At 63.5% G+C, this 56,565-nt stretch carries 53 protein-coding genes, 1 pseudogene and 1 riboswitch (2 of these 55 running past the window's edge); of the genes and pseudogenes, 25 read left to right on the top strand and 29 right to left on the bottom strand.

The window, feature by feature from the left end; all coding sequences use genetic code 11:
- The 4 genes from ACB030_RS06275 to ACB030_RS06290 form a co-directional block, all read right to left on the bottom strand.
- Positions 1-295, bottom strand: the 5' portion of a protein-coding gene (locus tag ACB030_RS06275; protein ID WP_205642614.1) for a DUF484 family protein. The gene continues 386 nt to the left of window position 1, outside the view; only the first 295 of its 681 coding nucleotides appear in the window; the start codon lies at positions 293-295; its stop codon lies beyond the left edge, outside the window.
- Between the two features lie 207 nt (positions 296-502).
- Positions 503-1,333 carry a diaminopimelate epimerase gene (gene dapF, locus ACB030_RS06280; RefSeq protein WP_025325502.1) on the bottom strand — a complete coding sequence of 277 codons (831 nt, stop codon included), beginning with the start codon at positions 1,331-1,333 and terminating at the stop codon, positions 503-505.
- 62 nt (positions 1,334-1,395) lie between these two features.
- The gene (lysA, locus tag ACB030_RS06285; RefSeq protein ID WP_371158655.1) at positions 1,396-2,646 is read right to left on the bottom strand and encodes a diaminopimelate decarboxylase; all 1,251 of its coding nucleotides are present in this window, start codon (positions 2,644-2,646) and stop codon (positions 1,396-1,398) included.
- A 20-nt stretch (positions 2,647-2,666) separates the two neighbouring features.
- On the bottom strand, positions 2,667-2,873 hold the full coding sequence (locus ACB030_RS06290; RefSeq protein ID WP_025325500.1) for a lipoprotein: 207 nt from the start codon (positions 2,871-2,873) through the stop codon (positions 2,667-2,669).
- Positions 2,874-2,946: 73 nt separating this feature from the next.
- Here ACB030_RS06290 and cyaY point away from each other — a divergent pair, with 73 nt between their 5' ends.
- Entirely contained in the window at positions 2,947-3,261 is a 315-nt protein-coding gene (gene cyaY / locus ACB030_RS06295; RefSeq protein WP_005330957.1) for an iron donor protein CyaY, read from the top strand.
- A gap of 14 nt (positions 3,262-3,275) precedes the next feature.
- A complete protein-coding gene (locus ACB030_RS06300) occupies positions 3,276-3,929 on the top strand; it encodes an alpha/beta hydrolase (protein ID WP_371158735.1) in 654 nt (217 codons plus the stop codon).
- 93 nt (positions 3,930-4,022) lie between these two features.
- Here ACB030_RS06300 and ACB030_RS06305 read toward each other — a convergent pair whose 3' ends face one another.
- Complete coding sequence (locus ACB030_RS06305) at positions 4,023-6,542, bottom strand: class I adenylate cyclase (protein ID WP_371158656.1); 2,520 nt, start codon at positions 6,540-6,542, stop codon at positions 4,023-4,025.
- A 322-nt stretch (positions 6,543-6,864) separates the two neighbouring features.
- On the opposite strand from ACB030_RS06305, the gene hemC reads away from it, so the two are divergent.
- From hemC to ACB030_RS06325, 4 genes are read left to right on the top strand one after another with little or no spacing between them, the layout of a single operon-like run.
- Positions 6,865-7,794 carry a hydroxymethylbilane synthase gene (gene hemC / locus ACB030_RS06310; RefSeq protein WP_371158657.1) on the top strand — a complete coding sequence of 310 codons (930 nt, stop codon included), beginning with the start codon at positions 6,865-6,867 and terminating at the stop codon, positions 7,792-7,794.
- 46 nt (positions 7,795-7,840) lie between these two features.
- On the top strand, positions 7,841-8,575 hold the full coding sequence (locus ACB030_RS06315; protein ID WP_371158736.1) for a uroporphyrinogen-III synthase: 735 nt from the start codon (positions 7,841-7,843) through the stop codon (positions 8,573-8,575).
- Positions 8,572-9,648 (top strand): uroporphyrinogen-III C-methyltransferase, encoded by a 1,077-nt coding sequence (locus tag ACB030_RS06320; protein ID WP_371158658.1) that lies wholly within the window; start codon positions 8,572-8,574, stop codon positions 9,646-9,648. The genes ACB030_RS06315 and ACB030_RS06320 overlap by 4 nt, the downstream gene beginning before the upstream one ends.
- 10 nt (positions 9,649-9,658) lie before the next feature.
- Positions 9,659-10,822, top strand: a complete 1,164-nt coding sequence (locus tag ACB030_RS06325) for a heme biosynthesis HemY N-terminal domain-containing protein (RefSeq protein ID WP_139435507.1) — start codon at positions 9,659-9,661, stop codon at positions 10,820-10,822.
- A 225-nt stretch (positions 10,823-11,047) separates the two neighbouring features.
- Here ACB030_RS06325 and ACB030_RS06330 read toward each other — a convergent pair whose 3' ends face one another.
- Positions 11,048-11,299 (bottom strand): YkgJ family cysteine cluster protein, encoded by a 252-nt coding sequence (locus tag ACB030_RS06330; protein ID WP_041206765.1) that lies wholly within the window; start codon positions 11,297-11,299, stop codon positions 11,048-11,050.
- Between the two features lie 269 nt (positions 11,300-11,568).
- Positions 11,569-12,579: a class II fructose-bisphosphatase gene (gene glpX / locus ACB030_RS06335; protein WP_371158659.1), complete on the bottom strand. Its 1,011-nt coding sequence runs from the start codon at positions 12,577-12,579 to the stop codon at positions 11,569-11,571.
- Positions 12,580-12,795: 216 nt separating this feature from the next.
- Between glpX and ACB030_RS06340 the strand changes: the two genes are divergently transcribed.
- Complete coding sequence (locus tag ACB030_RS06340) at positions 12,796-13,857, top strand: porin (RefSeq protein WP_371158660.1); 1,062 nt, start codon at positions 12,796-12,798, stop codon at positions 13,855-13,857.
- A gap of 87 nt (positions 13,858-13,944) precedes the next feature.
- Here ACB030_RS06340 and ACB030_RS06345 read toward each other — a convergent pair whose 3' ends face one another.
- A complete protein-coding gene (locus ACB030_RS06345; RefSeq protein ID WP_371158661.1) occupies positions 13,945-14,424 on the bottom strand; it encodes an N-acetyltransferase family protein in 480 nt (159 codons plus the stop codon).
- 279 nt (positions 14,425-14,703) lie between these two features.
- Here ACB030_RS06345 and ACB030_RS06350 point away from each other — a divergent pair, with 279 nt between their 5' ends.
- The 4 genes from ACB030_RS06350 (at position 14,704) to ACB030_RS06365 (ending at position 19,231) form a co-directional block, all read left to right on the top strand.
- Positions 14,704-16,746, top strand: coding sequence for a TonB-dependent receptor (locus tag ACB030_RS06350; protein ID WP_371158662.1), 2,043 nt, complete (start codon positions 14,704-14,706; stop codon positions 16,744-16,746).
- A 63-nt stretch (positions 16,747-16,809) separates the two neighbouring features.
- The gene (locus tag ACB030_RS06355; protein ID WP_371158663.1) at positions 16,810-17,433 is read left to right on the top strand and encodes a PepSY-associated TM helix domain-containing protein; all 624 of its coding nucleotides are present in this window, start codon (positions 16,810-16,812) and stop codon (positions 17,431-17,433) included.
- A 173-nt stretch (positions 17,434-17,606) separates the two neighbouring features.
- Positions 17,607-18,644, top strand: coding sequence for an acyltransferase family protein (locus tag ACB030_RS06360; protein WP_371158664.1), 1,038 nt, complete (start codon positions 17,607-17,609; stop codon positions 18,642-18,644).
- A gap of 146 nt (positions 18,645-18,790) precedes the next feature.
- Positions 18,791-19,231: an N-acetyltransferase gene (locus ACB030_RS06365; RefSeq protein ID WP_371158665.1), complete on the top strand. Its 441-nt coding sequence runs from the start codon at positions 18,791-18,793 to the stop codon at positions 19,229-19,231.
- A gap of 30 nt (positions 19,232-19,261) precedes the next feature.
- On the opposite strand, the gene ACB030_RS06370 is transcribed toward ACB030_RS06365, so the two are convergent.
- Complete coding sequence (locus ACB030_RS06370) at positions 19,262-19,858, bottom strand: outer membrane beta-barrel protein (protein ID WP_371158737.1); 597 nt, start codon at positions 19,856-19,858, stop codon at positions 19,262-19,264.
- Between the two features lie 243 nt (positions 19,859-20,101).
- Here ACB030_RS06370 and ACB030_RS06375 point away from each other — a divergent pair, with 243 nt between their 5' ends.
- Entirely contained in the window at positions 20,102-20,740 is a 639-nt protein-coding gene (locus ACB030_RS06375) for an exopolysaccharide biosynthesis protein (protein ID WP_371158666.1), read from the top strand.
- Between the two features lie 74 nt (positions 20,741-20,814).
- On the opposite strand, the gene ACB030_RS06380 is transcribed toward ACB030_RS06375, so the two are convergent.
- Together ACB030_RS06380 and ACB030_RS06385 are read right to left on the bottom strand one after the other, a co-directional pair.
- Entirely contained in the window at positions 20,815-21,705 is an 891-nt protein-coding gene (locus ACB030_RS06380; RefSeq protein ID WP_202047731.1) for a sensor domain-containing diguanylate cyclase, read from the bottom strand.
- A gap of 276 nt (positions 21,706-21,981) precedes the next feature.
- The gene (locus tag ACB030_RS06385) at positions 21,982-22,569 is read right to left on the bottom strand and encodes a penicillin-binding protein activator LpoB (RefSeq protein WP_371158667.1); all 588 of its coding nucleotides are present in this window, start codon (positions 22,567-22,569) and stop codon (positions 21,982-21,984) included.
- Positions 22,570-22,793: 224 nt separating this feature from the next.
- On the opposite strand from ACB030_RS06385, the gene ACB030_RS06390 reads away from it, so the two are divergent.
- From ACB030_RS06390 to ACB030_RS06400, 3 genes and pseudogenes are all read left to right on the top strand, one after another.
- Positions 22,794-23,426, top strand: coding sequence for a Vat family streptogramin A O-acetyltransferase (locus ACB030_RS06390; protein WP_371158668.1), 633 nt, complete (start codon positions 22,794-22,796; stop codon positions 23,424-23,426).
- 123 nt (positions 23,427-23,549) lie between these two features.
- Positions 23,550-23,981: a GNAT family N-acetyltransferase gene (locus ACB030_RS06395; RefSeq protein WP_371158669.1), complete on the top strand. Its 432-nt coding sequence runs from the start codon at positions 23,550-23,552 to the stop codon at positions 23,979-23,981.
- 32 nt (positions 23,982-24,013) lie between these two features.
- Positions 24,014-24,376 (top strand): annotated as a pseudogene (locus ACB030_RS06400) (GNAT family N-acetyltransferase); the annotation flags it as partial.
- A 104-nt stretch (positions 24,377-24,480) separates the two neighbouring features.
- Here the strand turns inward: ACB030_RS06400 and ACB030_RS06405 are convergent.
- From ACB030_RS06405 to thiC, 7 genes are all read right to left on the bottom strand, one after another.
- Positions 24,481-25,020, bottom strand: a complete 540-nt coding sequence (locus ACB030_RS06405) for a transposase (RefSeq protein ID WP_371158670.1) — start codon at positions 25,018-25,020, stop codon at positions 24,481-24,483.
- Between the two features lie 874 nt (positions 25,021-25,894).
- Positions 25,895-27,109: a 2-iminoacetate synthase ThiH gene (gene thiH, locus ACB030_RS06410; RefSeq protein ID WP_371158671.1), complete on the bottom strand. Its 1,215-nt coding sequence runs from the start codon at positions 27,107-27,109 to the stop codon at positions 25,895-25,897.
- Between the two features lie 17 nt (positions 27,110-27,126).
- Complete coding sequence (locus tag ACB030_RS06415; RefSeq protein ID WP_371158672.1) at positions 27,127-27,894, bottom strand: thiazole synthase; 768 nt, start codon at positions 27,892-27,894, stop codon at positions 27,127-27,129.
- Between the two features lies 1 nt (position 27,895).
- Positions 27,896-28,096 carry a sulfur carrier protein ThiS gene (gene thiS / locus ACB030_RS06420; protein WP_042042049.1) on the bottom strand — a complete coding sequence of 67 codons (201 nt, stop codon included), beginning with the start codon at positions 28,094-28,096 and terminating at the stop codon, positions 27,896-27,898.
- Complete coding sequence (locus tag ACB030_RS06425) at positions 28,093-28,866, bottom strand: ThiF family adenylyltransferase (RefSeq protein WP_371158673.1); 774 nt, start codon at positions 28,864-28,866, stop codon at positions 28,093-28,095. Before ACB030_RS06425 ends, thiS begins: the two co-directional genes overlap by 4 nt.
- Positions 28,856-30,415: a thiamine phosphate synthase gene (thiE, locus tag ACB030_RS06430; RefSeq protein ID WP_371158674.1), complete on the bottom strand. Its 1,560-nt coding sequence runs from the start codon at positions 30,413-30,415 to the stop codon at positions 28,856-28,858. Before thiE ends, ACB030_RS06425 begins: the two co-directional genes overlap by 11 nt.
- Positions 30,412-32,406, bottom strand: a complete 1,995-nt coding sequence (gene thiC / locus ACB030_RS06435) for a phosphomethylpyrimidine synthase ThiC (RefSeq protein ID WP_371158675.1) — start codon at positions 32,404-32,406, stop codon at positions 30,412-30,414. The genes thiE and thiC overlap by 4 nt, the downstream gene beginning before the upstream one ends.
- 267 nt (positions 32,407-32,673) lie before the next feature.
- Positions 32,674-32,787: riboswitch (TPP riboswitch) on the bottom strand.
- 84 nt (positions 32,788-32,871) lie between these two features.
- Between thiC and ACB030_RS06440 the strand changes: the two genes are divergently transcribed.
- Positions 32,872-34,407 carry an aryl-sulfate sulfotransferase gene (locus ACB030_RS06440; RefSeq protein WP_371158676.1) on the top strand — a complete coding sequence of 512 codons (1,536 nt, stop codon included), beginning with the start codon at positions 32,872-32,874 and terminating at the stop codon, positions 34,405-34,407.
- Between the two features lie 34 nt (positions 34,408-34,441).
- On the opposite strand, the gene ACB030_RS06445 is transcribed toward ACB030_RS06440, so the two are convergent.
- Both ACB030_RS06445 and ACB030_RS06450 read right to left on the bottom strand, forming a co-directional pair.
- The gene (locus ACB030_RS06445; protein ID WP_371158677.1) at positions 34,442-34,912 is read right to left on the bottom strand and encodes a hypothetical protein; all 471 of its coding nucleotides are present in this window, start codon (positions 34,910-34,912) and stop codon (positions 34,442-34,444) included.
- An 85-nt stretch (positions 34,913-34,997) separates the two neighbouring features.
- Positions 34,998-35,414 carry a hypothetical protein gene (locus tag ACB030_RS06450; protein ID WP_319916772.1) on the bottom strand — a complete coding sequence of 139 codons (417 nt, stop codon included), beginning with the start codon at positions 35,412-35,414 and terminating at the stop codon, positions 34,998-35,000.
- Between the two features lie 90 nt (positions 35,415-35,504).
- Between ACB030_RS06450 and ACB030_RS06455 the strand changes: the two genes are divergently transcribed.
- A complete protein-coding gene (locus ACB030_RS06455) occupies positions 35,505-36,173 on the top strand; it encodes a response regulator transcription factor (protein WP_371158678.1) in 669 nt (222 codons plus the stop codon).
- A 29-nt stretch (positions 36,174-36,202) separates the two neighbouring features.
- On the top strand, positions 36,203-37,432 hold the full coding sequence (locus tag ACB030_RS06460; protein WP_371158738.1) for a sensor histidine kinase: 1,230 nt from the start codon (positions 36,203-36,205) through the stop codon (positions 37,430-37,432).
- Between the two features lie 241 nt (positions 37,433-37,673).
- Here ACB030_RS06460 and rimK read toward each other — a convergent pair whose 3' ends face one another.
- The 4 genes from rimK to metH form a co-directional block, all read right to left on the bottom strand.
- A complete protein-coding gene (gene rimK / locus ACB030_RS06465) occupies positions 37,674-38,570 on the bottom strand; it encodes a 30S ribosomal protein S6--L-glutamate ligase (protein WP_025325466.1) in 897 nt (298 codons plus the stop codon).
- A gap of 115 nt (positions 38,571-38,685) precedes the next feature.
- Complete coding sequence (locus ACB030_RS06470; RefSeq protein ID WP_371158679.1) at positions 38,686-39,750, bottom strand: Gfo/Idh/MocA family oxidoreductase; 1,065 nt, start codon at positions 39,748-39,750, stop codon at positions 38,686-38,688.
- Positions 39,751-39,880: 130 nt separating this feature from the next.
- The gene (locus ACB030_RS06475; RefSeq protein WP_371158680.1) at positions 39,881-40,297 is read right to left on the bottom strand and encodes a hypothetical protein; all 417 of its coding nucleotides are present in this window, start codon (positions 40,295-40,297) and stop codon (positions 39,881-39,883) included.
- Positions 40,298-40,333: 36 nt separating this feature from the next.
- Positions 40,334-44,029, bottom strand: coding sequence for a methionine synthase (gene metH, locus ACB030_RS06480; RefSeq protein WP_371158681.1), 3,696 nt, complete (start codon positions 44,027-44,029; stop codon positions 40,334-40,336).
- Between the two features lie 202 nt (positions 44,030-44,231).
- Here metH and ACB030_RS06485 point away from each other — a divergent pair, with 202 nt between their 5' ends.
- Complete coding sequence (locus ACB030_RS06485) at positions 44,232-45,509, top strand: cation:proton antiporter (protein ID WP_371158682.1); 1,278 nt, start codon at positions 44,232-44,234, stop codon at positions 45,507-45,509.
- Between the two features lie 449 nt (positions 45,510-45,958).
- Complete coding sequence (locus tag ACB030_RS06490; protein ID WP_005326732.1) at positions 45,959-46,135, top strand: hypothetical protein; 177 nt, start codon at positions 45,959-45,961, stop codon at positions 46,133-46,135.
- A 113-nt stretch (positions 46,136-46,248) separates the two neighbouring features.
- Here ACB030_RS06490 and ACB030_RS06495 read toward each other — a convergent pair whose 3' ends face one another.
- On the bottom strand, positions 46,249-46,764 hold the full coding sequence (locus ACB030_RS06495) for a GNAT family N-acetyltransferase (protein WP_371158683.1): 516 nt from the start codon (positions 46,762-46,764) through the stop codon (positions 46,249-46,251).
- Between the two features lie 205 nt (positions 46,765-46,969).
- Between ACB030_RS06495 and ACB030_RS06500 the strand changes: the two genes are divergently transcribed.
- Entirely contained in the window at positions 46,970-47,233 is a 264-nt protein-coding gene (locus ACB030_RS06500) for a hypothetical protein (RefSeq protein ID WP_111910749.1), read from the top strand.
- Positions 47,234-47,308: 75 nt separating this feature from the next.
- A complete protein-coding gene (locus ACB030_RS06505) occupies positions 47,309-48,163 on the top strand; it encodes a neutral zinc metallopeptidase (protein WP_371158684.1) in 855 nt (284 codons plus the stop codon).
- 79 nt (positions 48,164-48,242) lie between these two features.
- Here the strand turns inward: ACB030_RS06505 and ACB030_RS06510 are convergent, their stop codons facing one another.
- Entirely contained in the window at positions 48,243-48,920 is a 678-nt protein-coding gene (locus ACB030_RS06510) for an ATP-binding protein (protein ID WP_371158685.1), read from the bottom strand.
- A gap of 154 nt (positions 48,921-49,074) precedes the next feature.
- Between ACB030_RS06510 and ACB030_RS06515 the strand changes: the two genes are divergently transcribed.
- The 3 genes from ACB030_RS06515 (at position 49,075) to ACB030_RS06525 (ending at position 51,597) form a co-directional block, all read left to right on the top strand.
- Positions 49,075-50,391 (top strand): MFS transporter, encoded by a 1,317-nt coding sequence (locus tag ACB030_RS06515; protein WP_371158686.1) that lies wholly within the window; start codon positions 49,075-49,077, stop codon positions 50,389-50,391.
- Between the two features lie 131 nt (positions 50,392-50,522).
- Entirely contained in the window at positions 50,523-51,233 is a 711-nt protein-coding gene (locus ACB030_RS06520; protein ID WP_371158687.1) for a MarC family NAAT transporter, read from the top strand.
- A gap of 160 nt (positions 51,234-51,393) precedes the next feature.
- Positions 51,394-51,597, top strand: a complete 204-nt coding sequence (locus tag ACB030_RS06525) for a hypothetical protein (protein WP_202047752.1) — start codon at positions 51,394-51,396, stop codon at positions 51,595-51,597.
- A gap of 133 nt (positions 51,598-51,730) precedes the next feature.
- Here the strand turns inward: ACB030_RS06525 and tldD are convergent, their stop codons facing one another.
- The 3 genes from tldD to ACB030_RS06540 all read right to left on the bottom strand — a co-directional run.
- Complete coding sequence (tldD, locus tag ACB030_RS06530) at positions 51,731-53,179, bottom strand: metalloprotease TldD (RefSeq protein ID WP_371158688.1); 1,449 nt, start codon at positions 53,177-53,179, stop codon at positions 51,731-51,733.
- A gap of 219 nt (positions 53,180-53,398) precedes the next feature.
- Complete coding sequence (locus tag ACB030_RS06535) at positions 53,399-54,205, bottom strand: carbon-nitrogen hydrolase family protein (RefSeq protein WP_371158689.1); 807 nt, start codon at positions 54,203-54,205, stop codon at positions 53,399-53,401.
- A gap of 120 nt (positions 54,206-54,325) precedes the next feature.
- Positions 54,326-56,565, bottom strand: the 3' portion of a protein-coding gene (locus tag ACB030_RS06540; RefSeq protein ID WP_371158690.1) for a YhdP family protein. The gene runs 1,663 nt beyond the window's last position; only the last 2,240 of its 3,903 coding nucleotides appear in the window; the start codon falls outside the window, past its right edge — the gene reads right to left on this strand; it ends in the stop codon at positions 54,326-54,328.

The following is a 56,565-nucleotide window of genomic DNA, read 5'->3' on the forward strand; positions in this document are numbered from 1 at the left end:
ACAGGGTCTGGCAGCCATACAGCTCGCCATAGAGATCCGCATAGACCCGGAAGATCCGCTCGTTCTCGCTGGCGATCCCCATCAGTTCGGTGATCTCCTGCTCCAGCTGCTCGATGCGCTCGCGCTGTCTGTCCAGCTGACGCTCCACCAGGGAGATGGTGCCCTTGTGCTCATGGGGAATGCGGATCCTGTCCAGCATGGCCCCGTGGCGCTGGAAAAACTCGGGGTAACGGGCCAGGTACTCCAGCACTGTGGCTTCGTCCATCAGTGATTCCTGCCGTTTGAGTTCGCTCATAACTTGGTTGATCCATCCGAAAAAGGGGCACAGGGCCCCGACATTACCGTGTGGCTGCGCGGAGGAGGTCCCCGCTCGATGCCTATAACGCTATCTGGCCGTCGAATACATGCTCGGCGGGCCCGCTCACTGGCTTACAGCTCTATCTGACCATCAAAGACATGCTCGGCCGTGCCCGTCATATGCTCGACTGGCCCGCTCACTGGCTTACAACTCTATCTGGCCATCAAAGACATGCTCGGCCGGGCCCGTCATGTAGACCGGCTGACCCGGCCCCTTCCAGGCGATGGTCAGCTTGCCCCCCGGCAGGGTGACGGTGACCCGCTCCCTGAGCTTGCCCTGGCTGATGCCGATCACCACGGCGGCGCAGGCGCCGGTGCCGCAGGCCAGGGTCTCCCCCACCCCGCGCTCGAACACCCGCAACTTGATCTCGCTGGCGCTGACCATCTCCATGAAGCCGACGTTGACCCGCTCGGGAAAACGCTCGTGGCGCTCCATGATGGGGCCCAGAGTCTCCACCGGGGCATCGGCCACCGAGGGCACCTCGATGACGCAGTGGGGATTGCCCATGGAGACGGCACCGCACATCACAGTGTGATCCTGCGCCCGCAGCAGGTAGGTCTTCTCCGCCTTCTGGGCCCGAAACGGGATCTTGCCCGGCTCGAACTGGGGCACCCCCATGTTGACCGTGACCTGATTCTCCCCCTCCAGCTGCAGGGTGATGCGGCCACGGGCCGTGCTGACCGCGATGCGGTCCCGGTTGACCAGCCCCTTGAGGCGCACGAAGCGGGCGAAACAGCGGGCACCGTTGCCGCACTGCTCCACCTCGCTGCCATCGGCATTGAAGATGCGGTAATGGAAGTCGAGCTCGGGATCATAGGGCGGCTCCACCAGCAGCAGCTGATCGAAGCCGATGCCAAAGTGGCGATCCGCCAGCTTCTTGATGACGTCGTTGCTGAAAAACACCTTCTGGGTGACGCCGTCCACCACCATGAAGTCGTTCCCGAGGCCGTGCATCTTGGAAAATTCAATCAACATCGCGCGTTCCTGTCTCACCGTTAATCACGCTCTCACCTGGAGGAACGCTGAAAATCCATTCATCACGGCAGCAGATGCTCGCCACGCCAGAGGTCGGCCAGCTGCTCCCGCTCACGGATGAGATGGGCCTGGTCACCGTCCACCAGCACCTCGGCCGCACGGGGACGGGTGTTGTAGTTGGACGACATGGTGAAGCCGTAGGCCCCGGCGGAACGCACCGCCAGCAATGAGCCCTCGGCAATCGCCAGGGTACGCTCCTTGCCGAGGAAGTCACCGGTCTCGCACACCGGGCCGACCACGTCATACAGCGCCTTCTCGTGGGTCGTGCGGCTGTCCACCTCTATGATGTTCATCCAGGCGCCGTAGAGGGAGGGGCGCAGCAGATCGTTCATGCCAGCGTCGATCAGGGCGAAGTTGCGGGTCTCGCCAGGCTTCAAGAACTCGACCCGGGTCAGCAGCACGCCGGCATTGGCGACGATGGCACGGCCCGGCTCGAACAGCAGGGTCAGATCCCGGCCCGCCAGCTTCTGCTTGAGCGCCTCGGCGTACTCGGTCGGGTGCGGCGGCTGCTCGGCGCCATAGTTGACCCCGAGACCCCCGCCCACGTCCAGGTGATGGATCTGGATACCTTCGGCCGCCAGCTCGTCAATGAGCTTCAGCAGCTTGTCCGCCGCCTCCATAAAGGGATTCAATTCAGTGAGTTGAGAGCCGATGTGGCAATCCACCCCCTTGATCTCGATATGGGCCATGGCCGCCGCCTTGCGGTAGATGGCGGGCGCCTGCTCGATGGGGATGCCGAACTTGTTCTGCTTGAGGCCGGTGGAGATATAGGGGTGGGTGCCGGCGTCTATGTCCGGGTTGACCCGCACCGAGACCCGCGCCTTCTTGCCCATGCTGCCAGCGACCCGGTTCAGGCGCTCCAGCTCGGCTTCCGACTCCAGGTTGAAGCAGAGGATCTCTTTCTCCAGCGCGAGGCGCATCTCGGCCTCGCTCTTGGCGACGCCGGAGAAGACCACCTTGGCCGGATCTCCCCCTGCCGCCAGCACCCTGGACAGCTCCCCGCCGGAGACGATGTCAAAGCCCGAGCCCAGGCGCGCCAGCAGGTTGAGCAGCGCCAGGTTGGAGTTGGCCTTGACCGCGTAGCAGATCAGATGGGGAATGTCCCCCGCCGCCTGATCGAAGGCGTGCCAGTGGCGCTCCAGGGTGGCGCGGGAGTAGACATACAGCGGGGTACCGTACTGGTCGGCGAGCTGTTGCAGGGGAAGCTGCTCGGCCTGAAGCTGGCCGTCGGCGTCGTAGTTAAAGTGATCCAAGGGGGCGGTTCCTTCCTAGATTATTGCGGCGCGGCCTCGGAGGCCGGTTTGGCGGTCGCAGGCGAGGCGGCTTGCGGTGTACTCTCTGTCTTGGGCTGTGCCGGTGTTTGCTCGGTGGAGACGGGCTGCTCGGCCGGTGGCATATAGAGTGGCCCCGTCAGGCCGCAGGCGGCCAACCCGAACGACAGCGACGCGGCAAACAGGCACTTGGTGAACTGGGTAATCATAATGGTTCGCTGCGAAAAAATTTTTGGCCCTCTATAATCGCACTCACATTGTTAAAAGCAACAGGATAAACCGATGAAGGATCACGAGTATCACGCCCTGACCGACGCCTTTTTCCAGTATGTGGAAGACGTTATCGACGAGGGGTATCCGGATATCGACTGCGAGCGGGCCGGCGGTGTGCTGACCTTAAGCTTCGAGAACAAGACCAAGGTCATCATCAACAAGCAGGAGCCCCTGCACCAGATCTGGGTGGCCACCCGGGAGAACGGCTTCCACTTCGAGCTGCGCGGTGACAGCTGGATCGACAACCGCTTCGGCGACGAGCTCAAGGCCCTGCTGACCCGGGCCTGCACCACCCAGGCGGGCGAGCCCGTCCGGTTCCCATGATGGCAGAATCTCCCATGATGGATCTGCATCCCCAGGGTGCCCGTCATGCGGTGATCTGGCTGCACGGGCTGGGGGATTCCGGGGCTGGGCTGGCCCCGCTGGTGGACGCGCTGGACTTGCCTGCCACCCTGCCGGTCCGTCACCTGCTGCCCGATGCGCCTGAGCGGCCCATCACCATCAACATGGGCTACAAGATGCGCGGCTGGTACGACATCAAGAGCTTCGACGACCCGGCGGATCGCGCCGTGGAGTCCCATGTGCGCGAGTCCGCCGATCGTATCGCCGCCCTGCTGGATCGGCTGGTGGCCGAGGGCTTCGCCCCGGGGAACATAGTGCTGGCCGGCTTCTCCCAGGGGGGCGTCATCGCCTCCTTCACCGCCCTGCGCTATCAAGCAAAGCTGGCGGGCCTGCTCTGCATGTCCACCTATCTGGCGGCGCCCGAGCAACTGGTCGAGGAGATGAGCGAGGCCGCCCGCGCCCTGCCCATCTGCTACATGCACGGCATCTATGATGACGTGGTGAGCCTCTCCATGGGCTGGGATGCCAAGAACCGGCTGGAGGCGGCGGGCCTCAGCCTGGAGTGGCACGAATACCCCATGCGCCACGAGATCTGCCGCCCCCAGCTCGGCGACATTCGCCACTGGTTGCTGGCGCGCCTCGGCGCCTGATGTAGCACCACAGATAGAACAACGGCCTGCATCATGCAGGCCGTTTGTTTTCATCCCTTCCGGCGATGTGCCCGGCACATCATCCCGCTTCCATCACCCTACTTCCCGGGCAGCCCCCGGATTGTCCCGCTGCGGATTCTGGCTGCGGTAGGGGATCACTTCCAACTCATCGCCATGTTGCACGATTTCATAGTACTGGGGCAGGTTGAAGTTGCTGAACTGGCCCGCATTGCTGAAACGCTCGTGGCCCGAGGTGTAGAAGCGGTTCACCCCCTGCACCAGCTCATCCTTGTTGCCGGCAAAATGCTGGTAGATCTCCACCCGGTTCGCCTCGTCCAGGATATAGATGTTGGTGCCCGCATCTCGGGTGTCGAAGAAGAACTGCACCAGCCCTTCGCTGGCGTAGGCGTCGACTATGTCGGGCAGGTGCTGGCTGTGGGTCTTGTCGAGCCGCAGCGGCAGGTGATCCAGCTTGTTGTGGGAGATGTGGCGGTAGAAGTCGATGGCGTTTTCCAGCTTCTTCACCGAGACCCCGCGCCGCTCGAAGAAGATGCCGTACTTCTCCCGGCCAAGGGCCAGCGTCTTGACCAGCTGCTGCTTGTCGCGGGCCAGACGCAGCTCTATGCATTCGGCCACCAGTTGCTGGAAGCGGGTGCGCACCAGGGAGCGGAAGTGCTGGCTGTAACAGAACACCTCTATCATCTCGGGGGCGGCGGCATCCTGGTGCATCTTGCCGAGTATGGTAGTGAGGGCATCCACCACCGCCTCCTCCCCCTGGAAGTGCAAGGTGCGGATCTCGCTCCAGGAGTTGCGATAGACGAGATCAACGGATCCCACCAGACACTCCTGATTGCGACCGAACGAGAACACATCGGCAGCATTGGCGTCAAACTCGATCACCTGACCCATCCAGTGGCTGGTCGGATCCGTCTCCAGGTTGAGGAAGATGGAGAGCTGGTGGATCTCGCAGGGGCGGCTCAGGGCCAGGTTGGTGGCGCGAGGATACTTGACCGGGAAGGTCCCCGAGAGGTCGCGACAGAACTGGTGCAGGTTGTCGATGTGCAGATCCGAGCCCTGATTGAACAGGTGCACCCTGGACTGGGGCGTCAGCAGACCGTTGAAGTAGGCCCAGGCCACCAGCTTGCTGATGTAGCCGTTATATTCGAGCGGCGCCCGGCCAATGATGTCCACCGGATCCAGCGAATGCTTGTAGAGATACCAGCCGGCGCGATTGAGGCGGCCGTGGGGCACCTGCACCAGGCTGAGATCCGGCTCGCTCAGATCCGGCGCTATGGTCAGATTGATGCGCTGCACCTTGCCCGGCAGGCTCTCGAAGGCGGCATAGAGCTTGCGCGACAGTATGCCGATATCTTCCGGATTGATGGACTCGCTGATGTTGTTGCGGCGGGCGAACTGGATGAGGTTGCGGTAGCTCTGCATCAGGGCCTCCAGCAACTCGGCATGGGCCACCTTGACGTCCTCGACCTTCCACTCCTGGCGATGATCCAGATGATACAGCCGCTCCGGGCTCCAGCCCCAGTAGGCCACCAGCTGGGCCATCTGCTCCCGGCGCCAGTCCGGGGAGTGCTCCTCCTTCGGGTGGCTCAGGCCGTCACACACCTTGAGGTAGAAGCAGCGACGCACCAGATCCAGGCGCTGCATGTCGCCGATGGACTTGAGGTAGTTGGTCACCTTGTCCAGCATCAGGCAGTAGTTGTCGAGCCGGTAGTGCATCCCCTCGTTGTGCTGGAACCAGTCGCGGCTGGTCACCGACAGCAGCCGAGTGTTGGGATACTCGTGGGAGTAGGCCTCCATCAGCACCGACTTGAGCACCGCCTTGTAGGGGGAATCTATGCCCTTGTAGAGCTGCCACAGGGCGGAGCCGAAGTACTCCTCGGCGGGAATGCGATCAAAGCCCCCCAGATCGAGCCAGTCATCCTGGCTCAGCTTGCCGTGGGCGAACAGGCCGTTCACATAGTCGTCGTAGTGATCGTCATATTCGGCAGGCACCAGATACCAGAGCAGCCGCTTGCCCGCGATGTGCATGGCGCTGCGGTAGAACTCGTCGAGCAGCAGCAGGTGCTGGGCACTGCCGCAGCTCTCCCCCTGCATCTGGGCATCGTTGCGCTGACGGAACTTGTCTTCGGGGATCAGGAAGAAGTTGAGATCGACCCCGCGCTGCTCGGCCCACAGGGAGAGGTGCTGGCACTTGATATCCAGCAACTCGAGCCGCTCCTGCGACAAACCGGCCACGTGGCAGACCCAGATGTCGAGATCCGAGTGGCAGCACTGGCCGATAGACGAGGTGCTGCCCATGGAGTAGAGCCCCTGGATCGACTTGTCGTGGGTGCTGAGGCCGCCCTGACAGTTGGCGTTCTGGCACAGATCCTGGATGAAAGCCTGCTGGGCCTCGTTGGCGACGAAACTCCAGATACCATGAGGCACGTCCCCTGCCACATAACCTGGCAGAAGGGGATGATTGAAGTGCAGCATGACAGGCAGCAGTTGGAAGACCTGTTGCCCATAGCGACTCATGAGATCCAACGCTCGTTGCGTCTTGAGACGATTCAGCTCGTCGTAGCGCGCCACCAGCGTGTCGAGTTTTACCAGCAATGCCCTACCTATGGGGAAGAGAAATGACGCACCAAAACGGGGAGACGTCAAAAAAGTGTGATCATGTTAACAATGCAAACAGCAGTGGTAAACAAGCCCGCACACAATCACCGGATTATTTCTGGCAAGCCGAGTAACGGTATCAGTGGAAAGCAATAAAAAATAATATTTTCAATTAGTTGTAGTCATATAATGATCGGCTGAAAATTAATTTCAGCGACCCTTTTTGAGCTTGGCCCCGCTTTTGCCGGCTGCGCCATGAAAGCCCCAGCAAAGGGTGGTAAGATCGTTTTCCTCACTAAAGATGAAACAACTGATTGATATGGCAGCCCGAACCCTGAGAATTGCCACTCGCAAGAGCCCACTGGCCCTGTGGCAGGCCAACTTTGTAAAAGATCGGCTGGAAGCCCTCTATCCCGATCTGCGAGTCGAACTGGTCCCCATGAGCACCCAGGGTGACAAGATCCTGGATACGCCGCTGGCCAAGGTCGGCGGCAAGGGGCTCTTCGTCAAGGAGCTGGAGACTGCCATGCTGGAAGGGCGTGCCGACATCGCCGTCCACTCCATGAAGGACGTGCCGGTGGAGTTCCCGGAAGGGCTAGGCCTGCACACCATCTGCGAGCGCGAAGACCCGCGCGATGCCTTCGTCTCCAACCGCTTCGACCGGATCGACGCACTGCCCCAGGGGGCCGTGGTCGGCACCTCCAGTCTGCGCCGCCAGTGCCAGCTGCGGGCCGCCCGTCCGGACCTGGTGATCCGCGACCTGCGCGGCAACGTCAACACCCGCCTCGCCAAGCTGGATGCCGGTGAGTACGACGCCATCATACTCGCCGCCGCCGGCCTGAAACGGCTGGAGATGGCCCATCGCATCACCGCCTTCATCGAGCCGGAGCAGAGCCTGCCCGCCAACGGTCAGGGCGCTGTTGGAATCGAGTGTCGCCAGAACGACCATGAGCTGCACGCCCTGCTGGCACCGCTGGAGCACGCCGAGACCCGCATCCGGGTGCTGACAGAGCGCGCCATGAACCGCGCCCTGCAAGGGGGCTGTCAGGTGCCTATCGGTGCCTATGCCCTGGTGCAGGGGGACCAGGTCTGGCTGCGCGGCCTGGTGGGCAGCCCGGATGGCACCCAGGTGATCCGGGACGAGATCCGCGGCCCCCTGGCGGACGGCGAGGCACTCGGCCACGCCCTGGCCCAGCGTCTGCTGGCCGCTGGCGCCGACGCAATTCTAGCCGAGGTCTACCGGGCATGAGCGCGGTCCTGGCCGGCTCATGGTCACCACCCCGGAGCGCCACCTGATGGTCCCGCTGGTGGTGCGCCCGGCCGCCCAGGCCGCCCTGCTGGTGCAGCTGCTGCGCCAGCAGGGCCATGCACCACTGTGCTGCCCGCTGCTGGAAACCCGGCCGGGCAGTGAACTCCCCCGCCTGCCCGAATGGCTGCCCCAGACTGACATCATCATCGCCGTCAGCGCCCATGCCGTTAAATTTGCTCATCATTTTCTGTTGCAAACTGGTCTGACCTGGCCACATATTGACTACTTCGCGGTCGGTCAGGCCAGCGCGGATGCCTTCGCCGAGGTGGGAGTCCAGGCCCTCTGCCCGGCCGATCCCCGCAGTGAAGGCCTGCTGGCCCTGCCTCCCCTGCGAGGGGTGAGCGGCAAGCGGGTGCTGATCCTGCGCGGCAACGACGGGCGGGATCTCATCGCCCGGACGCTGGCCTCACGCGGCGCACTGGTGCACTATTGTGCCACCTATGAGCGCCACTACCCCGATCTCGACGGGGACGCATTGACCCGCCACTGGCAGGCAGCCGGCCTCGACAGCCTGCTCATCACCAGTGGTGAACTCTTGCAGCGGTTGCTGGCACTGGTGCCCGGCCCGCAGCGACCCTGGCTTTATGACCGCCTGCTGGTGGTGCCCAGTCCCCGGGTGGCCGAGATGGCCGAGGGAGCTGGTTTTACCCGTATCGTGATTGCCCAAGGTGCATCCAACCAGGCTCTGGTGGCCGCCCTGGAACTGAGGAAGATGGAATGACTGAACAGCAAGAAGTCCAGCCGAGTGCCGCGGCCCCCGTGGCCGACAACAACAAGCCCGAGCACAAGGCCGTCGGCAACAAGAAGGGCGGCGCCGGCGTCGTCCTCGGTGGCGTTGCCATCCTGCTGGCCCTGGGGCTGACCGGCGGCCTCTATCTGCACGGCCACCAGAATGCCGTCGCCCAGCAGGCCGAACTTGGCGCCCTCAAGCTGCAACTGGCCGAGGCCATGGGCAAGCTGGATCAGAGCAACAGCAAGGATGCCGAACAGTTCAGCGCCCTCGGCAAGAGCCAGCAACAGCAGCAGGAGGCGCTGGACGCCCTGCAGCACAAGGTGCTGGATCTCGACGACAAGCGCCCCAACGACTGGATGCTGGCCGAATCCGAATACCTGGTGCGCATGGCGGGCCGCAAGCTGTGGCTCGAGCATGATATCGTCTCCGCCATCACCCTGCTCGGCAACGCCGACGAGCGGATCAAGGCGCTCAACGATCCCAGCCTGATGCCCATTCGCAAAGCGCTGGCGGAAGACATCGCCAAGCTCAAGGGGATGCCGCGGGTCGATCGCGAGGGGCTGACCCTCAAATTGGCCGCGCTCTCCGATCAGATAGAGCTGCTGCCCCTCTCCACCGTGAGCATGCCAGAAGCCAAGGCCGAGCCGGATCAGGCAGTCAGTGCCAATCCGGACGAGTGGGAGAGCAATCTCAAGAAAAACTGGGTCAAGTTCACCGAGAACTTCATCACCATACGTCGCCGCGACGGGGCCGTGGAGGCCCTGCTCTCCCCGCAGCAGGAGATCTTCCTGCGGGAGAACCTCAAGACCAAGCTGTTGCAGGCCCAGCTCGCCGTCTATCGCGAGCAGCAGGCGCTCTATACCGACAGCCTGGAGAAGGCCCAGCGCTGGCTGACCCAGTACTTCGATACCGACAACAGCGCCACCCAATACATGCAGTCCGAGCTCGACAAGCTCAAAGGCGAGCAGATCCAGTTTGACTACCCGGATCAGTTCAAGACCCAGGCCATGCTGGAACAGGTGCTGACCGAGCGCCTGCAACGCATCCTGGCCGGCAACTGAGGAGGAGACCATGATTCGTCTGATCGTCGTGGTGGCCGTGATGGTCGCGGGCCTGATTTTCGGCCCCGAAGCGTCCGGCAACAAGGGCTATGTGCTCATCTCGCTCGGCAACTACACGGTGGAGTCTTCGGTCACCAGCGCCGTGATCCTGGCGGTACTCTTCTACGGTGCCCTGCTCATCGTCGAGTGGGTGCTCGGCCGGGTGTTCGGCCTGCGCCGCAAGACCCAGGGCTGGTTCGGCTCGCGCCGTCGCCGCAAGGCGAACCTGCAAACGGTGAATGCCACCCTGGCCATGGCCGAGGGGCACTACAACCAGGCCGAGAAGCTGCTGATCAAGGGGGCCGACAACAGCGACACCCCGCTGCTCAACTACCTGAGTGCCGCCAAGGTGGCCCAGGCCAGAGGCGATGACGTGCGCCGGGATCACTACCTGCAAAAGGCGCAGGAGGAGAACCCCAAGGCCGAGCTGGCATTGACCCTGATCCAGACCCAGCTGCAGATAGAGCAGGGCCAGTACGACAGCGCCCTCGGTCGGCTCGAGTCCGTCTACGCCCTGCACCCGCGCCACCCCATGGTGCTGGATCAGCTGCGCCAGGTCTATCTGGCCCGGGAAGACTGGGCGGCCCTCATCGATCTGGCCCCGGCCCTGCGCAAGGTGGGCAAGTTGACCGCCCAGCAGGAAGAGGCGCTGCTGCACCAGGCCTGGATTGGCCGTCTCGAGGCCGCCAGCGGCGCCCTCGAGACCCTGCGCCCGGTGTGGCAGGCGCTGCCCCGCAAGCTGCGTCAGGACCCCGCACTGCTGGCCAGCTACGGGGATCGTCTGCGCCGGCTCGGTGCCGACAGCGAGGCGGCCGACCTCTGGCTGGAGGCCCTGCGCAAGGATCCCTCCCCCGAGTTGTTCGCCCGCCTGCCCAAGCTCAGGCTGGATGACTATCAGCCCATGCTGACCCTGCTCAAGAAGATCCAGGATCAGCCGGGCGCCGAGGCGGCACTGGCGCGAGTCTACCTGCTGGCCGGCCAGCTGGACGAGGCCCAGCACCTGCTGGAGCAGGAAGTAGCGAAGCGGCCGGATGCCGCCCTCTACCATGCCCTCGGGCAGGTGATGGACAAGCGCCGTCTCACCAACAAGGCCAACGAGTACTATCGTCAGGCCCTGCAACTGGCCGACGTCTGACCCGAGTGACAGAGAAAACCAAAAAAGGCCGCGATTGCGGCCTTTTTCTATTCCGGGTTGCCCCGCGTTGATTCGGGGAGTTTCTCAGCCCCCTTCTCCCCTCGCGGGAGCAGGGGCGGAGATGAAGGGGTCACGCTTTTTCTCCCTTCTCCCCTCGCGGGAGAAGGGGCGGGGATGAGGGGGTCACAAGCAACCCCTCTCTCCCTGAGGGAGAGGATCCAGGGCTCAGGCCGTCAGCCGCTCCATCTCGCCGATAAGCCAGACGGCCTCCTGGCGGTGCGAGCCGCACACATCCTGCATGGGTCTGAAGCTGCTGCACACCGCCGGACGCTCGGGCTGGCCGAAGATCTTGCAGCCCAGCCACGCGTCGAGCTGAACACAGGGAACACCAGCCGGCTTGCCCTCCGGCATGCCGGGGATGGCACTGCTGATACTGGGGGCTGTGCAGCAGGCACCGCAACCTTGACGACATTCCATATGATGCATTCCTGTGCATGGCGAAGCAGTCTATCAAAGGGCCCCGATTCCCCTTAGCCTTATCCGCCCTGTCCCTCGAAATAGTCCAGGCCCCGACGGGCGGGCAACAAAAAGCCCGACGGCAGCAGCGGTCGGGCTTTTCAGTGACGGGGCTTCCGCGCATCAGAGAATGATGTCGCGCACCACACTGTCCTTGCGATCCAGGAAGTGGATCGACTTGATGCGGCGGCATGAGAGGACGGGACTTGCCGCCACTCAGCACACCCTCATCACAGTATGATGTCGCGCACCACGCTGTCCTTGCGATCCAGGAAGTGGATCGACTTGATGCGGCGGATGGTTCTGGACTTGCCGCGGATCAGCAGGGTCTCCGTGGTCGCCATGACGCCATTGCTGGTGATGCCATCCAGCAGATCACCCTTGGTGATGCCGGTTGCCGAGAAGATGACGTTGTCATTCTTGGCCAGATCTTCCAGCTTGAGCACCTTGGTCACATCTATGCCGAGCTCCTCGCAGCGGGCGATTTCCTGCTCGCCCAGGGCACGCACCTCGGGGCTGTCGCCCTTGACCTGATGACGGGGCACCAGGCGTGCCTGCATGTCGCCGTCCAGGGCGCGGATCACCGCCGCCGAGATCACCCCTTCCGGGGCGCCGCCGATGCCATAGAGCATGTCCACTTCGCTGTCCGGCAGGCAGGTGAGGATGGAGGCAGCCACGTCCCCGTCGGGGATGGCGAAGACCCGCACCCCCAGCCCCTGCATCTCCTTGATCGCCTTGTCGTGACGCGGCTTGGCCAGGGTGATGACGGTCAGGCGGGAGAGGGGCTTGCCGAGCGCCTTGGCCACGGCCTTGAGGTTCAGCTCCAGGGCCTGGTCGAGATCGATGGCGCCCTTGGCACCCGGACCCACGATCAGCTTCTCCATGTACATGTCGGGGGCCTTGAGGAAGGAGCCCTTGTCGCCGACGGCCAGCACGGCCAGGGCATTGGACTGCCCCATGGCGGTCATGCGGGTGCCCTCTATGGGGTCGACCGCGATGTCCACGGCATCCCCCAGACCAGTTCCGACCTTCTCGCCTATGTAGAGCATGGGGGCTTCATCGATCTCCCCCTCGCCTATCACAATCTCGCCATCGATCTGGATCTGATTGAGGATGTGACGCATGGCCGCAACGGCCGCGCCATCGGCGATATTCTTGTCACCACGTCCGAGCCACTTGTAGCCAGCCAGTGCAGCCGCTTCCGTCACTCGGGAAAATTCGATTGCCAGTTCACGTCTCATCGCATATCCAACCTTAGGAGCTCGAAAACGGGCGGCATTCTACCACAAGGGCAAACCTTTGCGCGCAAAAGTGGCCGCTCGCCACATAAATCCCGGTTTTCATCCCGCTGACATGAAACCGCCACGGTTTGTTCACACCCGGGTCACCCCACTGTCATCTGTCACTTCTAGCATGGCCCCGTCTTTTAAAACAAAAGCTTGCAACAAGGGATCAAGATGAAAAAGCTGACTGTAGTGGCACTGGCTCTCACCGCCGCCTTCCAGGCTCAGGCCGTTGAAGTGTACAAAAACGACACCACAATGGTGGATTTGTATGGACGTATCTACGCTGGCCATTTCTTCGGTGACAAGAAGGAAGGGGTCGACACTGCAAACCCGAATGGCACTCATGACTACAGTGCCAAGCAGGGTGCAAACCAGTTTGTCCGCTTCGGCGCCAAGGTCGACAGCCAGATCAACAGCCAACTGAAGGCGCTGGCCCAGTACGAATTGCAGATCTACATCAATGACAGCGAGAAAACCATCAGCGAGAACTCGGACAACCTGCGTACCCGCCTGGCCTTCGCCGGTGTGGGCGCCGACTGGGGTACCGTGACCTTCGGTCGCCAGAAGGGTGCCCCCGGCTTCCTGGCTGACTGGACCGACGTCTCCCTCTCCGACGGCTACGGCAACGAAGCCCTGGGTGCCAAGACCGACACCTTCGCCACCAACCGTGCCGGCTCTGTGCTGAAATACTCCGGGCTGTTCAACGGCTTCCAGATAGACACCAGCTACAAGTTCGACGGCGGTGACACCGAAGAGACCAGCAGCAAGGACAGCGATGCCGCCTACGGCGCCGCCCTGGCCTACACCTTCCCGTTCAACCTGGCCCTGGGTACCGCCTACAACGTGGGGATCCGCGACAAGAGCGGTGAAGAGGACGCCAAGCTGTGGCTCATCTCTGCCAAGTACGACAACAAGGCCGTCTATGCCGCCCTGAGCTATGCCGACGGCAGCGACTTCCTGGCCACCGGCACCGATCACACCGGCTGGGAAGCGGCGCTCGGTTACAACTTCGAGAACGGCTTCGGCCTGATGGCACTGTGGAACAAACAGGAACAGGACAAGGCGGGTACCAAGAAAGACAATCTGGATTACTACACCCTGGGTGCCCAGTACAAGTTCAACAAGAACCTGCGGGTCATCGGCGAGTACCGCATCAACAATCTGGACAGCGTTGCCGGTAAAGCAACCGCCAACAAGGATGACTTCCAGCTGGCGGCCCGTTACGACTTCTAACTCCGGCCCCAGACAAAACGGCGCGCAGATCCCTCTGCGCGCCGTTTTTCATTCTCCCCTCCCGCTTTGGCGGCCGAGCCGGACAGGCTAGAGCTTCTTCTGCCAGAACAGGGCCCGACCCACTTGCGGGCTCAGCTCATAGCCCTCGAAACCACCGGCCTTGTAGGCGGCCTGGGCCACCCTGTTGCCCTCCAGCACCTCCAGGGTCAGCTTGCAGCAGTCGAGTTCCCGGGCGAGCTGCTCCACCTGTGCCAGCAACGCCTTGCCGAGGCCGCGCCCGCGATGATCCGGGTGCACCGCAAGGTCGTGGAGGTTGAGCAGGGGCCGGCAGGCGAAGGTCGAGAAGCCCTCGAAACAGGTGGCCACCCCGGCCGGCTGCCCATCCACCCAGGCCAGCAACACATGGGCACCACTTCTCGCCGCCAGAGCCTGCGCCAGATTGGCCTTCACCTCGTCAGCCAGGGCGATGCCGCCACCCATCTCGTCTTTCGCGTATTCGTTGAGCAGATAGACCAGCGCCTCGCCGTGCTGCCGGTTATGAAGGTCTGCCCTGATGATCTCTTCCATGTTCCGTTTCCTGTTTCCCTGGAGCGGCATCGGCGCCACCGAACCCGGATGGTAAACCAGCCCTTTGCCGCAACCAAGACTCATCCGATGCGTCACATCAGGACAATGAGCCTCAACTGACCGCAAAACTGGTCGTAGGTGTGGGCTTTTTGCATCTTTGCCTTGCCAGCCAAATGAAAATAAATATCATTAGCGCCCTCCCGCATCGGGAGCATTTTAATAATTACTAATAAATCAATAAGTTCAGGCCAACAGGTCGATTAGAAGAGTCACACGCAGATGCATAACCCCAACCCCCCGCGCGCCCTGCTGGGCGTCGCCTTGCTGTCCCTTTGCGCCAGCGCCCAGGCCGAAGACGAGACCCTGACCGTGGTCGGCAAACGCAGCCAGCACCAAGAGGTGGCCACCGCCACCCGCACCGCCACCCCGGCCAAGCTGGTGCCCCAGACCATAGAGAGCGTCAAGGCCAGCGAGCTGACCGCCTACGGCCAACCGACCCTGAGCGAGGCCCTGAGCGGCATCCCCGGGGTCAACGCCAGCGGCGACACCCGCTTCGACGGCGTCAACATCCGCGGCTTCAACGCCAGCAACGACTTCTACCTCGACGGTCTGCGAGACGACATGCAGTACACCCGGGATCTCGGCAACATAGAGCGGGTCGAGGTGCTCAAGGGGCCGGCCGCCGTGCTCTACGGCCGTGGCAGCACCGGGGGCATCATCAACCGGGTCAGCAAGACGCCCCAGCGCGGGCAGGCCTCCAGCGTCAGCGCCCGGGTCGGCAGCTTCGACAGCCGGCGCCTCGCCGCGGATCTCAACGGCGAGGCGGGGGAGCGGGTGCAGCTGCGCCTCAACCTGGCCCAGGAGGACAAGGAGAGCTTTCGCAACGATGTGACCAGCAAGCGTACCCTGCTGGCCCCCGCAGTGAACTGGGAGATAAGCGACAGCCTGAACTGGCTGGTGCAGTACGAGCGCAACGAGCACGATCGCACCCCGGATCGCGGCATCCCCGGCGTCAACGGTCGCCCCGCCGACGTCCCCATAGAGAGCGTCTACAGCGACACCCGCCGGGACTTCATCGACGATCTGGCCCAGTCCACCCGATCCCGCCTCAGCTGGGATCTGAACGAGCAGTGGCAGTTGCGCCAGCAGCTCGGCTACACCAGCCTCGACAGCCAGTTCGACAACACCTATGTCACCAGCGTCAAGGGCGACCAGGTGACCCGCGCCCGCTGGCAGCAGGATCTCAAGGCCAACAGCCTCACCAGCAACACCGAGGCCGAAGGCCAGCTGCAGACCGGTCCCGTCGCCCATCGCCTGTTGGTGGGCCTGGAGCAGGGCTGGCAGGAGCGCACCCCCAAGCTCTATCAGAACGCCAGCCCGATCCCGGCCGGCAACCTGTACGATCCGGGCTCACTGCCCACCCATGATGGCGCCATGAAGCTCTCCAGCGACGCCAGGCACAGGGTGCGCGGCTATGGCCTCTATCTGCAGGATCAGCTCAGCCTGGGTGACTGGCACCTGCTCGGCGGCCTGCGCCGGGATGCGTTCACCGTCACCAGCCGCCGCAACGATCTCGACAAGGAGGAGACCCTCTCGGTCACCAGCCTGAGCCCCCGTCTGGGCCTGGTGTGGAACCCCATCGAGGCCCACGCCTTCTACACCTCCTACAGCAAGACCTTCACCCCGGTCGGCGGGGAGCTTATCGGCATCACCCCGGGGGACAAGAACAACAACCTGGATCCCCAGCACACTCGGCTCTACGAGGGGGGTGTGAAGAGTGACTGGCTGAACGGCCGCCTGGCCACCACCCTCTCCGTCTACCGGCTGGAGATGTACAACAAGCGCAGCAAGGATCCGCTGGATCCTACCAAGGTGCTCCTCACCGGCCTGCAACGCACAGACGGCGTAGAGCTGAGCGCCCGCGCCCAGCTCACCGACGCCTTCTACCTGCACGGCGGCATCGCTATCCAGGACGCGGAACAGGTCAAGGCGGATGCGGATCTGCAGGGCAAGCGGCCGATGAACGTCTCCCGCGAGAACGGCCAGCTGTTCGCCGGCTACCAGAGCGGCAAGCAGGGTTGGTATGGGGAAACCGGGGTGACGGCGGTGGGGGATCGCTTCGCCGACAACGCCAACACCACAGTGCTGCCGGGCTACGCCCGCTATGACGCCCGCGCCGGCTACCGCTGGCAGCACTGGGATGCCCAGCTCAGCGTGGAGAACCTGACCGACCACGACTACTTCGTCAGCGCCACCAGCGCGGCCCAGATCATGCCGGGCAGCCCCCGTCAGCTGAATCTCACCGCCGCCTACCGCTTCTGACCCTCGAAGCCCACAGCCTCACTGGCCAGCCTCTGCTGGCCAGTTTTTTTATGAAGCGCCACCATGAAGAAACCCAAGAGACTCCCCCTCCACAACAACAAGTGGGTGCGCCGCATCCACGCCTGGGCGGGCTTTGCCACCCTCACCCTGATGCTGCTCTACGGCCTGACCGGCCTCTGGCTCCAGCACAGGGCCGTGCTGCCCCTGCCCGGCCCCCACACCGAAAAGTCGAGCGAGGAGATAACGCTGGCCACGCCGCTGGCGAGCCCGGACGCACTGAGATCCCTGCTGCAACAGCACTACCCCGAGGGCTTGGAGGAGGGGCGGCTCAGCATCACCCCGGCCCGACCCCTGCCCACCCCCACAGGCCCCCTCACCCTGCCGGCTCGCTGGGAGCTGCGCGGCGTCACCCTCCGCCAGAGCCTGACCGCCAGCTATGTGGAGGGTACCCTGCTGGTGCAGATCGAGCTGCAGCGGGCCAACGTCGCCGCCAGCCTCAACCGGCTGCATCGCGGCATGGGCACTGGCCTGGCCTGGCAGCTGGTCGGCGATCTGGCGGCGCTCTCCATGCTGCTGCTGGCCCTCACCAGTTTGCTGATGTGGAACAAGCTGCACGGCCCCGCCGGCCGTGGCATCACCCTGCTGCTGACGGGCGCCCTCGCCACTGTAGTGATTGCCCTGCTCTAGGGCTTTTACCGACACCAAAACGGGATCCGGCTCTCACCCGGGGTAACCCTGCTCGCCGCCGAAGTAACAAAGGGTAACCGGCCACCGATGGGGGTCACAGTTGGCGACCCCCTGACTGGAAGAGGGACCCGCCCGGCTGCTAGGGTGCCGGGTTTAAGCCGTCGGAAACCATCATGCGCATCTCCAGCATCGAGTGCGGGCGAGTCCTGGCCATCCTGGCCGTGATGACCATTCACCTCTCCCCCTTCAGCAATCCGTTCGATCCCACACTGTGGAATGACTCCCTCTATTTCTGGCTGGGGGGCGTCATCAACCAGCTGTGCCGCTTCGCGGTGCCGCTCTTCTTCCTCTGCGCCGGCTACTTCCTGCAACCCGCCCTCGCCGCAGGCAAGCCCATGGCGGTGGCGCTGCGCTACTGCCGCCCCCTGCTGGGACTCTGGCTGGTGTGGAGCCTTGTCTACCTGCTGGTCCCCTTCAACCCGGTCGCAGCCATGACGGAAGGCTATCTGCCCGCCATGGCGGGTCAGTGGCAGATGCAGCTGGGGGATCCCCTCAACGCCTGGTGGGTGGGGGGCATGATCCACCTCTGGTTCCTGCCCGCCCTGATGCTGGCCGTCCTGCTGCTGGCCCTCTGCTGGCGGGTCAGGCTACCCCGACTGGCTCTGGTGGCGGGCGCCCTGCTCTACGGGCTGGCCCTGATCGGCGGCTCCTATGGCCCGCTGCTGTCGGGGGGCGAGTGGGCACTGCTGACCCGCAACGGCCCCTTCTTCTCGCTGCTGTTCGTAGCCCTCGGCGCCGAGCTGCGCCTGCGTGGCTGGCAGCCGGATGCCAGGCGCAGCGCCCTGCTGATGATGGCGGGGATGGGTCTCTATGCCCTGGAGGCCGCGGGTTTGCTGCATTTCGCCGCCGTGCCCCTCAACCGCCACGACTTCCTGCTGGGCTCCCTGCCCTGGGCACTCGGCCTGTTCGGCCTGCTGCTGGCAAACCCAAACTGGGGCAGGGGCAGCTGGCTGGAGCGCCAGGCTCCCAGGGTGCTGGGCCTCTACTGCCTGCACATGATGCTGGTGGCCTGGCTGATGATGCTCGGCCCCCAGGGCAAGCTGCTGTGGTGGGAACTGGTGAAGGTACCCGTGCTGCTGGTGCTCTCCCTGCTCGCCTGCCGACTGCTGGCGACAAACCGGATCAGCGGCTGGCTGCTGCGGGCTCGCTGACCGGGCCATCGCAGGTGCGAGGGGTACACCTTCCTCTGAAAAGGCGACTCGCGGGTCGCCTTTTTGTTATGAGGGCGGCACTTTGGCCACCCACAGGGTGACGACGAGGCGCAGGTTATTACCATGCCCACTTGGAATAAATCCAGATGAGACATTCAATGCTGATCCGCACCTTCACCCCGACCGATATGGACGCCGTCCTCGCCATCTGGCTGGATGCTTCCCTGCAGGCCCACCACTTTATCGATCCTCTGTACTGGCACGCCAACCTGGACGCGATGCGGGAGATCTATCTGCCCGCCGCCGACAACCATGTGATCTGCCAGGATGGCGCCGTGCTGGGCTTTTACTCCCTGTATGAAGAGAACCTGGCCGCCATCTTCATCACGCCAGGGCAACAGGGTCGCGGCTACGGCAAGGCCATGCTCGCCCACGCCAAGCAGCAGCGGCCAACGCTCAGGCTGCAGGTGTACCAGCAGAACCGGGCCAGCGGTGACTTCTATCTCTCTCAGGGCTTCCAGATAGAAGGTGAGCAGCAGGATCCCCACACCGGCTGCACCGAGTGGGTGATGCGCTGGTCCGCCTGAGGGTTAACCAGTCAGATCCTGGGCTAGGGCTCAGAACCTCAGGGTCAAGCCGATATTGGCCTGCCACTGGGTGAGCAGATCCCCCCGCACTCTGAAGGCGCAGACCTCGGGGTTGCAGAGAAAGGCGCTGTCGTCATTGAGCAGGGAGCCGTAGCCCCGCACCTCGGCCCGCAGCGCCAGATGTTCCCCCAGGCGCGGCTGCACCCCGAGCGCCAGGGATATGGAGGGGGCCGTCTCGCTGTCGTAGGCATCGAAGCGGGTCACCCCGATCCCGGCGCCGAGATAGGGTGCCATCAGGTTGTCCGAGAGGGTGAGGGCCCCGGCGAAGTGCAGGGTATCCACCCTCAGCCTGTCAGGCTGATCCGGGGAGACGGGGGTGGACTGATGGCTGTAGAGCAGCTCCACCATACCGGGATCATCCACCTCCCGGCTGATGAAGAGGCCCCAGTTGCCCGAGCTCTCCCCTTGCAGCGAGTCGATGCCGGTCGAGTGCGGCGTGGGGGCAGGTTCATCCATGGCCTCGAAGTCGATGGACGAGCTGTAACCCAGGAAAGGGGTCAGCTGCCAGCCCGAGGCGGCAGGCTCGGCCGCCCAGCCCGTCAGCGGCAAGCCCAGTCCCAGCAGCATCATAGTCGCTCGCGTCACGCTCTTCTCCCGGTTGCATGGATTGCGTCAAAAGCATATCAGAGCCTGTTCCATCCGCCCCTTGACGGGGGCTGTATCGCCCCATTTTGGCGACCTGCCCCCCTTCCCAGCCCTCTCTATTCCATCAAAGCTTGCGCCGGCTCACATTATTCATCTGGGATTAACCTCTGCCACGTAAGCTGACGTCGCCACAGCGGTGGCGTCAACAGGACGAGGATCTCAGGAATGGTTGCCGCGCAACTCAACGACCCACAAAGCACGCTCTCCGATACCCTGCGGGCCACCGCCCACGCCATCGAGGAGAGCCACATCAGCCTGCGCCAGATGCTGGCTCTGGTGGGGGAACAGGGCATGCTGCTGTTTTGCGTGCTGCTCACCGTTCCCTTCCTGCTGCCGGTCTCCATCCCCGGCGTCAGCACGCCGTTTGGGCTCTTGATCCTCTTCATCGGCATCGGCATCACCCTCAACCGGGTGCCCTGGCTGCCCGCCGTCCTGATGGAGCGACGCTTCGCCGCCGAGCACATCAAACCGGCCCTGCACAAGGGGGCGGATCTGCTGGCCCGCATCGATCGCTTCATCCGGCCGCGCCTGCTGATCCTGACCGGCAGCTACGCCATCAATCGCTGCAACGGCCTGCTGATCATGCTGGCGGCCCTGCTGTTGATGCTGCCGCTCGGCGCCATTCCCTTCACCAACGCCATGCCCGCCTGGGCCATCTTGCTGTTGGCCATCGGCATGTTGCAGCGGGACGGTCTCTTCGTCGCCCTCGGCTACGCCCTGGTGAGCGCCACCCTGGTCTGGTTCAGCGTGCTGGCCATAGGCCTGCTGATGGCGGGGCAGAACATCTCGACGCTGTTTGGCTAAGGCGGGCGCAGACACAGACAAACGAAGGAGGGCGACACAGGGTCGCCCTCCTTCGTTGCAAGCCCGGGTGCTTTTCAGGGATCCCCGTCGTGGGCCACCTGGTTGCGCCCGCCCCGCTTGGCCCGATAGAGCCACTCGTCCGCACGGGCCAGCACGGCGCTGAGCTCCTCCCCCGGCCGGATCAAGGTGGTGCCCAAACTGACTGTGACGGGGGCCGGATCCGGCGCCATGGCCGCCACAGCGGCGCGGATCCGCTCCGCCACCTTCAGCAATATCCCCTCGTCTATCTGCGGCAGCAGGATCAGAAACTCCTCGCCGCCGCTGCGCACGAACAGATCCTCCCCCCGCAGCTGGGCGGACACGCACTCGCAGACCCGGCACAGCACCCTGTCCCCGGCCTGGTGACCGTAACGGTCGTTGATCTGCTTGAAGTGATCGAGATCCAGCATGATGAGGCCGGTGAGCGGCTGGCCCTGCACCCTCTGGTGGTATTGATCGAAGAAGAAGTGCCGATTGTAGAGGCCGGTCAGCTGATCCGTCTCCCCGAGCCGCTTGAGCCGCAGTTGCAGCTCGTGCTGGCGGGTGATGTTGCGGGTCATCCAGGCCACGGCCCGCTTGCCGTCGTAGAGGGAGGGCAGCGGCGCTATCTTGCCCTCGAAGCGCTGCATCCCCTGGGGCCCCGCCTCGGCATCTATGCCCTCCACCTCGGCGGGGGAGAGATCGTACTCCACCACCTGCACCTGGCCGCCGGCCAGGGCACGCGCCACCTGCTCCATCACCCAGAACGCCTTGTCTGCCGGCAGCACGTCGAACAACCGCTTGCCGATCAGGGGGTTGCCATCCTGATATGACTGCTGCTCCACCCCGCCTATGTACTCGATGTAGTGACCATCTTCACTGAGGATGAAGACGGGGTCGGGCAACTGGGTCATCACTTCATAGAGTTGTGCCACTGAGAGAGCCATCGGTGATCCTTCTTATCTGCGGGGAGGGCCCTGCGCTGTCTGTTTTACAGTCCCCGTTCAGTATCGCATACGGCCAGCATGCCGTGGCAGCGTCGCGGCAGGCCCCGCGGGTGCGGTAGTGAACGGCCATCCCCCCTGACCCGCCATCAGTACCCGCAGAGGGGGATATGGCGCCACTTGGCCCATGACTGGCGCTCGCGGCGAGCGCGCTGGCGCCTTGAAACGAAAACGCCATCGAGGGGGCTCGATGGCGTTTTCGATGGCCGGGATGACGGATCAGCGGCTGGCGGAGCGGCTCCCGCTCCAGAGTAGCTCGCCGCTCTTGAGATCCATCAGGCTCATGGCGAGCCGGTAGCGGCTCCCCTCGGAGAGAAGATCTCCGTAGAGCATGTAACCGGCCCCGGTCTGGCGACCCAGACGCACCAGGGAGGCGGGGTTCATGCCCCCTTGCTGGTACTCGAGCTGACCCGTGATGGCCGCCACCTGGCCGGGATCGGCGAAGCGAAAGCCGCTGTTTGCCTGAATGCGCTGGCTCATGGCCACCGCCATGGGCTGGGTACTGAAGGGCTCTCCCGTGCCGTTCTGGGGCGCCATCAGCAGCAGCACAGGGCTGCCATCCTGGCTCAACGCCTGCACCTCCGGCGCCTTCAGAAAAGCATCCGCCATGGCGAGCGCCAGCCCGGTCGGGGCCACGGGTGCGGGCGCAGGCACCGGCTCTGCCTTGTCAGGCTCGGCCACAGGTTTCTCTGGCTGGCTCACCGGCTTGTCCGGCTCGCCGACCGGCGCCGGGGTGCTTCCATAGGGATTGACCGCACAGCCGCCCAGCAAGAGGGCACCCACCATCAACAAGGAACGCAGCTTCATCTTTTCTCTCCACCAGAAGTCCGCAGGACGGACTTCACCAAAAGCCCGTGGGGGCGGAGCATCAGCCCCGCATCCCTCCCATGCTAGAGACAAACCTGCCCCGGGTCGATGCGCATATGGGCCGGGGGCGACAAAGGCTGGCGAACCGGGCCGTACAAAAAGGTGGCAAGGGGCCACTCGATTCCGTTAGGGTAGCCTGAGCCCAGACCCCAGAGGAGCCCCCCATGCACGGACCCGATCCCGCCAATCCCCACCCCATGGAGGGCTTCCCCCAGGTGTGCTTTATCAAGAACACCATCAAGGGGCCCAATATCGAGGTGGGCGACTACAGCTACTACGACGACCCGGAGGATTCCGCAGGCTTTGAGCGCAACGTCCTCTACCACTTCCCCTTCATCGGCGACCGGCTCATCATCGGCAAGTTCTGCGCCATCGCCCGCGGGGTCAAGTTCATCATGAACGGTGCCAACCACCAGAGCTCCGGCTTCTCCACCTACCCCTTCTTCATCTTCGGCAATGGCTGGGAGAGCGCCGCCCCCGCACCTGGCAGCCTGCCCTACAAGGGGGATACCGTCATCGGCAACGATGTCTGGATTGGCTATGAGGCCCTGATCATGCCGGGCGTCAAGGTCGGCAACGGCGCCATCATCGCCGCCCGCTCCGTCGTCACCAGCGACGTCCCCGCCTACGCCGTGGTCGGCGGCAACCCCGCCAAGCTGATCCGCTACCGCTTTGACGACAACACCATAGCCCGCCTCGGCGCCCTCGCCTGGTGGGACTGGCCGGTGGAGCAGATCAGCCGGAATTTGAAATTGATAGGCGGCGGGGATATTGGCGAGTTGGAGAGGGCGGGGTGATAGCTGCCCACCTGGAGGCATCGAGAGAACCTCCCCAAACAGCCCTGGAGAGCACGGATCCATCACCAGATCGGTGCGTTACATGGGAATTTAAAACAATCAGGTCCCACTGGAGTTATCAACATGACCACACCCGCTTTCACTGTCGTCCACTCAACACCGCCCGTCGAAACCTATCGCTATCTTCGAACCGCTGCCGGACTCAGCCCAAAGACGCTTGAAGCCGCAGAGCGTGGTCTGCCCAATACGCTGTTTGCTGTCCAGGTGTTTTGCGGTCAGACCGCCATCGGCATGGGCCGCATCATCGGAGATGGCGGGACATTTTATCAAGTGGTTGATATTGCAGTGCTGCCTGAATATCAGGGTCAAGGGGTAGGCAAAAAGATCATGGCGGAGATCGCCGACTATATCGCCCGCGAGGTACCGGAGTCAGGCTATGTCAGCTTGTTAGCAGATGGGGAGGCTCATCGACTCTATCAGCAATTCGGTTTCTCGCTCACGGCGCCTGCCAGTGTTGGTATGGGGCTTAAGCGGATTGCCGCCGAAAAGACCTGACCAATCATCCAGATGAAAAAGCAAGACAAGTGATGATATTCCAGCGCCTTGCCAACGCCAATATCGTCATTCGCCCCTTCGAGGAGGGCGATGCCGACGAGTTTGTCCGCGCGGCGCACGAATCCATCGAGACGGTTGGCACCTGGATGAGCTGGTGTACTCCCTCGTTCAATCGAGAGCAGGCGCTGGCCTGGTTTACCACCTGCGATCAGGACCGCGCGGCGGGACGAGCCTTTGACATGGGCCTCTTCTGCGCCGCTACCGGCCAGCTCTTGGGTGGCGCAGGTATCAACCAGCTGTCGCCCCATCATCGCTACGGCAATATCGGTTACTGGGTACGCCAATCCCGCCAAGGCTGTGGCATCGCCCGACAGGCGGTCGCCCTGTTACGTGACTTAGTGCAGTAGCCGTAGGGTCCAATAAACGAAGTGAATTGCACCTCTATCCTCACGAAAGCGGTGCAGTGCGCTCCGCTTATTGCACCCTACGTTAATTTCATTTATTTGTTTTCGCATGGTGTTTCATATTCTGGCATGGAGGTGTTGCCCCATGTTAATGGATACCTGCCCTGTTGAACCCAACGATGGAAAGTGGAATATGGCCAATCTTTCGGGGCTGTTACCAATCCATGTTTGACGGGGTTGATATGGATGTAATTGAGATGATTGTTGAAATCATCCTGATCCCGGATCAAATGTTCCCAATAGCGCCGCTGCCAAATACCTCGTTCACCACGACGCCAACGAGATTCTGAACGAGCCTCTGAACTCGGGATTGCTCGCGAAAATTTGCTCTTTATTTGGCGCCAGCGCAGGGGAAAATTTGTATCCCCTTCCGGTAACTCCAGCAAGGCATGCAGATGCTCGGGCAAGACAACCCAGCCATGGATCCGAAATGGGTGTCGATCTTGAACCTCTCTGACAACCTGCCTGAGCAGATCAATCCGTTCGACCAGTAGATGGTTGTTCTGACGTTCAGCCAGCACGACCGTAAAAAACCAGGTTCCCCCCGGTTGCCATGCCCGTTTGTAATTCGCCATGCTTTGCCCAATCCACAATCAACCATGTCGTTAAATGTGGTTCAAACGAATCAAAACGTAGGGTGCAATGAACGAAGTGAATTGCACCGTTAGCCGTAGCAAGGCCATTCATTAGCGGTGCAATGCGCTCCGCTTATTGCACCCTACGATTCTCCCGAGGTTATGGCGGGCGCGGTCTTGGTTCCCCCTCTTATTCGCTGAGGTGAGCCCGCTTGTCCAGGCCGCGAGACAGGATGTCGAGCGAGCGGCGCCGGGCCATGGATGGCCCGTCGGCGCGTGCCGTCGGACAAGCGGGTGAGCCGAAGGAACCCGACGAAGTCGGGCGAATAAGCGGGGGAGAAGACCTTTGGTGACTTTGGGTCTTTCCAAAGTCACTCGCCCAAGCCCGAAGGGCGGGCGAAACCCCTTCGAGGCCAGCGGCCTCGCATCCCGCATGGCGACGCCGTGCCATTCCCCCATCACGCGGGACGGACGATTACGCCTGACGGCTAAGCGCCCCTACGACGGCGCGGCATGGCCACATCAAGACCCCTCCCCAGCCCTCCCCTTCGCAGGGGAGGGAGCTGTATGCGCGCCGCAGACGACAGAGGGCAACTGAATACCCCGCATTGGCGGGCGAAACCCCTTCGAGGCCAGCGGCCTCGCGTCCTGCTCGGCAAGGCCGTGCCATTCCCCCCATCACGCGGAACGGACGATTACGCCTGACGGCTAATCGACCCTACGACGGCACTGCATCGCCGCATCAAGACCCCTCCCCATCCCTCCCCTTCGCAGGGGAGGGAGCCAAAGCATCGGCACCAGCAAGGAGCGCGGCCGAACACCGCCCAACCGTTATGACGGGCGGCTACCAGTCCAAAGGGGGGCCTGGCCGCCCCTATCGGCCCAAGAACGCCTCCCAATCCTTGAACACCGGCTGCAACCCAGCCTGGCGCACGGCGGCGGCCACCTCGCCCACAGAGCGATCGTCATGGATGGCGAACTGCTCCAGCTCCTCCTTGTCTCCCTCCGCATAGCCGCCGGGCTGGGTGCGGGATTCAGCCGACATCTGGGTGATGCCAAGGCGCAGGCCGCCGTTGCGAAACGCAGGGGACTCCCGGGTGGAGAGGGACAAGTCCAGGGTTGGCGAGAAGAGGCGCCAGGCGCAGATCAGCTGCACCAGCTGGCGGTCCGACATGGTCACCTCGGGCTCCAGCCCCCCGGTGCAGGGGCGCAGCCGCGGGAAGGAGAGCGAATAGCGGCTCTGCCAGTGGTGGCGCTCCAGCCAGCTCAGGTGCTCGGCGACAAAATAGCTGTCGGCGCGCCAGTCAGGCGACAGGCCGATCAGGGCCCCCAAACCAATCTTGTCAACCCCGGCGCGTCCCAGCCGATCCGGGGTGGCGAGGCGCCACGCAATATCCTGCTTGTTGCCGCGCAGGTGGTGGCGAGCGTAGGCGGGGGCGTGGTAGGTCTCCTGGTAGACCATGACGGCGTCGAGGCCCAGGGGTTTCAGCTCGGCGTATTCGGCCTGCGACAGAGGCTGCACTTCCATCGCCAGGGTGCTGAAGTGGCGGCGGATCTGCGGCAGGTGCTCACGAAAGTAGTCCATGCCCACCTTGGTCTCGTGCTCGCCGGTAACCAGCAGCACGCTGTCGAAGCCGCGTGCCTTGAGGGCCAGACACTCGCGCTCAATCTCCTCGGCATTCAGGGTCTTGCGCTTCAAGCGGTTGCTCATGGAGAAACCGCAATAGCTGCAATCGTTGGCGCACAGGTTAGACAGATAGAGGGGCACGTAGAAACCCACCGTATTGCCGAAACGCTGGCGGGTGAGGCGCTCCGCCAGCTCCGCCATCCGGGGCAGGAAGGGCTCGGCGGCCGGGGAGATCAGTGCCATAAAATCCTGCAGGGTGCGGCGTGGTGCGCTCAGGGCACGCTCCACATCCAGGGCCGTCTTGGTTCGGATCTGCATGCCCACGTCGTCCCAGTCCAGCTCCTGCCAGCGGTCGATAAAGGAAGGCTCCTCAGCCCTCACCCCCAGCCCCTCTCCCAGAGGGAGAGGGGGGCTATCACTCGGGCGCACTTGGGGTGGTGCGAAAGGCTCGAAGTCACTCATCGCTCCAGCATCATTACTCATAGCGCCCCCAGAAAATCGGTCAGAGGGCTGGAGGCCTGCGCCTGGCTGCCGCGCACCCCGAGGCCCGCCTCATAGGCGCTGCGACCGGCCTCGCAGGCGAGCGCGAAGGCGCGGCCCATGGCCACCGGATCCCCGCTCACGGCAATGGCGGTGTTCACCAGCACGGCATCGGCGCCGAGTTCAAAGGCGGCAGCGGCGTGGCTCGGCGCACCTATGCCCGCATCCACCACTACGGGCACCCGCGCCTGTTCGATGATGATGGAGAGGAACTCACGGGTCACCAGCCCCTGATTGGAGCCGATGGGGGCGCCCAGCGGCATCACGGCGGCGCAGCCCACCTCTTCGAGCCGCTTGCAGAGCACGGGATCGGCCCCGCAGTAGGGCAGCACCACGAAGCCCTCCTTCACCAGCTGTTCGGCGGCTTTCAGCGTTTCTATGGGATCCGGCAGCAGGTACTTGGGATCTGGGTGGATCTCGAGCTTGAGCCAGTTGGTGCCGAGCGCCTCCCGGGCCAGGTGGGCGGCAAACACAGCTTCGGCGGCTGTCTTGGCACCGGAGGTGTTGGGCAGCAGCTTGACCCCGAGGGCCAGCAAGGGGCTCAGGATGTCGTCGTGGCGCTTGCCGGGCTCGAGGCGCTTGATGGCCATGGTCACCAGTTGGGAGCCGCTCGCCGCTATGGCGGCGGCCATCAGCTCGGGGTGGGCAAACTTGCCGGTGCCGGTGAAGAGGCGCGATGAGAAGGTGTGGTTCGCAATGGTCAGCATCTCAGCCTCCGGCGATGGCAGTGAAAAGGTGGATCTCGTCCCCGTCATTGAGGCGGGTCTCTGGCCAGCGGCTGCGGGGCAGCACGGCGCCATTGAGGGCCACCGCCACCCCCTGGGGGGCAATCTCCTGCACCGCCAGCAGCTCGGTCAGGCGCTGGCCGGTGGGAAGCGTCAGTTCGATATCGTTCAATCGAATATTCATTGGTCATCCTTATGGCTGCCACACACCGGGCAGTCGGGGTCGGCAGGCAGGCGTAGCGTCTGCCACTCGTGGGCCAGGGCATCGAAGCGGCGCAGGGTGCCCGCCACCTGGCTGGGGCGCCCGAGCAGCAGTTTCAGTGCCTCCAGCGCCTGCAGGGAACCCATAACCCCTACCAGAGGGCCGGTGACGCCGCTGCTCTGGCAGCTCTCCCTTACTTCGGTATCCGCCGGGTAGAGGCAGGCGTAGCAGGCATGTTCCGGCGCGCTTCGCACCATCAGCTGACCCTGCCAGCCGACGGCGGCGGCGGAGATCCAGGATTTCCCCTGGGCCACGCAGGCGGCGTTGATGGCGTGGCGGCTGGCCAGGTTGTCGCAGCAGTCGACAACCAGATCCACCTCGGCCACGAAGGCTGGCAGGCTATGGGCGTCGAGACGCTGGTTGATGGCGATCAGCTCGACGTGGGGGTTGTGGGCCGCCAACCGCTCCCGGGCCAGTTCGGCCTTGGAGCGGCGCAGCCCCTCCTCATCGAACAGGATCTGGCGCGGCAGGTTGCTGGAATCCACCGTGTCGCCGTCGGCGAGCCACAGGGTCCCGACCCCGGCCCCGGCGAGATAGAGGGCGAGCGGCGAGCCGAGGCCGCCGAGACCAACGATCAGCACCGACTTGCCCTTGAGTCTCGCCTGCCCGGCTTCCCCTATCTCGGCCAGCATCAGCTGGCGGCCATAGCGCAGATACTCTTCGTCACTTAGAGATGCCTCGTCAGAGCGCATGTGCCACCTCCTGCACTGCTATGGCGGAGCGCGCCGGATCCCCGGCCCCCACTGCCGCCAGCAGCCGGGCCGTGGCCCCCTGCCAGTCGTCGCTCCCTGTGATGGCGGAAACCAGAGCGATACTGCCTACCCCGCTCTCCTTCACCGCCGCTATGCGTTCTTCGCTAATGCCGCCGATGGCGACAGTGGGCCAGTCGCGCATAAGGGCGCGGTAGTGGTGCAGCCGCACCAGCCCCTGGGGGCGGGAGGGCATCTGCTTGGTGTTGGTGGGGAAGATATGACCCAGGGCTATATAGGAGGGTGCCAGCTCCCGGGCCCGCATCAGCTCGAAGTAGCCGTGGGTGGAGATGCCAAGACGCAGACCAGCAGCCTGAATGGCGGCGAGATCGGCTGATCCCATATCCTCCTGCCCCAGATGCACCCCATAGGCACCGGCCGCTATGGCCTGTTGCCAGTAATCGTTGATAAAGAGCCGGGCCCCGAAGCGGCGACCCAGGGCCACCGCCGCCGCAATGGCGGGCATCACCTCTTCGGCGGACAGATCCTTGATGCGCAGTTGCAGTGTCCTGACCCCGGCTTCCAGCAGCCGCTCCAGCCACTGCACCGAATCCACCACCGGATAGAGGCCGAGACTCTGTTCGGTCGGGGCAAAGGGCCCCTGGGGCAGACGGGTGGTACTCACCTCATAAAGACCGAAGCGACGATCCAGGCTTGATCCCGCCAGCACGGCCCGGGGGAAGTGGGCGAGACTGGTTGGCCAGCCGAGGTGGGCTATGGGGCCGGGGCCTGCCCCTACCCCCTGCGCCTCTGCCAGCCCTTGCTGCAGATAGGCACGCGCCAGGGTGATAGCGTCTTCCACCGGGTAATCCAACGCCTGGACCGCGGCGATGGCGCTGGCGTAGCAGCAGCCGGTGCCGTGGCCGTGGCGGGTGTCGAGCCGCGGCGCGGCGAGCCAGAACTCCCGCTCTGCATCCTGGTAGTAATCGAGACAGAGATCCCCGCTCCACTCAAGGTGCCCCCCCTTGACCAGCACGGCGCGGGCGCCGAGTTCACGCAGTCGCACCGCTCCCGCCCGCACCAGCGCAGGGCTGGTCGCCGGAATGCCGGTCAATGCTTCCAGCTCGGGGCCGTTGGGGGTGATAAGCGACAGACGGGGCAGCAGATGCTCGCGCACCGCCGCCAGCATGTTGGGCTCCGCCATGGGGGTGCCTGTGCTGGCGATGGCCACGGGGTCATAGACCACGAAGGGGGCGCTTAACGTATCGAGCCGCCGGGCCAGCACCTCCACATGGAGCCGGGTCGGCAGCAGACCGATCTTGATGGCGGCCGGGGGCAGATCGACGCCGAGGGCGTCGATCTGGGCGCAGAAGGTCTGCATCAGCACGGGATCCACCATCTTCACCGCCACCGAATTCTGGGCCGTGATGGCGGAGATGACGGAGCAGCCGTGCACGCCGAGGGCGTGCAAGGTGTGCAGATCGGCCTGAATGCCGGCACCGCCCCCCGAGTCGGAACCGGCTATGGTCCAGACGATGGGCTTGGTGCTCATGCTTCTTCCCGCTCCTCTTTGAGGGCCGCCGCCTGATGGTAGAGCTCGCCCCCCTTCTCCTTGAAGGTCTCGGCCATACGGTTCATACCGCTTTCCACCTCGGCCACCACTCGCTCCTGCTGGCCATCCATGCCCACCAGCTTGATCTCCACCGCCTCGAGCTTGGCGGCGTAGTCGCGCACATCCTGGGTGATCTTCATTGAGCAGAACTTGGGGCCGCACATGGAGCAGAAGTGGGCCACCTTGCCGGACTCCTGGGGCAGGGTCTCATCGTGATAGGCACGGGCGGTTTCGGGATCCAGCGCCAGATTGAACTGATCCTCCCAGCGGAACTCGAAGCGCGCCTTGGACATGGCGTTGTCGCGGATCTGGGCGCCCGGGTGACCCTTGGCAAGATCGGCGGCGTGGGCGGCGATCTTGTAGGTGATGAGCCCCTGCTTCACGTCCTCCTTGTTCGGCAGCCCCAGGTGCTCCTTGGGGGTGACGTAGCAGAGCATGGCGCAGCCATACCAGCCGATCATGGCGGCGCCTATGCCGGAGGTGAAGTGATCGTAGCCCGGGGCTATGTCGGTGGTGAGCGGGCCCAGGGTATAGAAAGGCGCCTCGTGACAATGCTCCAGCTGCTCTGTCATGTTGCGCTCTATCATGTGCATGGGCACGTGACCCGGCCCCTCGATCATCACCTGGACGTCGTACTCCCAGGCGATTTTGGTGAGCTCCCCCAGGGTGTGCAGCTCGGCGAACTGGGCCTCGTCGTTGGCGTCATAGACGGAGCCGGGACGCAGGCCGTCACCCAGGGAAAGCGCCACGTCATAGGCGGCGCAGATCTCGCAGATTTCGCGGAAATGCTGATAGAGGAAGTTCTCCTTGTGGTGGGAGAGGCACCACTTGGCCATGATGCTGCCGCCACGGGAGACGATGCCGGTGAGGCGCTTGGCGGTCATGGGCACGTAGCGCAGCAGCACGCCGGCGTGGATGGTGAAGTAATCCACCCCCTGCTCGGCCTGTTCCAGCAAGGTGTCGCGGAACAGCTCCCAGGTGAGATCCTCGGCGATGCCGTTGGTCTTCTCCAGCGCCTGATAGATAGGCACTGTGCCGATGGGCACAGGGCTGTTGCGCAGGATCCACTCCCGGGTCTCGTGGATGTAGCGGCCGGTGGAGAGATCCATGACGGTGTCGGCGCCCCAGCGGGTGGACCAGACCAGCTTCTCCACTTCCTCCTCGATGCTGGAAGTGACTGCCGAGTTGCCTATGTTGGCGTTGATCTTCACCAGGAAGTTGCGGCCAATGATCATGGGCTCCGCTTCCGGGTGGTTGATGTTGCTCGGGATGATGGCGCGGCCAGCGGCCACCTCGTCGCGCACGAATTCGGGGGTGATGTTCTGTGGCAGGCGGGCACCGAAGCCCTGGCCCGGATGCTGGCGCAGCAGCAGCTCGGAGCGCACCCGCTCGCGACCCATGTTCTCGCGAATGGCGATGAATTCCATCTCGGGAGTGACCACCCCCTGACGGGCATAGTGCAACTGGGTCACCCGGCGACCCGGCTTGGCGCGCAGCGGCTTGGGCAAATTATCGAAACGCAGGTGATCCAGCCCCTCGTCGGCGAGGCGCTCCTGGGTGAAGGCGGAGCTAAGATCATCCAGGGCTTCGGTGTCGCCACGCTCCAGCACCCAGTTTTCACGCAGGCGCGGCAGACCGCGGCGCACGTCTATCTCGGCGCTCTCGTCCCCATAGGCCCCCGAGGTGTCGTAGACGGGGACAGGCTCGTTGGCTTCGAACTGCGGGTTATCCTTGCTGCCCCCCACCAGGGTGTCAGCCAGGACGATCTCCCGCAGCCCCACCCGGATATCGGGACGGGAACCCTGGATAAAGATGCGTCTGGAGTTGGGATGGGCCATGCCCTTGAGGTTGTCGATAAAGGCCTGGGCACTGGAGCGCTGCTCCCGGCGGCTGACGGGCACGGACTTGCTGTTTTCAGAAGAGGTAGACATAGCAAAACTCACATTAACTGGTTGAAGTTATGGGTGTTTGCTTGTCTGGAGTTCGAGGAGAAGTGATGAACTTGCGATCTGGGTGCGCTCTCGAGAGGGAGCGAGCGCGGGATGGATCATCCCTGCTCTGCCGTCCCGCCCCCTTGCGGGGTACATTCGCCGCCCTGACGGGCAAGCGGCGGGACGACATCCCTCCTGTGCGCCTGTTCTTGCCCTGGGCTTCCCCTCAAGGCAAGGGGGAAGTGGCTACTCCCCCGGCGCGGCAACTCGCAAGTTACCCTTGTTTCCCTTCGCAGGTCTTAACCTGATCAGGTTCCACGGATCCCGAATTAACGGTCTCAGCTTTGCGTCGTTCGACGGTCAGCACTCCGACAAGATGGCGCCAGTATATACGGCCTATCTTTTAACTCAACCATGATTTTTTCACTACAATGAATGTTGTTCATTAACATAGGGACGATGTTTATGATGAACCACAAAAAGACACTTATTCTTGGCATTTGCTGCTTCGGCTTATATGGATGCGACAGTAGCAATGACAGCAAGACTCTGGCTGAACAATTTATTTATGATCCTGCGACACAGGTTATTGAAGATGATCAGCATACGTCAGTGTTTATTTCGGCATTAAATATGAATGGACTGGATACTGGCAAAATAAAAAACATCTCCTTCCGTATAAAGACAAAAGATGGCAATTTTGCCAAGCCTGTCTCTGCCACATATGATTGGAGCTATCTTTCCAACAGCGGACTATTCAACGCTGCAAATAACAGTGTCCAAGTTCCAATATTTGGCCTCTACAGCGACTATCTGAATGAACTCACGATAGACATTCAGTATATCGATGACAGCATCTACTCATTCCAGAAGATGGTCCCCGCGGCCACCTATGTTGATAGTGCAGGTATTTATGACAACGTTGGCATCAGCATCAAGCCCACCGCCACACCAAGCTATAGTTATTTTTATCTAAAAGGGGCACTGAAATCTCCAATCATCATGGATGTCGATGGCGAGGTACGTTGGGATGCAGACATTAAAAGAGTCTCCAGCTCATCTGCTTTTATAAACAATGCATTCTGGACAGGAACTATCAAAGGTGCAGCCACCGCCATTGATGTGTTGTCCCTGTATGGGAAGGCTGATGTTTTACGCATCAATGGTACAGCGATGGGTAGCGATGCCTATTTTCATCACAATATAGACTTTGGTAAACAAGGTATATTAATTGAACTCGATGGCACAACTGATGGTGCGTTAAAAATAGAGTCATTTTTAAGTGAGATAGACGAATCTGGCAATGTGATTAAAGAGTGGGATCTCGGTGAAATATTTTCTGAATATATGGTTCAGGAGGGTGATGACCCCAGCAACTTTGTCAGAAATGGTGTGGACTGGTTCCACATGAACGCAGCCACCTATGATCCAGCCGATGACACCTTGCTGGTCTCCAGCCGTGAAAACTTCGTGGTAAAACTGGATTACAACACAGGGAAGATCATCTGGTTGCTGGGGGACGAGACCAAGCACTGGTACTCCTATCCTTCTCTACAAAAGTTGGCCTTATCACTCTCCTCAGGGCAAGTGCCTATAGGGCAGCATGCAGTATCTATTACCAAAGAGGGGAAATTGATGCTGTTCAACAACGGCCTGAAGAGTTTCAATCATCCCTCTGGCACCCCTGCTGGCATCGACCTCGCAACCAGCCAGACAGCCATCTTTGATATTGATAGTCAGAACAAAACTGGCCAGATGATTTGGAGTTTTGACGATGGTATTTATTCGGATATCTGTTCGAGTATCTATCAGGACCAGCTATCTGCCCAAGGGGACTTTCTGATCAACTATGCGGCAGCCGACAATAGAACCCGTGCCATCATTCAGGGGATCAACAAGGATAAACAGAAACTGTTCGAGTTTACCTACCCAAGCCCGACCCCCTGCGCCACCTCCTGGAACGCCATCCAGATCCCTCTCGAGAACATTCACTTCCAATAAACAACAAGCTAGCGCCACCCGTGGCGCTAGCTCCTTAGTCATCCTCCGGGTTGGGGATCAGGATCTCGGTCAGACGGCCCTCATCATCCCGGCTCAGCACCAGCCGGCGGCCCGGTTGCAGATCGGCGGGGCTGCCGTTCACCCAGCGGGTGCCGGCATCAAACACCAGCACCCCCAGCTGCTGCAGCAGCAGGCTCTCTCCTGCGGTGGCGACCAGCCTGTCCTCCGCCCGCAGCCACTGGTCGCTCTGGGCCGGATCCGGCGCCGTGGCGAGCACCCGGATCTGTTCGGCCACACCGTAGCGGCTCTGGATGGCGAGGTGCATGCCGGGCCTGAGATCGTCATACTGCGCCACGCCGTGCAGCGCGGCGCTGCCGAGCTCGAGCTCGGCCCCCTGAAACTGCAGGCGGATGCCGTCGTTGTGCTCCAGCTCCACCAGCCAGAGTTCGGACTCGCCGGCAAGGGCGTGAAAGGAGAACAGCAGGAACAAGGCGGTTCTGGTCATAGCAAGCAGGCCCATGGTCAACCCGGCGAGGAGGTTTAACTATGGGCCTGGATGGGCAATTTTTCCGGTCGGGTGGTGCTGCGGCTCAGTCGTCCTCCCGGCAGCGGCTCAGACGCATGCCGTCGAAGCGGCACTCCAGCTCCAGCCAGCGCCCCTCGAAGGGGGTCAGACTGTCGTCCGAGGTGACATAACCCCAGATCCGCCCCTGAGTCACAGGCCCTTCCAGCTCCATCTCGTGCTTTTCCTCCAGCGGCTCCACCTCGCGGACCAGCCGCCTGTCGCCCTCGATCACCCCTTCCAGATCGACCCAGGTGCCGCCGAGATCGTCTTCGTCCAGCCCATCCTTGAAGCGGGTTTGATCATCGATCACGAAGGGAATGCCGTTGACCATCAACTGGCCCAGTTGCCAGCTGGTGCGGCCGGTCAGCTTGAACTCGGCCGCCTGCACCAGGCCAAAGGGCAATAAAATCAATAGCCAGAGGGCGCAGAGAGACTTCTTCATCGGGGATCCTCGGGGTTACACTGGCACACAGGATGTCTCATCCGGTGTGAAATGGCCGTGAAATGTCGGCCCAAACCAGGAGATCAGAGCATGAAAATACTGGTGGTGGAAGACAGTCCCCAGGTGGCTGAGACCGTCATGGATTATCTGGAGCTGGCCGGGCACAGGGTGGACTGCGCCTATCACGGCCAGGCCGCCCTGCAACTGCTGGCCGAGCAGCGTTTCGACGTCATCATCATGGACGTCATGATGCCGCGCCTGGACGGCCTGCGCACCGTCGAGCGGTTGCGTTCGGACGGCATCGCCACCCCCGTGCTCTTTCTCACCGCCCGCGACAGCCTGGACGACAAGCTGGCAGGTTTCAAGGCGGGGGGCGACGACTACCTGGTCAAACCATTCGCCATGGAGGAGCTTGAGGTGCGGTTGCAGGCCCTGGCCCTGCGCGGCCCCCGCAGCGACATGGGGGCGTTGGCGTTCGGCGAGCTGGAGGTGGATCCCGCCGCAGGCCGCGCCACCCGCGCCGGGGTGGAGCTCAAGCTCGGCAAGATCCCGTTCCAGATCCTCAGCCTGCTGGTGAAACGGGCTCCCCAGCTGGTGACGCGCCAGGAGGTGCTCGACACCGTCTGGGGCGATGAGGAGCCCGACTCCGACGCCCTGCGCAGCCACATCTACGCCCTGCGCAACGCTCTGGACAAGCCCTTCCCCAGCCCCATGCTGGAGACACTGCACGGCCAGGGCTACCGGCTGGTCAAACCATGAGCCCCCCGCCCCCCCCGAGCCAGCAAGCCTTGAGCCTGCCGAGCCTGCGCAAGCGCCTGATCCTGGCGCTGGGCGGGGCCGGCTTGCTGTTGCTGCTGATCCTGAGTCTGCTGATGGTGGTAGCCGAAGACAAGATGGAGGAGCTCAGCCTGCGCCACTGGCTGGAGGCCGAGGTCACCCGCTACAACGATGACTGGCTGCGGCTCGGCCCGGCGGCGCCCGCCCCCAGTCCACGCCAGTTCTCCAGCTACTGGACGGAGGCGGGACGCCTGCCGGCCTGGCTGAAACCCTACCAGACTCCCGGCTTCTTCGAGCACCAGCTGGGGGAGGAGGACAAACACTTCCTGGTGCACGCCCACCCCTCGGGCCAGGGCCTGCTCTACCTGGTGTTCAACGACGACGCCGATGACTACCTGGATCCTTACGAAGACAGGCTGCACCTGGTCACCCGGCTGATCGGGCTGGCCCTGCTGCTCGGCTGCATAGCGTTCGGCATCTGGCTGGTGCGCCACATCACCCGCCCCCTGGACAGGCTGCGCCAGCGCGTCGCCCACCTCACCCCGGATCAGGTCGACTTCGTGCCGGACGCCCCCTGGCAGGAGCTGCGGGAGATCGAGCTGGCGCTGCTGGCAGGCAAGCACGAGGTGGCCGCCGTGTTCGCCCGGGAGCAGGAGTTCAGCCGCTTCGCCAGCCACGAGCTGCGCACCCCCAACATGGTGATCCAGGGCTCCGCCGCCCTGCTCGGCAAGGTGAGCGACCTGCCCGCCCCCGCCGCCCGGGCCGCCAGCCGCATTCGCGCCGCCAGCGACGAAATGGCCCTGCTCACCGAGACCTTCCTGCTGCTGGGGCGCAAGGAGGCGGTCGAGCGCCCCCCGCAATGGGTGGCACCGCTGATCCAGCGAGAGCTGGCGCGCCTCGCCCCCCTGCTGCAGCGGGAGAGCCTGGATATCCGCCTCAATCTGGACGAGCAGAGCGAGGTGCAGGCCCCTCTCTCACTGCTCGCCATCGCGCTCGGCAACCTGCTGAAGAATGCCCTGAGCTACGCCGAGGGTCATATCGAGATCGCGCTTCAGGGTCAGGTACTCACCATCAGCAACCCGACGGCGGCGGCGCCGGATCAGATCCTGGGCTACGGCTGCGGCCTCACCATCATCCAGCGCATCTGCGAGAAGCTGGGCTGGCAGATAGAGACCCGGCTGGAGGATGGGGTTTTCAGCGCCAGGCTGGCGATGATCACCGCCGACCCCACGAAGGCATAGTTTCCCCCTCATCCCCAACCCTTCTCCCGCAAGGGGAGAAGGGAGCAAACAACCCCATCAGCCAGACAATGGGGTTCATCAGTATTTCTTGCCCCCTGGTCACCGCCCAACCCAGCTATCTGGCCAACACTCGATCGGACCCCTCTCCCTCTGGGAGGAGGTAGCTTCTCAACGAAACGGCCAGAAACAACAAGGCGCCCGAGGGCGCCCTGATTTTTATCTGACTGTGCAAACCCGAGACTCACTCCGCCGGCTTGTGCTTGCGACTCGCCTTGAGCTCCAGAAAGTCGATGATCTTGCCCGCCACATCCTTGCCGGAGGCGGCTTCGACCCCTTGCAGGCCGGGGGAGGAGTTCACCTCCAACACCAGGGGGCCACGGGCACTGCGCAAGATATCCACCCCGGCCACGTCCAGCCCCATGATCTTGGCGGCCTGCACCGCGGTCGCCCGCTCTTCCGGGGTGATCTTGATGGCCGACGCCTCGCCGCCACGGTGCAGGTTGGAGCGAAACTCCCCCGGCTGGGCCTGACGACGCATGGCCGCCACCACCTTGCCACCCACCACCACGCAGCGAATGTCGGCACCATTGGCCTCGCGGATGTACTCCTGCACCAAGATGTTGTTGTTGGTCTGGATGAAGGCCTCGATCACGCTCTCCGCCGCCTTCTGGGTCTCGCACAGCACCACGCCTATCCCCTGGGTCCCCTCCAGCAGTTTCACCACCAGCGGCGCCCCACCGACCATGGTGATGAGGTCGGGCACGTCGTGGGTGCTGTGGGCATAGCCGGTGATGGGCAGGCCAATGCCGTGGCGGGAGAGCAGCTGCATGGCGCGCAGCTTGTCCCGGGAGCGACTGATGGCCACCGAGCTGTTGAGGGCCATGGTATTCATCATCTCGAACTGGCGCAGCACGGCGGTGCCATAGAAGGTGATGCTGGCACCGATGCGCGGGATCACGGCGTCATAGCTCTCCAGTTCCCGTCCTTCGTAGTGGATGGAGGGGCTGTGGGAGGCGATGTTCATGTAGCAGCGCAGGGTGTCGAGCACCTCGACCTGATGCCCGCGCGCCTGCGCCACCTCGACCAGACGGCGGGTGGAGTAGTTGTTGGGCTCGCGGGATAAAATGGCAATATTCATGGAAATGACAGACCTGATAATCGGACTGGAGAGTATAAGGTGCCATGAACGACTGGCAACGCCAATCCTTTCCCCTCACCATTCGGCGTTCTGCAAGAACCGCTGAATACCAGATTCAATGAGGACCACGTAATTCCTGCTGCAGGCTCAGCAGCAGCGCCACCTCCTGCAACCGGCGCGCAGTGACTCCGGCCCAGCCCGCGACAGGCAAGGGCGCCAGCAGGGTTTGGGCTATGCAGTCGCGATAGAGGGGCCCCTCATGTTGCCAGCCCCGCATACCATCGACGCCGTGAAAATGCAGCCACTCCAGATTGCCGCTGCGAAGCAGCTCTATGCGCCGCCCATCCTTGAGATGCAGGCATAACCCCTTCTTCTCGACCCCGGCTCCTGCGTACTTGTCGAGCCAGAGCCTCAGGGGCACCCCGGCCGCCTCGCCGCGCAGGCAGGCGCGCCCCTCGGCGGCTTCGAGATCACCACTGGGGATGGGCTGGCCCAGCCTGTCGGCTACCCCTTCAGCCACCAGCGTCAAGCTGTCATCCCCGCCGAGGGCCACCAGCAGCTCGCGGATCATCGCCAGCAGATGGGTGCCGATGTCGAGAATCACCCCGTCCGGGTGGCGCAATAGGCGCCTGTCCGGCTCGCCGGTGGCGAAGTTGAGGGCAAAGGGGTGCCCCTGCTCGTCAAGGCCGCAGGGCTCCAGCAGGAAGCCCTCCACGGAGGCCACATCGGCCAGGGTGATCGGCGAAATGGGGCCGGTCTGCCCGGCTTGCGGTCGCCACTCATCCCCCAGCCCGCCGCCGAGCAACCGCTGGACGGCGTTGCGGGCCATCCAGTGATCCAGCGCCAGCACCCGGGCGGCAACCTCGGGATCCGCCAGCAGGGCCTGCAGTCGGGCCTGCTGGACCAGGGTCGCCACCACGGGCTTTTCCACCAGGATCAAGGGGATGGGGCTTGCCAGCGCCTGCTCCAGCACCGGCAGATGCAGCAATGAGGGGGTGGCGATGACCAGCCTGTCCAGCGGCAAGGCCAGCAAGGCGTCCAGACTCGGCAGACAGCTTACTCTCGGCAGGCTGCGGGCGGGGTCGAATCCCCAGATCGCCATCTCTGGCGCCAGGGCCCGCAATGCCGGCAGATAGGCGGTCTCCACCACGGCCCCCAGGCCGACAAATCCAATCTTCATGGCAACTTCATCCTCACTGGGGCTCGACCCGAGTGTGGGTCAAACGGGTGTCAAGGCCACACCGGGTTGGCGCAGGCTGGGCGACGCGGCCAGAGGAGACCCCCTTCCACTCAATCAAGAGGAGGCCGGTTCAATGGAGGGGGCCGACCCCGCTCTGCTCCATGCGCCAGCGCAGCACAGCCCGATCAAAGTCCGCCCTGGCCCGGGTGATGTATTGCTCCGACCGTTGCAGAAAGCACGCGAGATGATCCCGGTGGATCTGCGCCCGCTTCACCACGAATCGGGCGGGTTCGTGGGAGGTGCCGTCCCGCCGCTTGCGTTCACGCCACTCCACCCTGTAGTTCAACCCGTCACGCAGGGCCACCATTTCCGCTGAATCATAGAAACGATCGCGCTCATGGAAGAAACCGGCCAGCGCAGAGGCCGACACGTCCAGAGCCCGGCAGAAGACCTTGAAGTCAATAAACCCCTCGTCATCCGCCTCAGCCAGGCAGCGGGCCAGCAAGGCCTCATCGGGCCATGCCTGCTTATCCTTTGTTTTGTCCATTGTCCCTCCAGGTGATGTCAAGGGCGGCCTGCCCGATCAGTGCAGGTTCGGCCCCAGCCAGCGCTCGGCCTCCACCAGCGTCATCCCTTTGCGCTGGGCATAGTCTTCCACCTGATCGGGCTGGATCTGCGCCACCGCGAAGTACTTGCTCTCGGGGTGGGAGAAGTACCAGCCCGACACCGCCGCCCCCGGCCACATGGCGTAGGATTCGGTGAGCTTCATGCCGATGGCCTGCTCCACTTCCAGCAACTCCCAGATGCTGCCCTTCTCGGTGTGCTCCGGGCAGGCCGGATAGCCTGGTGCCGGGCGGATGCCCTGATAGTTCTCGCGGATCAGCTCCTCGTTGCTGAGGGCCTCGTCGGGGGCATAGCCCCAGTGCCGCTTTCGCACCTGCTCGTGCAGGTATTCGGCGAAGGCTTCGGCGAGACGGTCGCACACTGCCTGGATCAGGATGGCGTTGTAGTCGTCGTGATCTGCCTTGTAGGCTTGCGCTATGGCCTCCTCGCCGATGCCGCCGGTCACCGCGAAGGCGCCGATCCAGTCGGGCTTGCCGCTCTCCTTGGGGGCCACATAGTCCGCCAGACAGTAGTTGGGGAAGCCCTGCTTCTCGCTCTGCTGGCGCAGGTGGTGCAGCACCTTGATGACCTCGGTACGGGACTCGTCCCTGTAAACCTCTATGCTGTCCCCCACCCCGTTGGCGGGGAACAGGCCTATGATACCGGCGCAGCGCACGCTCTGATCCTTTTCCAGCCGATCCAGCATGGCGTTGGCATCGGCAAACAGCTTGGTCGCCTCTTCGCCGATGATCTCGTCTTCCAGGATGCGCGGATACTTGCCCGCCAGCTCCCAGCTCAGGAAGAAGGGCGTCCAGTCGATGTAGGGGCGCAGCACCGAGACGGGCACGTTCTCGAAGGTCTGCACGCCCGGCTCCCGGGGGGCTGGGGGCTCATAGCCGACCCAGTCCAGCTGATGGCGGTTGGCGCGGGCATGGGCCAGGGAGACCGGCTTGGAGCGAGGCTGCTTGCGGGCATGCTGATCCCGCGCTATCTCGTACTCCTTGTCGATGCGGGCGACGAAGGCGGGCTTGAGCTCAGGGTTCAGCAGGCTCTGGGCCACCCCGACAGCGCGGGAGGCGTTCGACACATAGACCACGGGTTCGGAATAGTTCTGCTCTATCTTCACCGCGGTGTGGGCCTTGGAGGTGGTGGCACCGCCGATCAAGAGCGGCAGCTTGAAGCCCTGGCGCTCCATCTCTTTCGCCACGTGCACCATCTCGTCCAGGGAGGGGGTGATGAGGCCGGACAGGCCTATGATGTCCGCCCCCACTTCCCGCGCCGTCTTGAGAATGGTCTCGCAGGAGACCATGACCCCGAGATCGACGATCTCGTAGTTGTTGCACTGCAGCACCACCCCGACGATGTTCTTGCCGATGTCGTGCACGTCCCCCTTGACGGTGGCCATCACGATTTTGCCGTTGCTGGAGCCGCCGGACTTCTCCGCCTCTATGTAGGGCTGCAGGTAGGCGACCGCCCGCTTCATCACTCGCGCCGACTTCACCACCTGGGGCAGGAACATCTTGCCGGCGCCGAACAGGTCACCCACCACGTTCATGCCGTCCATCAGCGGCCCCTCGATCACGTGCAGCGGCTTCTCGGCCCCGGCCCGCGCCTCCTCGGTATCCTCCTCGATGAAGTCGGTGATGCCCTTGACCAGGGCATGCTCCAGCCGCTTGCCCACCGGCCAGCTGCGCCACTCCTGATCCCGCGGATCCTCCGCCTGGGCGCCGGCGCCGCGATACTTCTCGGCGATGGCGAGCAGATCCTCGGTGGCGCTGTCATTGAGGTTCAACACCACGGCTTCGACCTTCGCCTTCAGCTCCGCCGGAATGTCTTCGTAGATGGCGAGCTGACCGGCGTTGACTATCCCCATGTCCATGCCGCTGCGGATGGCGTGGTAGAGGAAGACGGCGTGAATGGCTTCCCGCACCGGCTCGTTGCCACGGAAGGAGAAGGAGACGTTGGAGACGCCGCCGGAGATCATGGCGTGGGGCAGATGGGTCTTGATGTCCTTCACCGCCTCGATGAAGTCCACCGCGTAGTTGTTGTGCTCGTCGATGCCGGTCGCCACCGCGAAGATGTTGGGGTCGAAGATGATGTCTTCCGGCGGGAAGCCGACCCGATCCACCAGGATCCGGTAGGCCCGCTGGCAGATCTCGAACTTGCGGGCACGGGTATCGGCCTGGCCCACCTCGTCGAACGCCATCACTATGACGGCGGCGCCGTAGCGACGCAGCAACTTGGCCTGCTCGATGAACTTGGCCTCCCCCTCCTTCATGGAGATGGAGTTGACCACAGGCTTGCCCTGCACGCACTTGAGGCCCGCCTCCAGCACCTCCCACTTGGAGGAGTCGATCATCACCGGCACCCGGGCGATGTCCGGCTCGCCGGCGATGAGGTTGAGGAAGCGCACCATGGCCGCCTCGGCGTCCAGCATCCCCTCGTCCATGTTGATGTCGATGATCTGGGCGCCGCTCTCCACCTGCTGCTTGGCCACGTCCAGGGCCTCGTCGTAGAGCCCCTCCTTGATCAGCCGCTTGAACTTGGCCGAGCCGGTGACGTTGGTGCGCTCCCCCACGTTCACGAACATGGACTCGGGGGTGATGATGAGGGGCTCGAGGCCGGACAACCGGCAGGCCACCGGCAGCTCGGGCAGGGCGCGGGGCTTGATGCCTGCCACGGCGTCCGCCATGGCGCGAATATGGGTCGGGGTGGTGCCGCAGCAGCCCCCCACCAGGTTGAGGAAGCCGCTTTGGGCCCACTCGCGGATATGCTCCGCCATCTCGCCCGCGTCGAGATCGTACTCGCCGAACGCATTGGGCAGACCGGCGTTGGGGTGGGCGCTCACAAAGGTCTCGCTGATGCGGGACAGCTCCTCCACGTACTGGCGCAGCTCGTCCGGTCCCAGCGCACAGTTGAGGCCGAAGGAGACGGGTTTGACGTGGCGAAGCGAATGGTAGAAGGCTTCCGTGGTCTGGCCCGAGAGGGTGCGGCCTGAGGCATCCGTGATGGTGCCGGAGATCATCACCGGCAGGCTGTAGCCCAGCTCATCGAACACCAGATCCACCGCGAAGGCAGCCGCCTTGGCGTTCAGGGTGTCGAAGATGGTCTCAATCAGGATGAGGTCGGCGCCCCCCTCGATGAGGGCGTGGGTCGATTCTGTGTAGGCGGCCACCAGCTGGTCATAGGTGACGTTGCGCTTACCGGGATCGTTGACGTCAGGCGAGATGGAGCAGGTGCGGTTGGTGGGGCCCAGCACGCCTGCCACGAAGCGCGGCCTGGCCGGATCCTTGGCCGTCCACTCGTCCGCCACGGCGCGGGCCAGACGGGCCGCCTCCCGGTTGATCTCGGCCGAAAAATCTTCCATCTCGTAATCGGCCATGGCGATGCGAGTGGCGTTGAAGGTGTTGGTCTCGAGGATGTCGGCCCCGGCGGCACAGTATTGATCGTGGATCTCGCGGATCACCGCCGGCCGGGTCAGCACCAGCAGATCGTTGTTGCCCTTGATGTCGGTATGCCAGTCGGCGAAGCGCTCGCCACGATAATCCGCTTCACCGAGCCGGTACCCCTGGATCATGGTGCCCATGGCACCGTCGATGATCAGGATCCGCTCCTTGAGACAGGCTTCCAGTTTCTGTGTTATGTCCGACTTCTTGCTCGACTCTATGCTCGACACCGCTTCTACCCCTTACATCCATGCAACTGCGTGAGCTCCATCCTAGCAGCAAAAAAATCAAATGGAAATCTAGCCGTCTATCTGTCCGAAATCTCGAGCATATACTCACAAATGGGTAATGAGTAAGATGTGGCCCGAGAGTACCCTATGCCCGTCCTCAACGGGGATACGTGCTTGCTGTTTACTAAAGAGAAAAATAACTATGAGCGTCTACTACACACTCTGTTTCTTGGCAGCGTTGGCGATCTTCATCGCCTTTGCCAACCAGTATGTCGTGAAGATCCAGACCACCATCGCCATCACCGCAGGATCCATGCTGATCTCCGCCCTGATGGTGCTGTTTGGTAAGTTGGGTTGGTTCAATCTGGAACCTCTGGCCGTCGAGACCATGGAAAGCATCGACTTCCAGAACTTCCTGCTGAAGGGGATCCTGGGCTTCCTGCTGTTTGCCGGCGGTCTCGGCATCAATCTGAAGGCATTGCGCAGCCAGAAGTGGGAGATCACCATTCTCTCCATCGCGGCGACCCTGCTCTCCACCTTCATCATCGGCTACGGCTTCTGGTTCATCGCCAAGCTGCTGGGCTGGGAACTGCCGCTGGTCTATTGCATGCTGTTCGGTGCCCTGATCTCCCCCACCGACCCCATTGCCGTGCTCGCCATCGTCAAGAAGATGAAGGCGCCTCCCCAGATCGCTATCCAGATCGAAGGGGAGTCCCTGTTCAACGACGGGGTCGGCCTGGTGATCTTCGCCACCGTCTTCGCCGTGGCCTTTGGCGGCGTCGAGCCCACCTTCGGCAGCGTGGCCGGTCTGTTCCTGCATGAGGCCCTGGGCGGCATACTGTTCGGCGCCGTGCTGGGCCTCATTGCCCACGTGATGATCAGCGCCACCGACGACGGCTCCCTGGAGCTGCTGCTGACGCTGTGCATCCCGACCGCCGGCTTCGCCTTTGCCAACATGATAGGCGTCTCCGGCGCCCTGGCCATGGTGGTCACCGGCATCATGATAGGCAACTGGACCCGCCACTCCGGCTTCTCCGAGCAGAGCCGCCATCACCTGGATCACTTCTGGGAGTTGATGGACCAGTTCCTCAACGCCCTGCTGTTCCTGCTGATCGGCCTGGCCCTGGTGCTGCTGGATCTGGCCTGGCAAGACTGGATCCTGCTGGTCATCGCGGTGCCGCTCTGCCTCGCCGCCCGCTTCATCAGCGTCTCCCTGCCCTATGTGGCCTTCCGCAAGTTCCGTAGCTACAACCGCTTCTCGGTGCGCATTCTCACCTGGGGCGGCCTGCGCGGCGGTCTGGCCATGGCCATGGCGCTGGCACTGCCCTCCGGGGTCATGGTGCTGCCAGAGCAGGGCGTCGATCTGCGGGAGGTGATCCTGGTGATGACCTACTCGGTGGTGATGTTCTCCATCGTGGTACAGGGCATGACCATCACGCCCATGATCACCGCCGCCAAGAAAGCCAGCGGCGACTACTGAGTCAACCGCAGGCCGTGACTGGCAAAGGCAGAAGGGCTCCCTCGGGAGCCCTTCTCGTTGGCGGTCTGGCAATGGAAGATGCGGCACCGTCGCGACATCGCACAATTAGTGTTTGCTTTTTATTCATTTCGAGGAGAGAATGCGCGCCGGCTAGTTAATCAGCCCAGTTTATGTTCGCAATGCTTCAACGTTAGATGAATCCTGCCAGTACCCACATAACCTTCCTCTGATTTACTCGCCTTGAGAACCGTCAGGCTGTCTGCCTGCGTTGCCCGGCTCTCACGGTGCAGACCCGATCTGCCCACCCAATTTGAACTATGCATCCGCATATTCCTTGATAGTGCAGACGCCCTTATGGGGCTGGGTATTCCTGCGCGGATCTGACCGCGCCCATTGACCTACATTTGCAAATACAAGGAGCAATTATTTAATTTATATAGAGAAATACCATGATGAAAGCCGTACAAACACACAAACCCCTGCGTCGCAGCAAACCCATCAACCTGCCCGTGCAAGAGCATGACTATGATGCGTTTCTGATCCAGTTCAGCACCCGCTCCAGCGGTGGCTTCGCCATCTCCTGTGATGGCATCCCTGGCGAGTTCTCCATCGAAGAGCTCAACTGATCCTGCCCACCGGCAGCAACAGATGCAGACAGGCCGCAACTCACGGCGGCCCCCTTGTCTCCCTCGCCGCCAGCCTTGTCATCCCCTCTTCTGATTGACGACCCCGCCATCCCTCAAACAGTGCAGGCATCGGCCGCTTCCAGCAACAGACACTCGTCGGCATCCTCGCTCAGCCTGACCAGACGGCTGCGCACCAGACCCAGCTTGCCCAGCAGCGCCACCGATCGCTCGTTGCCCGGGGTGACGATGGCGATGACCCGCTCGATGCCAAGCCGCTCCCGTCCATCCTTGAGCGCCGCCCGCGCCGCCTCTATGCCGTAACCCTGACCACGCCAGGCGGGCAGGAAGGCGTAGCCTATGTCTTCGCACGGCAGGGTGTCGCGCTTGATGAGCCCGCAGATGCCGATCCTGGCCTCGTCTTCCCGTCGCATCACCAGATAGAGACCGTGACCGTGGCGGGCATAGCTGACCGCCGGCCCCTGCTGGATGTAGTTTTCGGCATCCGCCAGGGTGCGCACCCCGCGATCGCCGATATAGCGGTGGAAGTCGCCGTCGTTGAGCAGTTCGAGAATAAAGGGGGCGTCAACCTTGGTTAATTCGCGCAGGGCGAGGCGCTCGGAGAGGATCATGGCAAAGGCTCGTGTGATGGGAACAACAGCCCTCAAGACTGCCCCCACAGCCGGCGCTTGGCAAGATCCCCGGCCAAAAGGAGGCCGTCATCGACAGCAAACCGACCGACCACAGCCGACATTTAGCCCCTGCCACATGAGTCGCGCGGCGGTTCCGGCTATACTGCCCGCCCTATCCCACAGAACAACAAGCAGGACATTCCCCATGACGGACACCACCGAATTCTTTGACGAACAGACGCTGCTGGAAATGGTTGAAAACCAGCTCGCCGACGGCCACCCCCTGCAGGTGAAAGCCACCCTGATGCGGCTGGTGATGAAGGGCACCCCGCGGGACGAGGCGCTGCAATACATCGCCTGCGCCCTGGGTGCCGAGCTGATGGCCATGGAGGCGGATCAGGGCCCCTTCAACCTGACCCGCTACGCCGAGTTTCTCGACAGCCTCCCCGAGATGCCCTGGGCCGAATAACGTCCCCTCAATCAGGCAAGGCGGACGACCAGCCATTATCATTACTGCCACCACCAATGACGGGAGTAGGCAGAGATGCGCTGGCAAGATCGCCGTGAGAGCAGCAATGTGGAAGACAGGCGCCAGGAAGGCGGTGGCAGCGGGGGTGGCGGCCTGCCCATAGGTGGCAAGGGGCGCCTCATCCTGATCGTGGTGGTGATGGTGGCGGGTTACTACGGCGTGGATCTCAGTCCCCTGCTCGACGAGCCGTCCCAGCAGAACCAGGCGCCGCGCCAGCATGTGTCAGAGCAGGCCAGCGATCCCCTGGCCAGATTCACCTCTGTGATGCTCGCCTCCACCGAAGACACCTGGGGCGAGATCTTCTCCCAAAGCGGCAGCCAGTATCAGCCCCCCAGGCTGGTGCTCTATCGCGGCGCCACTCAGACCGGCTGCGGCCAGGGCCAGTCTGTCATGGGCCCCTTCTACTGCCCGGCGGACAGCACAGTTTACATAGATCTCTCCTTCTATCAGGACATGCGCGACAAGCTGGGGGCCGATGGCGACTTCGCCCAGGGCTATGTGGTCGCCCACGAGGTGGGCCACCACGTGCAGTACCTGCTCGGCATCTCGACCAGGGTGCGCCAGCAACAGCAGGGGTTGAGCCAGGCCGCGCAGAACAGGCTGTCGGTCAAACTCGAGCTGCAGGCCGACTGCTTCGCCGGCGTCTGGGGCCACCATATGGAGCGGGAGCAGGTGCTGGAGCACGGCGATCTGGAGGAGGCGCTCAACGCCGCCCAGGCCATAGGTGACGACCGCCTGCAGCAGCGGGGTCAGGGCCGGGTGGTGCCGGACAGCTTTACCCACGGCAGCTCGGCCCAGCGCCTAGCCTGGTTCAAGCGGGGCTTTGACAGCGGCAAGCCCGCCAGCTGCGACACCTTCGCCGCCCGCTGAGCCGGGCCAGACTACAAGGCCGGATCCCCAGGGATCCGGCCTTGTCGCATCCGGCAGACGGGAGATGGACCAGCCGCCCTCAGGGGGCCTCATCCGGCAGCAGATCGGTAAAGACGAAGCCGTCCCGCACCACTGTCTCCCCCACCTGGATCGCCAGGGGCCGCAGGAACATGGGGCCATCAAAGGCCAGGGTGTGAAACTCGCCGTTCTCGCCGCACGGATCCACCCCGTCCGGCAGCGCCACCAGCAGCGCCTCGTCGAACTCGTGCCCCCCCAGGCTCATATCCAGTTTTTTAGGATCGAGCGTGCAGATCCTGGCCTTGAGGCCGGCGGCCATCATCTGCTGCGCCAGTTCCCTCGTGTCGCTGCCCCAGAGCGGGAACAGCGGCGCTATGCCCGTGCCCGCCAGCTGTTTCTCCCTATAGGCGCGCACATCCTCGAGGAAGAGATCCCCGAATGCCATGTGGCGGATCCCCATGGCCAGCACATCCTCGATGAAGCCGGTCATGATCCGGCCATAGTCCTCGTTGCTGCAGGGCCAGGGCAGATCGATGCAGTACAGTGGCAGCCCCACGCACGCGGCCTGCTCCCTCAGCAACTGCTTGCGCACCCCGTGCATGGCCACCCGCTCGAACGCCTGATTCAGGGTGGTGAAGAGCCCCACCACCTCGATCGCCGGATCCTGGCGCAAGCGATGCAAGGCCCAGGCGCTGTCCTTTCCGCTGCTCCAGGAGAGCAGTACCTTTTTCTTCGTCATGACCTCTCCAATCCCTTGCCGCAAGGTGCTGCAAGACAGTGTTGCGAATTGTGCGATTTACTTCCTGGGATACAAAAGCATACCCTCGTGGGTGAGCGTATCCCCGCAGAGCATGGGGGAGAATAACTAAAAAAACGATGGGAAACATAAGGATATGACCAAGGTTACCGGCACACACGATCACAATCGCCCCCTCAACCGACAGGATTACAAGACCTTAAGCCTGGCGGCGCTGGGCGGCGCCCTCGAATTCTACGACTTCATCATCTTCGTCTTCTTCGCCGTGGTGATAGGCGAGCTCTTCTTCCCGGCCGATATTCCCGAGTGGCTGCGCCAGTTCCAGACCTTCGGCATCTTCGCCGCCGGTTACCTGGCCCGCCCGCTGGGGGGCATCATCATGGCCCACTTCGGCGATCTCATCGGCCGCAAGCGGATGTTCACCCTCAGCATCATCCTGATGGCGCTGCCGACCCTGCTGATCGGCCTGCTGCCCACCTATGCCGCCCTCGGCATCGCCGCCCCGCTGCTGTTGCTGCTGCTGCGGATCCTGCAAGGGGCCGCCATCGGGGGCGAGGTCCCCGGGGCCTGGGTCTTCGTGGCCGAACACGTGCCCGCCCGCCGGGTCGGTGTCGCCTGCGGCACCCTCACGGCCGGGCTGACCGCCGGCATACTGCTCGGCTCCCTGGTGGCCACCGCCATCAACCGCGGCATGAGCCCGGTGGAGGTGAGCGAGTGGGGCTGGCGTCTGGCCTTCGTGCTCGGCGGTGTGTTCGGCATCGTCGCCATGTACCTGCGCCGCTGGCTGCACGAGACCCCGGTCTTCGCCGAGATGCAGGCCAACAAGGCCCTGGCCGAGGAGCTGCCCCTCAAGACGGTGCTCCGTGAACACAAGGGCAGCGTCATCGTCTCCATGCTGCTGACCTGGCTGCTCTCCGCCGGCATAGTGGTGGTGATCCTGATGACCCCGACCTATCTGCAGAAGGTCCATGGCATCAGCCCCGCCGATGCCCTGACCGCCAACTCCCTGGCCATAGTGGCCCTCACCCTGGGCTGCATCTTCTACGGCCGCCTGATAGACAGCCTCGGCAGCGGCCCCACCTTCGTCCTGGGCTCATTGCTGCTGGCCGGTGCCACCTATGCCTTCTATCACGGCCTGGCGGCGGGCATGGAGCAGCTGGTGCCGCTCTACATGCTGGCGGGCTTTGCGGTGGGGATAGTCGGCGCCGTGCCCTATGTCATGGTCAACGCCTTCCCGCCCGTGGTGCGCTTCTCCGGGCTGTCGTTCTCCTACAACGTGGCCTACGCCATCTTCGGCGGACTCACCCCCATGCTGGTCACCCTCTGGATGAAGAACGACGTGCTGGCCCCATCCCACTATGTGGTCAGCCTGGCCGGTCTCGGCCTTGTGCTGGGCCTCTGGCTCTGGCTGCAACAGCGCACTCGGCGTCAGGTCACGCCACAAACCGCCTGACAGCGGCGGGCCCCGGACTGTCGGGGCCCCTTCGTTCCGGCTATATTCAGCCTGGCTGCCGTAGAGTAGCCCCCCCTTAAGGCCAGACCCCCGTCTGGCCCTGTTGTTTTCCAACCACCCCGAGGTGCAAGATGTTTTTCCAGGTCGTATTCATCGCCTTGCTCGCGCTGCTGCCCATGGTCAATCCCCCCACCACGGCGACCCTGCTGCTGGGATTGAGCAAGGGCATGTCCCGTGAGCACGTACGCCGCCAGATCAACCTGGCCGCCATCTATCTGTTCGCCACCCTCTGCGTCAGCTTCTTCATCGGCTCCTCCATCCTGGATCTGTTCGGGATCTCCATTCCCGGCCTGCGGCTGGCCGGTGGCCTCATCATCGCCTTCATCGGTTTTCGCATGCTGTTCCCGGCCCCCAGCCAGGCCGCCGGGGTCGACATCAACCAGAGCATCGCCTTCGTGCCGCTCACCATGCCCAGCATGTGCGGGCCGGGCACCATGGCCCTGGTGATCAGCGGCGCCGCCCAGATTGCCGAGCTGCCCGACGAGTACAACCGTTTCGTCATCTATGCGGCCATGGTGACCGCCTTCGCCCTGATGAGCCTGCTTAGCTGGGGGGTGCTCAAGCTGGCGGATCCGGTCTGCAAGATCCTCGGTGCCACCGGCATAGACGCCATGACCCGGATCATGGGCTTCCTGCTGGTGTGCATGGGCATGCAGTTCTGCATCAACGGCATCAAGGAGGTGGCGCAGGATCCCGTGTTCCACGGCGCGCCCGCGGTGCAGACGGCCCCTGCGCTGCCCCACGCCACCCTCGAACAATTGGAAGATGCCCGCCAGCCCTGACCGAAAACGCTTTCATCTCGCCTCGGGAATCGTCGCCTAACATGCGCCTGATCATGTTGTCTGCCCACGGATGGGGTAGTGTGTTTTTTGTACAGGCAAGGTTCATAGGGTCGCTGCTAACGTGACCCGCGCAGACCCAATCACTTGAGGAGACATGCAAATGGAAAAGATGCTGACCGAGATTGGAAGCTACAGCCTGTTCCACGAATATCTGAACGTGGTCGGGGCCGTCAGCCCCGCCCTGACCCGGATCAAGAGCAGGTGGGAATACAAGCGAAGCGATCGGCTGGTCGCCCAGATCAGGATAGATCCGCAAGGTCACGCGCGATTCTATATCGACGCCCGTGCCATATCGGCCAACTGAGCTCCATCAACTCCCTTCACCCGCCCCGGTCCACTGACCGGGGTTTTTATTGGTGCGCCCCAGAGAAAACAAAACCCCGGCTGCGGCCGGGGTTTGATGGTGTCGGGTCATGCCGCTGCGCGGCCAAGCCAACCTAGGAAGTGCCGCCCACTGTGAGCTGATCCAGCTTGAGGGTGGGCTGGCCGACGCCGACCGGCACGCTCTGCCCCTCCTTGCCACAGACACCCACCCCGCGATCCAGCGCAAGATCGCTGCCCACCATGGAGACCTGGCTCATGGCCTCGGGGCCGTTGCCGATGAGCGTGGCACCCTTGATGGGGGCTGTGATCCTGCCATCCTCGATGAGGTAGGCCTCGGAGGCGGAGAAGACGAACTTGCCTGAGGTGATGTCCACCTGACCACCGCCGAAGTTGGGGGCATAGATGCCCTTCTTCACCGAGGCGATGATCTCCGCCGGATCGTGCTGACCCGCCAGCATGTAGGTGTTGGTCATGCGCGGCATCGGCAGGGCGGCGTAGGATTCGCGGCGGCCGTTGCCGGTGAGCGGTACCCCCATCAGGCGGGCGTTCTGCTTGTCCTGCAGATAGCCCTTGAGGATGCCGTTCTCGATCAGCACGTTGTAACCCCCAGGCGTCCCCTCGTCGTCGATGGAGACGGAGCCGCGCAGGCCCACCAAGGTGCCGTCATCGACTATGGTGCAGTGTTTGGAGGCGACCTGCTCACCGATGCGGCCGGCGAAGGCGGACGAGCCCTTGCGGTTGAAGTCCCCCTCCAGACCGTGGCCCACGGCTTCGTGCAGCAGCACGCCGGGCCAGCCGGCACCCAGCACCACCGGCATGGTGCCAGCCGGTGCGTCTATGGCCTCGAGGTTCACCAGAGCCTGGCGCACCGCTTCGCGCACATAGCCGAAGGCGCGGCTCTCCAGCCCGTCCAGCTCCAGGAAGTAGTCGTAGCCGAAGCGGCCACCACCGCCGGCGCTGCCGCGCTCCCGGCGATCCCCCTTCTCGGCGATGACGGTCACCGAGAGGCGCACCAGGGGGCGCACGTCGGCGGCCAGGGTGCCGTCGGTGGCGGCCACCAGTATCTCTTCATAGACGCCGCTGATGGAGGCCATCACCTGATTGATGGCGGGATCCAGGCTTCTGGCGAACTTGTCCATCTGCTCCAGCAGGGCGATCTTCTGCAGCTTGTCGAGGGTCTGCAGCGGGTCCATGGCGGGATAGAGCAGGTTCGCGGAGGTTCTGGCCCAGGCCTTCACCTTGCCCTGGGCGCCGGCCGCGGCGATGCCGCGGGCCGCGGTCACCGACTGCTGCAGCGCCAGCAGGCTCAGCTCGTCCGAGTAGGCGAAGCCGGTCTTCTCGCCGCTGACGGCGCGCACACCCACACCCTGATCGATGTTGTAGCTGCCATCCTTGACGATGCCGTCTTCCAGCATCCAGGACTCGTGCCAGCTGCGCTGGAAATAGAGGTCGCCGAACTCCACCTGATGGCTCATCAGGCTGCCGAGCAGCTGTTGCAGACGCCCTTCGTCGAGATCGTTCGGGGCCAACAGGGAGGCACTAACCTGGCTCAATAGACTCAATCTTCTTCTCCACTCTCGATGCGAGATGTCGTAACGGTTAATTCGGGCGGATCGCAATAACCCCACCCCAGCCCTCCCCTTCATAAGGGGAGGGAGCGGAGCTAACGACTCCCCCCTTTTCAAAGGGAGAGAGCCAACTACCCCTCCCCCTTTCGAAGGGGGAGGTCGGGAGGGGGTTGTCGGCATTCAATCCGCGCCACGCCGATCAAAACCACGGGATCACAGCAAACGGGCGTGGCTCAGCACTGGCATGGTGCGTTTCAATTCATCGACCAAGGCCCCATCCAGCGGCGCCAGCACAGTGCCCTGCCCCGACGCCCGACAGGCCAGCACCCGGCCCCAGGGATCGATCACCATGCTGTGGCCCCAGGTCTGGCGCCCCGTCTCGTGGGTGCCCCCCTGATTGGCGGCCACCACGTAGCACTGGTTCTCGATGGCGCGGGCCCGCAGCAGCGGCTCCCAGTGCGCCTCGCCGGTCACGGCGGTGAAGGCGGCAGGCACCAGCAGCACCCGGGCACCGGCCCGGGCCAACTGGCGATAAAGCTCGGGGAAGCGCAAATCATAACAGATAGAGAGGCCGAGGGGACCAAAGGGAGAGTCCACCACCACGCACTCCTGGCCCGGGCTGAAGGTCTCGGACTCCCGGTAGCGGCCGTGGCTGTCGGCCACATCCACGTCGAACAGGTGGATCTTGTGGTAGTGGCCCTTGAGCTCGCCGCCGGGATCGAACACCAGGGAGCTGGTGTGGATATGGTCGGAATCGGCGATGGTGGTGGGCATGGCCCCGGCCACCAGCCAGATGCCGTGGGTTTTGGCCCAATCGGCCAGTTGCTGCTGGATTGGGCCATTCCCCAGGGGTTCGGCCCCATCCAGATAGCCCTGGCGCTCGCCGAACAGGGCGAAGTTTTCCGGCAGCAGCACCAGCAGGGGGCGCTCCCTGGGCAGCGCCGCCAGCTCGGCGGCAATCTGTGCCCGGTTATCCTGCCAGTGACGGCCCGAGATCAACTGTATGGCGGCTAGCCACATGACGCGCTCCTTGTGATGGGGCAAGCCGCCGGACTCGGCATCCTCGGCTCGCGGGGGACTCCCAGCACTATGAGGGGTTCGGGTCCGGGACGAAAGGATTTTGGCACCGGATGCCGCTCCTCAGCGCTGGGCTGGCCCACCCGGCTTGGGGGTCAGCAGGAAGGGGGTGACCTCTTTGGCAGGCAGGCTAGGCGCCACCGCATCCACCGCCTGTTTCTGCTGCTGGTTGAGCTTGATCCGGGCGCGATCCCGGCCGGCCTCGATCAGCTTGGGGGAGTCCAGCGGGCCCGAGACCCGGAAGTCGATGCGGGTCACCACATCCACCACGGGCTCCAGCAGCTTGGAGAGCGCCAGCACATAGAGGCCGGTGATCGGGGTCAGGGAGAAGGCCGCCACCACCGGCAATGTGCCCCCCAGGTTCGGGGAGAAGCTCAGGTCATAATCGAGGCGCCAGCGCACCAGATCGGCGATGCCCTCGCCACGCAGGTTGCCCGCGGCCCCCTTCATGTAGAAGTCGTTGTTCTCCACCACCCCCTGCTTGATCCTGGCGGAGGCCGACATGGACTCGAAGTAGAAGCCCTTGTCGAACACATCGCGAAAATCGAGGCGCAGCTTGCGCATCAGGGAGTCGAGGCTCAGCAGGGAGAGCAGGCGTGCGCCCTTGTCGTTGACCTCCCGCAGGGTGCCCCCCTCCAGCTGGTAATCGGCACTGCCTGCCAGGGTCGGCAAGTCCAGCCGGTAGGGCACGTCACGCCAGTTCAGATCCAGCGCCAGCTTGCCCGGCGCGTCGCCGATGGGCGAGGTGAAGCCGAGTCGCTTGAGCAGCAGCTCGCTGTTCTGGGTGCTGAGGTGGGCACGGGCCCGGGTCTGCATCTGGCCGGGCCGCGCCAGCCACTCGGCGCTCCCGCTCAGGGTGCTGCCGGCGAGCCGCATCTCCAGCCCCTTGAGATCGAGCCGGTTGGCACCGGGCACCAGTTCTCCTTTCAGCTCCCCGAGGGGCAGGGCGCCGAAGCGGCAATCCACGCAGCTGAAGGTGAGCCAGGGAATGGCATCCATGATGGCCTTGTCCTGCCTCGCATCGGGCTCGGGGCTGAGATCGGAGCCTTTGCCTGACCAGTGAATACGGGCGAACTTGGCGTCTATGGGCTGCCTGTCCATCACGGGAATGCGCACCACCCCCATCACCTCGGGGCTGTCGATCATCACCTCGGTGGCCAGGTTCGCCGGCCCTACGGTGAAGTGCACCGCCTTGAGGTTGGCGCTGCCGATGTCGGCCCGGGCCAGCAGACCATCGACCCACCACTCCTGGGGCAGGAAGGCGGGACCGACCACCGCATTGCCGCTGCTTTCCGCACTCTTGCCCGGCAACCAGCGCATCAGCCGTGCCAGCCAGCCGGCCACGTCGGCCTGGGGCTGATTGATGGCGAGCAGCATGGGCTTGTCTTGCAGCACCCTGGTCCCGGGCTGGCCGACGTTGACCCGCACCCGGCTGAGGTAGGCAGCCCCCTCGCCATATACCAGCCGACTCTGCATATCCACATCGGCCCCCAGCACGGCACGAATGTCGGCGCTGCCGTCGCGGCCCCGTGCCGTGACCTTGAGGGGGAGCCGGCTCCCGGGCGCCTTGGTCAGCGGCACCGGCAGATCCAGCCCCATCCCCTGCAGGTTGGAGTCCAGCGCCAGCTGGAAGCTGAAGGCCTTGTTCTCGGGCAGGGTCAGCCCCAGGGTCCCCGTCCAGTTGCTGCGCCCCTTGAGCATCTCGAGGGCGGGAATGTCCTCGCGCTGGCGGCTGCTGTCCCAGAGGCCCTTGAACTTGAGATCCGCCTGATAGCCGTGGGGCAGCTGCTTGCCACGGTAATCCAGGGTCAGCGGCTGGTTCCAGAGACTGGCCTTGAGGTTGCTGAAGTGCGTGTGCTCGTTGTCATACTCGAGTCGTCCCTGCACCTTCTCCAGGGGCAGATCCAGGGCGGCGATCCTGACACTGTTGTCATGGAAGTTCGCCTCTCCGTTGGCCTTGACCTCGCCCTTGCCATCCAGGGGGATGTCCAGCTTGACCGTGCCCTCCATGGGGCCGCGGATCTCGACCTCCCGCAGCGCCTGACCCACGGAGCCCGCGAGGGGAGACTCCTGCAGGTAACCGCTGATGGCCTGCCCCTCCCCCTGGACCCTGGCATCCACATAGAGGTGCGCGCCTGGGGAGAGATCCGGGATCCAGGCATGCACGGCGTCGGATCTGGCCTTGCCGAGCCGGGTGGCACTGCTGCGCATATCCAGACCCGCGTTCTGGAACAGCAGATCGATCTGCAAATCGGTGAGTGGCTGCCAACCGGGGAAGAACTCGTAGGTGGCCCGCTCCAGCG

Source organism: Aeromonas sp. S16(2024), from assembly GCF_041403065.1.
Taxonomy (GTDB): Bacteria; Pseudomonadota; Gammaproteobacteria; order Enterobacterales; family Aeromonadaceae; genus Aeromonas.

Coding starts and splice junctions, on each gene's coding strand:
- dapF (WP_025325502.1), bottom strand. CDS start 1,333: ATGTTGATTGAATTTTCCAAGATGCACGGCCTCGGGAACGACTTCATG.
- ACB030_RS06290 (WP_025325500.1), bottom strand. CDS start 2,873: ATGATTACCCAGTTCACCAAGTGCCTGTTTGCCGCGTCGCTGTCGTTC.
- cyaY (WP_005330957.1), top strand. CDS start 2,947: ATGAAGGATCACGAGTATCACGCCCTGACCGACGCCTTTTTCCAGTAT.
- ACB030_RS06300 (WP_371158735.1), top strand. CDS start 3,276: ATGATGGATCTGCATCCCCAGGGTGCCCGTCATGCGGTGATCTGGCTG.
- hemC (WP_371158657.1), top strand. CDS start 6,865: ATGGCAGCCCGAACCCTGAGAATTGCCACTCGCAAGAGCCCACTGGCC.
- ACB030_RS06315 (WP_371158736.1), top strand. CDS start 7,841: ATGGTCCCGCTGGTGGTGCGCCCGGCCGCCCAGGCCGCCCTGCTGGTG.
- ACB030_RS06320 (WP_371158658.1), top strand. CDS start 8,572: ATGACTGAACAGCAAGAAGTCCAGCCGAGTGCCGCGGCCCCCGTGGCC.
- ACB030_RS06325 (WP_139435507.1), top strand. CDS start 9,659: ATGATTCGTCTGATCGTCGTGGTGGCCGTGATGGTCGCGGGCCTGATT.
- ACB030_RS06330 (WP_041206765.1), bottom strand. CDS start 11,299: ATGGAATGTCGTCAAGGTTGCGGTGCCTGCTGCACAGCCCCCAGTATC.
- glpX (WP_371158659.1), bottom strand. CDS start 12,579: ATGAGACGTGAACTGGCAATCGAATTTTCCCGAGTGACGGAAGCGGCT.
- ACB030_RS06340 (WP_371158660.1), top strand. CDS start 12,796: ATGAAAAAGCTGACTGTAGTGGCACTGGCTCTCACCGCCGCCTTCCAG.
- ACB030_RS06345 (WP_371158661.1), bottom strand. CDS start 14,424: ATGGAAGAGATCATCAGGGCAGACCTTCATAACCGGCAGCACGGCGAG.
- ACB030_RS06350 (WP_371158662.1), top strand. CDS start 14,704: ATGCATAACCCCAACCCCCCGCGCGCCCTGCTGGGCGTCGCCTTGCTG.
- ACB030_RS06355 (WP_371158663.1), top strand. CDS start 16,810: ATGAAGAAACCCAAGAGACTCCCCCTCCACAACAACAAGTGGGTGCGC.
- ACB030_RS06360 (WP_371158664.1), top strand. CDS start 17,607: ATGCGCATCTCCAGCATCGAGTGCGGGCGAGTCCTGGCCATCCTGGCC.
- ACB030_RS06365 (WP_371158665.1), top strand. CDS start 18,791: ATGAGACATTCAATGCTGATCCGCACCTTCACCCCGACCGATATGGAC.
- ACB030_RS06370 (WP_371158737.1), bottom strand. CDS start 19,858: ATGCTGCTGGGACTGGGCTTGCCGCTGACGGGCTGGGCGGCCGAGCCT.
- ACB030_RS06375 (WP_371158666.1), top strand. CDS start 20,102: ATGGTTGCCGCGCAACTCAACGACCCACAAAGCACGCTCTCCGATACC.
- ACB030_RS06380 (WP_202047731.1), bottom strand. CDS start 21,705: ATGGCTCTCTCAGTGGCACAACTCTATGAAGTGATGACCCAGTTGCCC.
- ACB030_RS06385 (WP_371158667.1), bottom strand. CDS start 22,569: ATGAAGCTGCGTTCCTTGTTGATGGTGGGTGCCCTCTTGCTGGGCGGC.
- ACB030_RS06390 (WP_371158668.1), top strand. CDS start 22,794: ATGCACGGACCCGATCCCGCCAATCCCCACCCCATGGAGGGCTTCCCC.
- ACB030_RS06395 (WP_371158669.1), top strand. CDS start 23,550: ATGACCACACCCGCTTTCACTGTCGTCCACTCAACACCGCCCGTCGAA.
- ACB030_RS06405 (WP_371158670.1), bottom strand. CDS start 25,020: ATGGCGAATTACAAACGGGCATGGCAACCGGGGGGAACCTGGTTTTTT.
- thiH (WP_371158671.1), bottom strand. CDS start 27,109: ATGAGTGACTTCGAGCCTTTCGCACCACCCCAAGTGCGCCCGAGTGAT.
- ACB030_RS06415 (WP_371158672.1), bottom strand. CDS start 27,894: ATGCTGACCATTGCGAACCACACCTTCTCATCGCGCCTCTTCACCGGC.
- thiS (WP_042042049.1), bottom strand. CDS start 28,096: ATGAATATTCGATTGAACGATATCGAACTGACGCTTCCCACCGGCCAG.
- ACB030_RS06425 (WP_371158673.1), bottom strand. CDS start 28,866: ATGCGCTCTGACGAGGCATCTCTAAGTGACGAAGAGTATCTGCGCTAT.
- thiE (WP_371158674.1), bottom strand. CDS start 30,415: ATGAGCACCAAGCCCATCGTCTGGACCATAGCCGGTTCCGACTCGGGG.
- thiC (WP_371158675.1), bottom strand. CDS start 32,406: ATGTCTACCTCTTCTGAAAACAGCAAGTCCGTGCCCGTCAGCCGCCGG.
- ACB030_RS06440 (WP_371158676.1), top strand. CDS start 32,872: ATGATGAACCACAAAAAGACACTTATTCTTGGCATTTGCTGCTTCGGC.
- ACB030_RS06445 (WP_371158677.1), bottom strand. CDS start 34,912: ATGACCAGAACCGCCTTGTTCCTGCTGTTCTCCTTTCACGCCCTTGCC.
- ACB030_RS06450 (WP_319916772.1), bottom strand. CDS start 35,414: ATGAAGAAGTCTCTCTGCGCCCTCTGGCTATTGATTTTATTGCCCTTT.
- ACB030_RS06455 (WP_371158678.1), top strand. CDS start 35,505: ATGAAAATACTGGTGGTGGAAGACAGTCCCCAGGTGGCTGAGACCGTC.
- rimK (WP_025325466.1), bottom strand. CDS start 38,570: ATGAATATTGCCATTTTATCCCGCGAGCCCAACAACTACTCCACCCGC.
- ACB030_RS06470 (WP_371158679.1), bottom strand. CDS start 39,750: ATGAAGATTGGATTTGTCGGCCTGGGGGCCGTGGTGGAGACCGCCTAT.
- ACB030_RS06475 (WP_371158680.1), bottom strand. CDS start 40,297: ATGGACAAAACAAAGGATAAGCAGGCATGGCCCGATGAGGCCTTGCTG.
- ACB030_RS06485 (WP_371158682.1), top strand. CDS start 44,232: ATGAGCGTCTACTACACACTCTGTTTCTTGGCAGCGTTGGCGATCTTC.
- ACB030_RS06490 (WP_005326732.1), top strand. CDS start 45,959: ATGATGAAAGCCGTACAAACACACAAACCCCTGCGTCGCAGCAAACCC.
- ACB030_RS06495 (WP_371158683.1), bottom strand. CDS start 46,764: ATGATCCTCTCCGAGCGCCTCGCCCTGCGCGAATTAACCAAGGTTGAC.
- ACB030_RS06500 (WP_111910749.1), top strand. CDS start 46,970: ATGACGGACACCACCGAATTCTTTGACGAACAGACGCTGCTGGAAATG.
- ACB030_RS06505 (WP_371158684.1), top strand. CDS start 47,309: ATGCGCTGGCAAGATCGCCGTGAGAGCAGCAATGTGGAAGACAGGCGC.
- ACB030_RS06510 (WP_371158685.1), bottom strand. CDS start 48,920: ATGACGAAGAAAAAGGTACTGCTCTCCTGGAGCAGCGGAAAGGACAGC.
- ACB030_RS06515 (WP_371158686.1), top strand. CDS start 49,075: ATGACCAAGGTTACCGGCACACACGATCACAATCGCCCCCTCAACCGA.
- ACB030_RS06520 (WP_371158687.1), top strand. CDS start 50,523: ATGTTTTTCCAGGTCGTATTCATCGCCTTGCTCGCGCTGCTGCCCATG.
- ACB030_RS06525 (WP_202047752.1), top strand. CDS start 51,394: ATGGAAAAGATGCTGACCGAGATTGGAAGCTACAGCCTGTTCCACGAA.
- ACB030_RS06535 (WP_371158689.1), bottom strand. CDS start 54,205: ATGTGGCTAGCCGCCATACAGTTGATCTCGGGCCGTCACTGGCAGGAT.